The following is a 53,030-nucleotide window of genomic DNA, read 5'->3' on the forward strand; positions in this document are numbered from 1 at the left end:
GGTATGTGTCCCTGCTTCTGCTGGCGGCCATGGTGGGCGTCCTGTACTGGTTCAGCGCGCACCCGATCCACGGCGTGGTGGAGAACGACAGCGGCGGGGTGGTCGACGTGCTGTTCGTTCCGCTGGTGATCGCCCTGGCCATCGGCGTGGGGGGCCTGCCGAGGATCCTCTCCACCCGGGCCATGGTGTACGGCGGACAGATCTCGTTCTGCCTGTACATGGTCCACGAGCTGGTGCACACCGCCTGGGGATGGGCGGTCGAGGAGTTCGAGCTCACGCCGCAGAACAACCCGTGGAAATGGAACGTCGTCGGCCTGCTTGCGATTGCCGTGGGCATGTCAATCCTGCTGTATCACTTCGTCGAAGAGCCCGCGCGCCGCTGGATGCGCAGGATGGTCGACGTCCGGCCCGCGACCGCGAAGACCGAGCCCTTAGAGCCGGACACTGCAGCGGTCGGCGCCAAGGTTCGTCCTATCGAGGATGCGCGGGAAGCGATTTCGGCCCGCGCGGTGTGAGATTTACCTCGGCAGCGGGCCCGCTCGCGCCCGGAACCCGTCGCTACCATGGCGACAGCGGCCAGCCGCCATTTGCGCGGATTGACGCCCAGTTCGCGCCGTTTCCTCGTACGATTCGGTTGATTCGGTATGCGGCGCACGACGATACAGCTTCCGGGGGGAGGTAGCCATGAGTCGCCTGGCGACGCTCGTGCTCGGCCTCGCCCTGGTGGCGGGCGTCGTCCTCGCGGGCCCGCCACGGGTTCGGGCCTACCAAACCCTGACCCTGGATTCCCGGCTGAACCACGTGGCGGTGGTCGGCGACTCGTACACCACCGGAACCGACGAGGGCGGCCTCGGCCCGAATTCGTGGACCGCCCTGGCCTGGCACACGCTCGCACAGCGGGGAGTGCGCATCGTGCCGGACGTGTCGGCCGAGGGCAGGGCCGGCTACGGGGTGCGCGGCGACCACGGCAGCATCTTCGAGGACCTGACCGGGAGGGCGGTCAAGCCGGAGGATGCGCTCGTGGTGTTCTTCGGCTCCCGAAACGACCAGGGCTTTCATCCCGAGGACCCCGAGCTGCTGGCCGGAAAGGTGCGCGACACCTTCGCTCTGGCGCGGCGCCTGTCGCCGTCCGCCAGGCTGCTGGTGATCGGGCCGCCGTGGCCGACCGCCGACGTGCCCGATTCCGTCCTCGAGATTCGCGACGTGCTCAACGGCGCGGCGCGGGCCGCCGGAGCGGCGTTTGTCGATCCGATCGGTGATCGCTGGTTCGTCGACAGGCCTGATTTGATCGGCCCCGACGGTGTGCACCCCAACGACGCGGGGCATCAGTATCTGGCGGACAAGATCGCGCCCCTGATCGGCATGCAGCTGTCTCGATGATGCTGCGATGAGCCGCCAAAGGCTCAGGCGCGCAAGGCTTTAGCTAGTCTTCCGCGTGGCGCTCGTAATCCCATTGCTCCAGGCGCGTTTGCAACTGCATCAGGCCGACGCCCGCGACGGGCGCGATGGCCGCAATACAGATCAGCAGCAGCGGAGTCATCTTGAAAACCTCCAAACACCTTTCACTGATATGACGTTCGTGCATCTCGAGAAGTTCATTACGCGTCAGCCGTCCGCCAGGGCGCGGTCCGCAAGCGCACCGATCACCGGTGTCAGCAGTTGCGCGTACTCGGTCGTGATGTGGTTGTCGTCCCGGAAAACCAGGGTGTTGCCGACGATCACCGGGCAGCGGTCGACGGCGCAGAACAGGTCGGTCAGATCGGCGTACTGCCCGCCGGCGACGGTGGTCGCCGCCCGCTCGGCGCCCATGCCGTCTCCGTCGAGCGCGGCCGATCGGGCCGGCGCGCACGCGGTGGCGTCGTCGAGGTGACCGGACAGGCAGGCCGGCACCTGCCCGTGCGGATCCGGGGCGGGCCCGAGAACCAGCACGGTCGCGCCGGTGCTCCGGAACTGTTCGACCGTGCGCCCCAGGGTGTCGATCCAGGCCGGGTCGTATGAGGTGAAACCGAAATCCGCCCCGTAGCGACGGCTCATGTCCAGCACGATCAGGCGCGGGCGCTCGGCCTTCAGCCGGTCCATGATCTGGCCGCGCCACTGGGCGCATTCGGTGTACTCGCGGCCCAGGTACGGGCTGGTGATGCGAAGCTCCTGCAGCGGGCAGGTCACCTTGGCCAGCGCCTCCAGCCGCCAGTGCCGCTGCTCGGCGACCCGCTGGAAGGCCGGCTCCCACATGGCGGCGTGCGAGTCTCCGACCAGGGCCACCGTCGTCGGCGACGCCAAATCGCCCGTCGCACAATCGCTTTGGCCCACGTCGCGCCAAGACCGCACGCACCCGTTTACGAAGATGGCCGCCTTGTCGGCGGGCGCCTTGGCGAGCGGGGGCTCGAGGTTTGACGGGACGGCGCGCAGCGCCGCGGACGTCGCGACAGCGTCGCGCACCTGCGCGATGGCCTGGCGCAGCGCCGCGTCGGTCGCGCTGACGGCGGCGACGCCGGGTGGGGGCACCGCGACGATGTTGGCTTTCGGCGCCGCCACGCCGTGACCCGTCGGCACCGGCGTCAACGTCAGCAACAGCACGCACGCGCAGGCCGCCGCCGCGCTGGCGGCGCCGGCCACCGCGAGGCTGGCCCTCGCCGATTGGCGCAGGGCGGCGGCGAACCGGCCGGGGTCCTCGACCAGATGCAGCGTGATCACGGCCAGGCCCGCCGACACGGCGGTCGCGGTCAGCCGGGCGGGCAGCCCGGCGGGCTCGCCCAGCAGCGGCGGCATGAGCAACAGCACCGGCCAGTGCCAGAGGTACCAGGAGTAGGAGACCCGGCCGATTGCCCGCATCGCCGGCTTGCACAGCAGGCGTCCGGCGCCCAGCCCGCCCGTCACGCAACCCGCGCCGATCACCAGCGCGGTGCCCAGCACGGGCAGCAGGGCCGCGGTACCGGGGTAGGGGGTGCCCGGACCCAGCTGGGTGCAGGTGAGCGCGATCAGCCCCAGGCCGCCCCACCCCGCGATCGACGCGGGCAGCAGGGGCAGCCTGCGCCACACCGGGATCGACAGGGCCACCAGGCCACCCGCCGCCAGCTCCCAGGCGCGGGTCGGCAACGAGAAGAACGCGAAGGCGGGCGACGTGCGGGTCCACACCACGCCCGCCGCCAGCGACGCCGCGCCTACCACCGCCAGCACCACCACATAGGGCGTCGCCGCCTTGCTGGCACCGCCTTTCGCGCGGCGGACCAGCCACGCGGTGCCGATGATGAGCACCGGCCACACCAGATAGAACTGCTCCTCGACGCCCAGCGACCAGTAGTGCTGGAACGGCGAGGGGGCATCCGAGGACAGGTAGTCGGTGCCCTGGCGGGCGAACCGGTAGTTGCCGACGTACAGGGCGCTGGCGATGCCGTCGAGGAAGACGCTGCGCGCCTGCAGGGGTGGGAGCACCGCGGCCGCCGCCGCGGCGGTGACCACGCCGACGGCGGCGGCGGCGGGCAGCAGGCGCCGGGCGCGTGCGCCGTAGAAGCGGCCCAGCCGGACGGTGTCGGTGGTGGTGACCTCGCGCCACAGCAGGCCGGTGATGAGGAAACCGGAGATGACGAAGAAGACGTCCACACCGATGTAGCCGCCGGCGACGCCGGGGATGCCCGCGTGGTAGAGCACGACGGCGATGACCGCGACCGCCCGCAATCCCTCGATGTCGGGCCGGAATCCCTTCCGAGAGGTCCGCCGCTCCACTCGACGTGGGCCGCTGGCGAGCACTTCCTGCCGGACTGTCATCTGCGTGAGCTAGGTCGCCATCCAGGCCAGTTCACCCGGCAGTTGCGTGCGCCAGTAACCAATGTCGTGTCCCCCCAGCGAGAAGCTACCCGCGGGCGGGGTCTTCAGTTGGCCGACGAATTGTCTTGTGGCGAAATAGAAGCGGTCGAACGTGCCGCAGTCGACGCGCAGGGGAATCGAGTTCAGCGCGGGCACACCCAGGACGCTGTTCTGTACCCAGTCGTCGTAGCTGTCGAACGCTCCCGGCGCGCTGCCCGTGAACGAGGTGTACAGCGCCGGGCTGACCGCGCAGATGCCGGCCGTCCGCGACGGCCCCAGCTTGGCGCCCAGGTGCAGCGCCCCGTAGCCGCCCATGGACCACCCCATGAAGCCCACCCGTGAGGTGTCCATGCCCATCGAGGACAGCATGGGCAGCAACTCCTCGAGTACCATCGCGCCCGAGTCGACGCCGGAAGCCCTTTTGTGCCAATAAGTGTTGCCGCCGTCGACGCCCACGACGGCGAAGGCCGGCTTGCCCTCCTTGACCAGCCGGGCCAGCCCCTCCTGTACCCCCATCTCCAGCATCTGGTTGGCGTCGCCGTCCACGCCGTGCAGCGCGATCACCGGGCGCAGCATCCCGGTCTGGCCCGGCGGCACGGCGATCACGTAGTTGGTCTTGACGCCCCCGCGCGCCGCCGACACGAACGACCCGGTGATCTTGCTCGGCAGCGCGGCGCCCGCGGTCGGGGGCTCGTACGGCGCGGGCGCCGCTTGCGGCTTGATCGGATCCAGCAGGGCGCTCAAGGCGAACACGCCCGCGGCCCCGAGGCTGGCGCCGGCACCCATCCGGAGCACCGCCCGGCGTGTCAGGTCAGGCATGATCGCAATGATGCCGCGCCGAGCCGGCATTCCCGGCCGAGCCACGCCGTATTGGAAGCATTGCGTGATCTGGCGTGATCTCTTGGTCACGAAGAGGTGATCTTTGATGGACCGTACGCCTCGCGTTGAGGCGCCGTTCACCCAATGGGCCCCGGCTGAAGACCTAAAGCCGGTACGCCTCGGCGGCATGGAATTGCAGCGTTTCGCCGCGGTGCTGGCCGCACTCGTCCTCGTCGCCGCGTGCGGGCATCGACCCACCAGCCCGAGCCCGGAGCCCGCGACCGCCACGCCGATCCACCACCTGGTGGTGATCTTCGAAGAGAACGTCTCGTTCGACCACTACTTCGGAACGTATCCCCACGCGGCGGGCGTCGACGGCCAACCGTTCACCGCCAGACCGGGCACCCCCGCGGTGGACGGCCTGACCCCAGAGTTGTTGACGCACAACCCCAATTCGGTGCAGCCGATGCGGCTGGGCGGGACGGGTCAGATCGTGACCTGCGATCAGGACCACGAATACCAGGCCGAGCAACTGGCCTTCAACGGCGGCGCGATGGATCGGTTCGTCGAGCACACCGAGGGCGAGCCGTGCCCGGCGCCGCTCTTCAATGCCCCCGGCCTGGTGATGGGCTACTACGACGGCAACACGGTGACCGCGCTGTGGAACTACGCGCAGCACTACTCGATGAGCGACAACTTCTACAACACCACCTTCGGCCCGTCGTCGCCCGGTCACATCAACCTGGTCTCGGGCCAAACACACGGGGTGACAAAGAAATTCATGCCCGGCGGCCAGCCGTTCCCGCCGCACATGGTGATCGACGACACCGGCAACGGCCAGGGCAGCCTGATCAACGACTCGCAGCCCCTCGGCGACGACTGCTCGTCGCGCGACCAGGTGCAGTTCAGCGCCGGCAACAAGAACATCGGTGACCTGCTGAACGCGAAGGGCGTCACGTGGGGCTGGTTCCAGGGCGGTTTCAAGCCCACCGGCCAGGGGGCGGACGGCGCGGCGCAGTGCGGCGCGACGCACAACATCGGTGACGCCGTGGGCGGATCCGGCAAGACCGGGCCGCTGCCGTTCGGCACCAAGCCCGACTACGTCCCGCACCACGAGCCGTTCCAGTACTACCCGTCCACCGCCAACCCGCACCACTTGCCGCCGAGCGCGACCGATCAGATCGGGCATAGCGACCAGGCCAACCATCAATACGACCTGGCCGATTTCTGGGCCGCCGCCGACGGCGGCCACCCGCCGGCGGTGAGCTTCCTCAAACCGCCCGCCTACCAAAACGGGCACGCCGGTTACTCCGATCCGCTCGACGAGCAGCGGTTCCTCGTCGAGACGGTCAACCACCTGCAGCGGCTCCCGCAATGGCGCGATACGGCGATCGTCGTCGCCTACGACGACTCCGACGGCTGGTACGATCACAAACCCTCGCCGATCGTGACCTCCTCGGCCACGCCCGAGGACGCGCTGAACGGTCCGGGCCGCTGCGGTGACCCCGCCGCCGCGCCCGCCGCGTATCAGGGCCGCTGCGGGTACGGCCCGCGGCTGCCGCTGCTCGTGATATCCCCTTACGCCAGAACGAATTTCGTGGACCACACGTTGACCGACCAGACGTCGATCCTGCGGTTCATCGAGGACAACTGGAGCACCGGGCGCATCGGCGACCACTCGTTCGACGAGCGCGCGGGCGCGCTCACCGGGATGCTGGATTTCACCGGCCCCGCTCAACCGGCGCTGGCCCTCGACCCCCGTACCGGCAACCCGCAATAGCGTCGGCCCGGGATCCAATCTCGCAGTTTTCAACCCTCGCGCGTCCCGCCGATGTCCCGCACCATCGGGGGTTGGACACGAGGGAGGGTGAATGAGCCTGGCGTTTCATTGGTTCCTGCCGACGTACGGGGATTCGCGAAACCTGGTCGCGGGCGGGCACGGCACCGCGATGCACGGCGACCGGCCCGCGACGTTGCGGTATCTGCACCAGATCTGCGCGGCGGCCGAGGACAACGGCTTCGAGGCCGTGCTCACGCCGACCGGATTATGGTGCGAGGACGCGTGGTTGACGACGGCGATGCTGATCGAGGGCACCGAGACGCTGAAGTTCCTGGTCGCGTTCCGGCCCGGGCTGCTCAGTCCCACCCTGGCGGCGCAGATGGCCGGGACGTTCCAGCGGCACTCGGGCGGCCGGCTGCTGCTCAACGTCGTCACCGGCGGCGAACCGCACGAGCAGCGCGCCTACGGGGATTTCCTGGACAAGGAATCGCGCTACGCCCGCACCGCCGAGTTCCTGCACGTGGTGCGCCAACTCTGGGCCTCGCGGGAGCCGGTCACCTTCGCCGGCGACCACATCCGCATCGACGGCGCGCAGCTGAACAACCCGCCCGACCCGATCCCCGCGGTGTTCTTCGGCGGGTCGTCGGCCGCCGCGGGGCCGGTCGCGGCCAAGTACTCCGACGTCTACCTCACCTGGGGCGAGCCGCGGGCGGCCGTCGCCAAGAAACTCGACTGGATCCGCGGGCTGGCCGTCAATGCGGGGCGAATCCTGCAGTACGGCTTGCGGATTCACGTGATCAGTCGCGACACCTCCGAGCAGGCGTGGGCCGAGGCCGACCGGCTGCTCGCCGCGGTCGACCCGGCCGACGTCGAGCGGGTGCAGGCCAGCCTGGCGCGTAGCGAGTCCGAGGGCCAGCGCCGCATGCTGGACCTGCACGGCGGCGACAGCGGCCGGCTCGTGGTCGGCCCCAACCTGTGGGCCGGGGTGGGCCTGGTGCGCGGCGGCGCGGGCACCGCGCTGGTCGGGTCGCACGCCGAGGTGGCCGAACGCCTGGCCGAGTACTCGCGACTGGGCATCAGCCACTTCATCCTGTCGGGCTATCCCCACCTGGAGGAGGCGTACTGGTTCGGTGAGGGTGTCCTGCCGCTGCTCGAACGAAAGGGCTTGTGGCAGCACCCCAACCGCCAATCACACCCGGCGCCGTCGACGCCGTTCGCGATCGCGTCCGCGCAGTAGGCCATGGCAACCACGCTGCCCGACGCGGGCGTCGCCGCGCCGCAAGGTCACGAGGAATCCGAGGTCGAACGCCGCCGTCGGCTGCGCATCGTGGTCGCGGCCAGCCTGCTGGGCACCACCGTGGAGTGGTACGACTTCTTCCTGTACGCCACCGCGGCGGGCCTGGTGTTCAGCAAGGTGTTCTTCCCCAACGAAACCTCTTTGGTGGGAACGCTTTTGGCGTTCGCGACGTTCGCGGTCGGGTTCGTCATGCGGCCGATCGGTGGCCTGGTGTTCGGGCACATCGGGGACCGGATCGGTCGCAAGCGCAGCCTGGCGCTGACGATGCTGATCATGGGCGTCGCCACGGCGCTGATCGGGGTCCTGCCGACCGCCGCCCAGATCGGGGCCTGGGCGCCGCTGCTGCTGTTGACGCTGCGCATCCTGCAGGGGTTCGCGCTCGGCGGCGAGTGGGCCGGCGCGGTGCTGCTCGCCGTCGAGCACAGCCCCGCGGACCGACGCGGCCGCTTCGGCGCCATCCCGCAGGTCGGCCTGGCGCTCGGATTGGCCTTGGGCACAGGCATTTTCGCGTTTCTGCAAATCGCGTTGGGCCCGAGCCGGTTCCTGGCCTACGGCTGGCGGATCGGGTTCCTGCTGAGCCTGGTGCTGGTGGCGATCGGCATCGTGGTCCGGTTGCGAGTGGAGGAGACGCCGGCATTTCGCGAGCTGGCCGACCTCGAGGCGACGTCCACCGTGCCGATCCGCGAGATCGTCCGCGAACCCCGATCCCGGCGCAACACCGTGCTGGGGCTGCTGTCGCGGTGGGCCGAGGGCTCGGCGTTCAACACCTGGGGTGTTTTCGCGATCAGCTACGCCACCGGCGCGTTGGGGTTCAACAAGGTGTCGGTCCTGGTCGTCGTCACCGTCGCCGCCCTGCTGATGGCGGTGCTGCTGCCGGTGTCGGGAATCCTGACCGACCGATTCGGGCCGCGGCGGGTGTATCTGGTTGGCGTGGCGTGCTACGGCCTGTTGGCGTTCCCCGCCTTCGCGCTGTTCGGCACCAAGAACCTGCTGCTGTTCGGGCTCGCCATGGTCGTCGTGTTCGGCGTCGTGCACGCGCTGTTCTACGGCGCGCAGGGCACCCTGTACTCGGCGCTGTATCCCACCGCCACCCGCTACACCGGGCTGTCGTTCGTCTACCAGTTCTCCGGCGTGTACGCCTCCGGCGTGACCCCGATGATCCTGACCGCGTTGATCGCCGCCGACAGGAAGGCGCCGTGGCTGGCGTGCGGGTATCTGGTGGCCACGGCCGTCATCAGCGTGATCGCCACGGCCCGGATCCGCGAGCGGGATTTGTACCTGTGAGCTGACCGGGCGCCCCACCCGCATCGAGACTGCGGTGAGCGCGTGATTTTCGCAAAATCCGCGATCTGTGCGCAGTCTCGGCGAACGCAACCGGTCGCGGCCCGTCCGCCGATGTGATGTGGTTAACCGTGGCCGGCACCACCCAACTGCGCCAAGGGCTATCGCAGCGGCAGCTCAGCATGATCGCCCTGGGCGGCGTGATCGGCGCCGGGTTGTTCGTCGGGTCGGGCGTGGTGATCAAGGACACCGGGCCCGCCGCGTTCCTGACCTACGCGCTGTGCGGCCTGCTGATCGTGCTGGTGATGCGGATGCTGGGCGAGATGGCCGCCGCCAACCCGTCGACGGGGTCGTTCGCCGACTACGCGGCGCAGGCCCTGGGCGGCTGGGCGGGGTTCTCGGTGGCCTGGCTGTACTGGTACTTCTGGGTCATCGTGGTCGGGTTCGAGGCCGTCGCCGGCGGCAAGGTCCTGGGCTACTGGTTCCACGCACCGCTGTGGCTACTCTCGCTGTGCCTGATGGTGCTGATGACCGCGACGAACCTGTTCTCGGTGTCGTCGTTCGGTGAATTCGAATTCTGGTTCGCCGGAATCAAAGTCGCCACGATCGGGATCTTTCTCGCCGTCGGCGCGGTGTTCGTGCTGGGCCTGCTGCCCGGCCATCACCCCGATTTCTCCAACCTCACGGCGCACGGCGGGTTCTTCCCGAAGGGCGTCGCGGCGGTCTTCGCGGCCATCGTGGTGGTGATCTTCTCCATGGTCGGCGCCGAGATCGTCACCGTCGCCGCCGCCGAGAGCCGCGACCCCGAGCTGGCGGTCCAGCGGGCGACGAGGTCGGTGGTGGCGCGCATCGGGATCTTCTTCGTCGGCTCGGTCTTCCTGCTCGTGGTGATCCTGCCGTGGAATTCGGTGGAGCTGGGCGCATCCCCGTACGTCGCGGCCCTCAAACACATGGGCCTGCGCGGCGCGGATCAGGTGATGAACGCCGTGGTGCTCACCGCGGTGCTGTCCTGCCTGAACTCGGGCCTGTACACAGCTTCACGGATGCTGTTCGTGCTCGCCGACCGGCGCGAGGCCCCGGCCCGGCTGGTCAGGCTCAGCCGGCGCGGCGTCCCGCACATCGCGATCCTGTGCTCGTCGGCGATCGGCTTCGGCTGCGTCCTGATGGCCTGGATCGCGCCGGGTACGGTGTTCCTCTTCCTGCTGAACTCGTCGGGCGCGGTCATCCTGTTCGTCTACTGGTTGATCGCGCTGTCGGAGATCGTCCTGCGGCGCCGGACGCCCGACGAAAAGCTGCGCATCAAGATGTGGTTCTTCCCGCTGCTGTCGATCCTCACGCTCGCCGGAATCACCGCCGTGCTGGTGCAAATGGCGTTCGACCGCTCGGCGCGCAGCCAGCTCTGGCTCAGCCTGCTGTCGTGGGCGGTGGTGATAGCGGTGTACTTCGCGGCCCGGGCGCGCGCCCGGGTCAGTCGGTCCTGGTGAGCAACACCGCTTGCTCGAACGGCAGCCTGGCGAAAATCGGCCGCCATCCGCGGGCGACGTGCGGCGCGGCCTCCTCCTTGCTGACCACCCGTGGGTCCGTGACCCCGAAAGTCTTGCCGTAGCGCCGGATCCGAGCCCCGTTGGCCGCGGTGATGTTTTTCAGCCAGTCGCGGTCGGGGCCGTAGGTGAGCAGGATCGCCACCCCGGGCTTGCCGTCGACCTCGGCGGTGAACACCGTAACCGGCGTGCGGTAAGGCTTTCCGGAGCGCCGGCCGACATGTTCGACGATGCAAAACGTCGGCGCCCAGCCGGCCCACAGCCGCTGGACGGGATTGGTGACGTGCCGATTGAACCGCGCGAGCCCCTGTGGAAGTTCCATGCCTTCCATCCAACCCGCCCACCCCGCCCGCCTCAAGGCATGGGCTGCCGCGTGAGCGGCGCGAGCGTAGTGTCGCGTCATGGCCGACTCCCCGGGTGACGTGGCCGCCGAGCGCGCCCAGGAGCTGCTGCGCAGGGAGGCCGAACTCGCCGCCCGCAAGGCCGTCACCGAGGACCACGTGAAGCGCGCCGCCGAGCGCGCCGACCGCGCCCATGAGCGAGACCAGGCGGCCCGTGAACGCGCGGTGTATCGCCACTACGAAGCCGGCGCCGCCCACGAGCGCGCCGCCGAGGTCGAGGAACTCGCAGTCGCCGAGGGCCTCGGCGACGTCGCCGCCCACCGGCGCGCGGCGGAAAAGGAACGCGAAGCCGCCCGCCGCGAGCTGCGGGCCGCGCAGGAAGCCGATCAGCAAGACGCCTGATGCCCGCGCTCTGCTACACCCTGTAGTTGAACGATCGGCCGAGGCTGGGACACTGGTCGGCATGGGTTCCACTGACCAGGCGACCGCCGATGCCGCGACCTCGGGAAGCGGCGTGGCCGCGTCGGCGCGGCTGTTCTCCGACGCCTGCGCCGTCATCCCCGGCGGGGTGAACTCCCCGGTGCGCGCGTTCACCGCAGTGGGCGGCACGCCGCGCTTCATCACCGAGGCGAAGGGCTGCTGGCTCACCGACGCCGACGGCAACCGCTACGTCGACCTGGTGTGCTCGTGGGGGCCGATGATCCTGGGCCACGCCCACCCGGCCGTCGTCGACGCGGTCGCCACGGCCGCCGCCTCGGGCCTGTCGTTCGGGGCGCCGACGCCGGCCGAGAGCCGGCTGGCCGCCGAGATCATCGGGCGGGTGGCGCCGGTCGAGCGGATCCGGCTGGTGAACTCCGGCACCGAGGCCACGATGAGCGCCGTCCGGCTGGCCCGCGGGTTCACCGGGCGGGCCAAGATCGTCAAGTTCTCCGGCTGTTACCACGGCCACGTCGACGCGTTGCTCGCCGACGCCGGTTCCGGCGTCGCGACGCTGGGTTTGCCGTCCTCGCCCGGGGTGACGGGCGCGGCCGCGGCCGACACAATCGTGTTGCCCTACAACGACATCGACGCCGTCACGGAGACGTTCGCCCGGTTCGGCGACCAGATCGCCGCCGTGATCACCGAGGCCAGCCCCGGCAACATGGGCGTCGTCCCGCCGGGGCCGGGCTACAACGCGGCGCTGCACGCGATCACCGCCGAGCACGGGGCGCTGCTGATCGTCGACGAGGTGATGACGGGATTCCGGGTCAGCCGAAGCGGTTGGTACGGAATCGATCCCGTCGCCGCCGACCTGTTCACCTTCGGCAAGGTGATGAGCGGCGGGCTGCCGGCCGCGGCGTTCGGCGGACGGGCCGAAGTGATGGAGCGGCTGGCGCCGCTGGGGCCGGTGTATCAGGCCGGCACCCTGTCGGGGAATCCGGTGGCGGTGGCCGCCGGGCTGGCCACGCTGCGCGCCGCGGACGACGCGGCCTACGCCACACTGGACGCCAACGCCGACCGGCTGGCCGGGCTGCTGTCCGAGGCGCTGACGAAAGCCGGTGTGCCGCACCAGGTTCCGCGGGCCGGGAACATGCTCAGCGTGTTCTTCTCCGACACGCCGGTGACCGACTTCGCCTCCGCGCGGGCCAGTGAGACCTGGCGTTACCCGCCGTTCTTCCACGCCCTGCTGGACGCGGGCGTCTACCCGCCGTGCAGCGCCTTCGAGGCGTGGTTCGTCTCGACGGCCCTGGACGACGACGCATTCGACCGGATCTCGGCCGGGCTGGCCCACGCGGCCCGCGCGGCCGCACAGGAGGACAGGCCCTGATGGCCGAACAGACCAAAGTCCACGTGGTGCGCCACGGCGAGGTGCACAACCCCACCGGCGTCCTCTACGGCCGGCTGCCCGGATTCCACCTGTCCGAGCGGGGGCGGGCGCAGGCCGACGCGGTCGCCGAGGCGCTGGCCGACCGCGACGTCGCCGCCGTCATCGCCTCCCCGCTGCAGCGGGCCCAGGAGACCGCCGCGCCCATCGCCGCCAAGCACGGCCTGGCCGTGGACACCGACCCCGACCTGATCGAATCGCTCAACTTCTTCGAGGGCCGCCGCGTCGGCCCGGGCGACGGCGCCTGGCGCGACCCGCGGTTCTGGTGGCAGCTGCGCAACCCCTTCACCCCGTCCTGGGGCGAGCCCTACACCGAGATCGCGGCCCGGATGACGACCGCCGTGGACAAGGCGCGCGCCCGCGGCACCGGGCAGGAGGTGGTGTGCGTCAGCCACCAGCTGCCCGTGTGGACGCTGCGGCTGCACCTGAGCGGCCGGCGGCTCTGGCACGACCCGCGGCGACGCGAATGCGGGCTCGCCTCGGTGACGACCCTGGTCTACGACGGCGATCGCCTCGTCGACATCGAGTACTTCCAGCCAGCGGCGCCATGAGCGCGCGCCGGCGACGATGCAGAGCGAAGCGATGAGGAGAAGCGGCGCCATCAGTGTCCGCCGGCTGGCTGTGGCCGGGGCAGCGGTGGCCATTTTGCTGGCCGGCTGCTCCGGTCGCGACGCCGTGGCGCAGGGCGGCACCTTCGAATTCGTCTCGCCCGGCGGGAAGACCGACATCTACTACGACCCGCCGGCCAGCCGCGGCCGCCCGGGGCCGCTGTCGGGGCCGGACCTGGCCGACCCGGCGCACACCCTGTCGCTGGACGACCCGACGTTCGCCGGCCGCGTCGTCGTCGTCAACATCTGGGGGCAGTGGTGCGGGCCGTGCCGCGCCGAGGTCGCCCAGCTGCAGCAGGTGTACGACGCAACCCGCGGCGCCGGGGTCTCCTTCCTGGGCATCGACGTCCGGGACAACAACCGGCAGGCCGCCCTGGACTTCGTCGACGATCACCACGTCAGCTACCCCTCCATCTACGATCCGGCGATGCGCACCCTGATCGCGTTCGGCGGCCGGTACCCCACCACCGTCATCCCGTCCACGCTGGTGTTGGACCGCGAGCACCGGGTCGCCGCCGTCTTCCTGCGCGAGCTGTTAGCCCAGGATCTGCAGCCCGTGGTGCAGCGGGTGGCCGGGCAGTGACCGGCTTCGCCCAGATCGCCGCCGCCGGGCCGCTGCTGCTGGCGCTCGGCGTGTGCCTGCTGGCCGGGCTGGTGTCGTTCGCCTCGCCGTGCGTGGTCCCGCTGGTCCCCGGCTACCTGTCCTACCTGGCCGCGGTCGTCGGGGTGGACGAGCAGCCGCCGCCCGGCGCGCTGAAGGCGCCGCCCGCCGCCCGGTGGCGGGTCGCGGGCTCCGCCGCGTTGTTCGTCGCCGGGTTCACCACGGTGTTCGTGCTCGGGACCGTCGCCGTCCTGGGAATGACCACCGCGCTGATCACCAACCAGCTGCTGCTGCAGCGCGTCGGCGGCGTGCTGACGATCGTGATGGGCCTGGTGTTCGTGGGCCTCATCCCGGCGCTGCAGCGCCAGGCCCGGTTCAGCCCGCGCCAGCTGACCACGGTCGCGGGCGCGCCGGTGCTCGGCGCGGTGTTCGCGCTCGGCTGGACGCCGTGCCTGGGGCCCACGCTGACCGGGGTGATCACCGTCGCGTCGGCCACCGACGGCGCGAACGTCGCGCGCGGGGTGGCGCTGGTGATCGCCTACTGCCTGGGGCTGGGCATCCCGTTCGTCCTGCTGGCGTTCGGCTCGGCGGGGGCAGTCGGGGCGCTGGGCTGGCTGCGACGGCACACCCGGGCCATCCAGATCTTCGGCGGCGCGCTGCTGATCGCCGTCGGCGCCCTGCTGGTCACCGGGGTGTGGAACGACTTCGTCTCCTGGCTGCGCGACGCGTTCGTCTCCGACGTGAGGCTGCCGATTTGATGGCGCGAACAGACGCAAAAGCCCCCAAAATTGGGCATTTTGGGGGGCTTTTGCGTCTGCTCGCGACCCTTCGCGCCACGGCCCGCAACACCTGGCGCGCGCTGACCTCGATGGGCACCGCGCTGGTGCTGCTGTTCCTGCTCGCGCTGGGCGCGATACCCGGCGCGCTGCTGCCGCAGCGCAGTCTCAACGCCGGCAAGGTCGACGAGTACCTGGCCACCCACCGCGTAATCGGGCCCTGGCTGAACCGGCTGCAGGCCTTCGACGTGTTCTCCAGCTTTTGGTTCACCGCCATCTACGTGCTGCTGTTCGTGTCCCTCGTCGGTTGCCTGACCCCACGGATGATCGAGCACGCCCGCAGCCTGCGCGCCACCCCGGTGGCCGCCCCGCGAAACCTGGCCCGGCTGCCCAAGCACGCCAGCGCCGAAATCGCCGGCGACGCGGCGGATCTCAACGCCCTGGCGAACACGATCGGCGGCCGACTGCGCGGCTGGCGCACGGCGATCCGGCATGAGAGCGAGGTCGTCGAGGTCTCGGCGGAGAAGGGCTACCTGCGCGAGTTCGGCAACATCGTCTTTCACTTCTCGTTGCTGGGCCTGCTGGTCGCCGTGGCCGTCGGCAAGCTGTTCGGCTACGAGGGCAACGTCATCGTCATCGCCGACGGCGGCCCCGGCTTCTGCTCGGCCTCCCCGGCGGCGTTCGATTCGTTCCGCGCCGGCAACACCGTCGACGGCACATCGCTGCACCCAATCTGCATCCGGGTCAACGACTTTCAGGCGCACTACCTGCCGTCGGGGCAGGCCACCTCGTTCGCGGCGGACATCGACTACCAGAACGGCAGCGACCTGGCCGCCAACAGCTGGCGGCACTACCTGCTGGAGGTCAACCACCCGCTGCGCGTCGGCGGCGACCGCGTGTACCTGCAGGGCCACGGCTACGCGCCCACCTTCACCGTGACCTTCCCGGACGGGCGGTCGCGCACGTCGACCGTGCAATGGCGACCCGACAACCCGCAGACCTTGCTGTCGTCGGGGGTGGCGCGCATCGACCCGCCCGCCGGCAGCTATCCCAACGCGGCCGAGCGCCGCCAGCACGAGATCGCCATCCAGGGCCTGCTGGCGCCGACCGAGCAGCTCGAGGGCACCCTGCTGTCGTCGCGGTTCCCGGCGCTGAACGCCCCGGCCGTCGCCGTCGACATCTACCGCGGCGACACCGGCCTGGACACCGGGCGGCCGCAATCGTTGTTCACGCTGGATCCCCGGCTGATCGAGCAGGGGCGGCTGACCAAGGAGAAGCGGGTCAACCTGCGCGCCGGTCAGGAGGTTCGGCTTGACGCGGGCCCGGCCGCCGGCACCGTCGTCCGCTTCGACGGCGCCGTGCCGTTCGTCAACCTGCAGGTCTCCCACGACCCCGGCCAGGCCTGGGTGCTCGTCTTCGCGGTCACGATGATGGGCGGGCTGGTGGTGTCGCTGCTGGTGCGCCGCCGCAGGGTGTGGGTCAGGCTCAGCCCGGCGGCCGGTACGGTGAACGTCGAACTGGGCGGGCTGGCGCGCACCGACAACTCCGGGTGGGGCGACGAGTTCGAGCGGTTGACCGAGCGGTTGTTGCACGGGCTGGGCGAGCCCGACACCGCCGCGTCCAGAAGGAGTTCTCAGGTGGACGTCAAATGAACACGCTGCACGTCAACGTCACGCTGGCGCGCTACTCCGACTGGGCGTTCACCTCGGCGATCGTGGCCCTGGTCGTCGCGCTGCTGCTGCTGGCCGTGGAGCTGGCCTACGTCGGCGCCCGGCGCGCCGACCAGCGCGCGGCGGTACTGGCCGGCTCGGTCGCGGCCGACAGCTCGGTCCCCGGCATCGTGGAGGACGCCGACGCGCGGCCGTTCGACGAACGCGTCGGGCGGGCCGGGTTGGCCGTGGTCTACCTCGGCATCGGGCTGCTGCTGGCCTGCATCGTGCTGCGCGGCCTGGCCACCGTGCGGGTGCCGTGGGGCAACATGTACGAGTTCATCAACCTGACGTGCTTCTGTGGCCTGGTCGCCGGGGCGATCGTGTTGCGCCGCCCGCAGTACCGCCCGCTGTGGGTCTTCCTGCTGCTGCCGATCCTGATCCTGCTGACCGTTTCCGGGCGCTGGCTCTACACCAACGCCGCGCCGGTGATGCCCGCGCTGCAGTCCTACTGGTTGCCGATCCACGTGTCGGTGGTCAGCCTGGGTTCCGGGGTGTTCATGGTCGCGGGCATCGCCAGCATCCTGTTCCTGCTGCGCACGTCGCGGCTAGGGGATCCGGAGGCAGACGGCGCGTTGGCCCGCATGGTTCGGCGGCTCCCCGACGCGCAGACCCTGGACCGCGTCGCCTACCGCACCACGATCTTCGCGTTCCCGGTGTTCGGTTTCGGGGTCATCTTCGGCGCCATCTGGGCGGAAGAGGCCTGGGGCAGGTATTGGGGCTGGGACCCCAAGGAGACGGTTTCGTTCGTCGCGTGGGTGGTATACGCGGCCTATCTGCACGCCCGGTCGACGGCGGGATGGCGGGACAGGAAGGCGGCCTGGATCAACGTCGCGGGTTTCGTCGCCATGATCTTCAATTTGTTCTTCGTTAACCTGGTGACCGTGGGCCTGCATTCGTATGCGGGCGTGGGATGACAGTCAGCAACCGACCCGAGTAACACACAACAGGGGGAGTGCACGTGTCCGACCATCCAACCACCGGCGTCGGTGCGCCCGAGCCGCCGACCACGCAGCCGCCCCCCGACGCCCCGCCCCAGCAGGCCGGCCCGGGCGACGAGGCCCCCACCCGCGCCTTCGCCGGGTTCCGCACCGAGCGGCGGGTCCCCGGACCCGAGCGGCGGCAAGCTGCGGCCCCCACGGCGCCCGGCCCGGCGCCCGGCGGGATGCCGCCCTGGGATCCCACACCGGTGACCGGAATCCCGCGCGTCGACCCGACCGCGTTCGGGGCCTATTACAACGCGCCATCTGAGGCGCCACCGGCCGAGGCGCAGGCGCCCCCGTACCGGCCCGAGCACCTGCCACACACGCCGTATCCCGAGCTGTCCACCGGCATGCTCTTGCGGCCGGTCAAACCGCCGCCATCCGAGGGTTGGCGGCGGGTGATCTACGACCTGTCCGGTCACCTGATCAACCTGGGCGAGAGCCCGCGGGCCCAGCGCCACAACAACCTGGTGGCGCAGGTCAACCGGCCCCTGCGGGGTTGCTACCGGATCGCGCTGCTGTCGCTGAAGGGCGGCGTCGGCAAGACCACGATCACCGCGACGCTGGGGTCGACGTTCGCGACCATCCGCGGCGACCGCGTGGTGGCCGTCGACGCCAACCCCGACCGGGGCACGCTGAGCCAGAAGATCCCGCTGGAGACGGCGGCGACGGTGCGCCAACTGCTGCACGACGCCGGAGCCATCGAGCGCTACAGCGACGTCCGCCGGTACACCTCGAAGGGCCCGAGCGGCCTGGAGGTGCTGGCGTCGGAAACCGACCCGGCGATCTCCGACGCGTTCGGCGCCGAGGACTACAGCCGCGTGCTGGAGATCCTGGAGCGGTTCTACGGCCTGGTGCTCACCGACTGCGGGCCCGGGCTGCTGCACTCGGTGATGTCGTCGGTGTTGGAGAAGGCCGACGTGTTGCTGGTCGTCGCGTCGGGGTCCATCGACGGCGCGCGCAGCGCCTCGGCGACGCTGGACTGGCTGGACGCCCACGGGCACGAGGAGCTGGTCCGCAATTCGATCGCGGTCATCAATGCCGTGCGGCCGCGCACCGGCAAGGTCGACATGAACAAGGTGGTCGACCACTTCTCGCGCCGCTGCCGCGCGGTGCGGCTGATCCCGTTCGACCCGCACCTCGAGGAGGGCGCCGAGATCGACCTGGACCGGCTGCGGCGCAGCACCCGCGAAGCGCTCACCGAGCTGGCGGCCGTCGTGGCCGACGGGTTCCCCGGTGACCAGCGCAACCCGGGTCTGGTTTAGGAGGGACTAGCGGGGGTTATCCCCGTGGCCTAACCGCCGCAAGAAGTCAGGATCGTCGTCGGGCCCGATGACGCGGGTCTTCGGCCGGACCTGTGACCGCGCCGCGCGCCAGCCAACGTAGATCAGCGTCCCCAGGATCAGAACGAGTAGCAGGTAGAGCACTCAACACCTCCTCCGAGCGAATATACGCGGGCCGTAGGCTCGGGGTGTGTCAGAACGGCCCAGCGACAGCAGCACCGACGAGCGCCCGCGCAATCGGGTAGTCGTCGACGTTTTGCTCTACGCGGCGGCGCGGCTGGTGCTGGTCGCCGCGCTGAGCGGCGCGATCTACGGGCTCGCGCGATTGCTGGGGATCGCCCAGTTCCCCGTCGTGGTCGCGGTGTTGTTCGCTCTGATCATCGCGATGCCCTTGGGCATCTGGGTGTTCGGCCCGCTGCGCCGTCGCGCTACCGCGTCGCTCGCGATAGCCGGCGAACGCCGGCGCCGCGAACGCGAACAGCTGCAGGCCCGCCTGCGTGGCGAGCAGGCGCCGCGGCCGGAGCCGGACGCGCCGGACGCATAGCCTTCCCCCGTTTGCGTGTGCATCGACGGCGTCGCGCGTGCATCCAGGGCGAAAGAATCGCCCGGATCCCGCCGTCGGCTCACACGTAAAACCCTGAAAGCACACTCAGTGCGCGAGGGCCAACGCCGTCGCCACCGCGATCGCCCACACCACCATCGCCAGCCCGGTGTCCCGCAACACCGGAATCAGTTCGCGCCCGCCGCGGCCGGAGCGCACCGGGGCGAGCGCGCGCAGGGCCAGCGGCGTGGCGACCAATCCCACGGCGCACCACGGCGTCGCCGCCATGAGCACCAGCGTTGCGACCCCCGCGGTCGCCATCAGCGCTTGGTAGAGGATCCGGGTGCGAGCGTCGCCCAGGCGCACCGCCAGGGTGATCTTGCCGGACTGTGCGTCGGTGGGGATGTCGCGCAGGTTGTTGGCCACCAGCACCGACGACGACATCGCCCCGATCGACACCGCCAGCACCGCCCCGACCCAGTCCACCCGCAACGCCTGGGTGTACTCGGTGCCCAGCACGGCGACCAGGCCGAAGAACACGAACACCGCGACCTCGCCAAACCCCGCGTAGCCGTACGGCTTTGAGCCGCCGGTGTACAGCCACGCGCCGGCGATGCAGGCCGCGCCGACCGCGATCAGCCACGGCGCGCTCAGCAGCGCCAGCACCAGCCCGGCGACCGCGCCCAGCGACAGGCTCGTCACCGCCGCGGTCAGCACCGCGCGCGGAGCGGCCAGCCGCGAGCCCACCAGCCGGACCGGGCCGGCGCGCTCGTCGTCGGTGCCGCGGATGCCGTCGGAGTAGTCGTTGGCGTAGTTCACGCCGACGATCAGCGCCAGCGCGACGGCCAGCGCCAGCAGCGCCTTCCACCACACCGCGGATCCCAGCCACGCCGCGGCGCCCGTGCCCGCCACCACCGGCGCCACCGCGTTGGGCAGCGTGCGGGGCCGGGCACCCGAGACCCACTGCGCGAGACTGGCCACCAAGCCATCCTGCCTCATGCACCACAATGGGCGGATGCTCGGAGTCATCGGCGGCAGCGGCTTCTACACGTTCTTCGAGTCCGACACCCGCGACATCGACGTCGACACCCCCTACGGCCCGCCCAGCGCCCCGGTCACGGTGGGCGCCGTCGGCGACCACGAGGTCGCCTTCCTGCCCCGGCACGGTGCGACCCACCAGTTCTCGGCGCACACCGTGCCGTATCGGGCCAACATGTGGGCGCTGCGCAAGCTCGGCGTGCGGCGGGTCTTCGGCCCCTGCGCGGTCGGCAGCCTGAACGCCGACAACGGCCCGGGCGCGGTGGTGGTGCCCGACCAGCTGGTGGACCGCACCACCGGCCGCCCCGACACCTACTTCGACTCCGGCGCCGTCCACGTCGACTTCGCCGACCCCTACTGCCCGACGCTGCGGGCCGCGGCCACGGGCCTGCCCGACGTCGTCGACGGCGGCACCATGGTGGTGATCCAGGGGCCGCGGTTTTCCACCCGGGCGGAGAGCCGCTGGTTCGCCTCGGCCGGGTTCAGCCTGGTCAACATGACCGGCTATCCGGAGGCGGTGCTGGCCCGCGAACTCGAAATATGTTATGCGGCAATCGCGTTGGTGACCGACCTGGATGCCGGCGTCCGGGCCGGTGAGGGCGTGAAGGCCGTCGAGGTGTTCGCCCAGTTCGAGAAGAACATCGGGCCGTTCAAGGAGCTGGTGCGCGCCGCGATCGGCCGGGTCGCCGCCGAGCGCGACTGCACGCACTGCCAGCCGCACACCGGCGTGACCCTGCCGGTGGAGTTGCCGTGAGGGTGCTGCTGACCGGGGCGGCCGGATTCATCGGGTCGCGGGTGGACGCGGCGCTGCGGGCGGCCGGCCACGACGTGATCGGCGTCGACGCGATGCTGCCCGCGGCCCACGGCCCTAATCCCGTGCTGCCGCCGGGCTGCCGACGCGTCGACGTCCGCGACGGCGACGCGCTGGCCCCGCTGCTGGACGGCGTGGACCTGGTGTGTCATCAGGCCGCGATGGTCGGTGCCGGCGTGGACGCGGCCGACGCGCCGGCCTACGGCGGCCACAACGATTTCGCCACCACTGTGTTGCTGGCGAGGATGTTCGCCGCGGGCGTGCGCCGCCTGGTGTTGGCCTCGTCGATGGTGGTCTACGGGCAGGGCCACTACGCCTGCCCCGAGCACGGGCTCGTCGACCCGCCGCCGCGCCGGCGCGCCGACCTAGACGCCGGGATCTTCGAAAACCATTGCCCGACATGCGGGCTCGACGTGACATGGCGACTGGTCGACGAGGACGCCGCGCTGCGCCCGCGCAGCCTGTACGCGGCCAGCAAGACCGCGCAGGAGCACTACGCGCTGGCGTGGTCGGAGGCGACGGGCGGCTCGGTGGTGGCGCTGCGCTACCACAACGTCTACGGGCCGGGCATGCCGCGCGACACCCCCTACTCCGGGGTGGCCGCGATCTTCCGCTCGTCGCTGGAAAAGGGCGAGCCGCCAAGGGTTTTCGAGGACGGCGGGCAGACGCGGGATTTCGTCCACGTCGACGACGTCGCCGCCGCGAACGTGGCCGCCGCGGAGGCCGACCAGGATGGCTTCACCGCCGTCAACGTCTGCTCCGGGCGCCCAATCTCGATCCTCGATGTCGCCGCCGCGCTGTGCGAGGCGCGGGACGGTTCGGTGTCCCCGGTGGTCACGGGGCAGTACCGCAGCGGCGACGTGCGCCACATCGTCGCCGACCCGGCCCGGGCCGCCGCGGTGTTGGGGTTCCGCGCGGCCATCGACCCGCGCGAGGGCTTGCGCGAATTCGCTTTCGCGCCTTTGCGTTAAGGCGCTCTAACTCGACGGCGGGCGGAAGATCCGCGGCTTCTGGACGGGGATCTGCCGGGTGGCCGAGTCGTCGCCGCGGAAGATTCGCGGCGAACCGGCGAGCTGCGGCGCCGCTCCGCCGGTCGGAATGCGCGTCGTCGCCGCGGCCGACGGGGCCGCGTGGCCCACGGGGATGCGCGTCGTCGGGGCGCCGGGGCCGGGGTGGGTGCCGGCCGGGCCGCCACGCGTGTGCGCGGGACGGCGGCGCTGGCGTCGCGCGCGCCGCGCGCCGAGTTGCCCGGTGATGATGGCGGCCGCGAGGATGCACAGCGCCAGCACGCACAGCACGACATCGAAGGTGCTGGTGATCTGTTGGGCGAGGTTGTTGCCGTACACGGGATTCGGCGCGGGGGCGTTGGGCGCCTCCTCGAACCGCGGCGCCAGCGCGACGCCCAGCACGACGCGGGAAATGCCCAGTGTCGCAACGAGTCCGCACAGCGACGAGATCAGCCTGGGGGAGACGGCGTCGTTGCCCACGTTGATGCGCAGCCAGATCGCCAGCACCGCGGTCGCCAGGTCGAAGGCCGCCAGCACCATGCTGTCGTAGCGCGAGAACGGGTAGTTCAGGGTCACGGCGACGGCCAGGTCGGTGATGCGCATGACCATCGACCCCAGGCACCAAACGATGATGAGCAGCAAGCCGTTTCGGGCCGCCGCGCGCCACGCGTTCTCCTCCGTCGCCGACGCGTCACGGCGGGCCGACAACGCCGCGGGCGCGAAAATGGCCGCGGCCGCCGCCCACGCCAGGTAGCCCTCGAAGCCCACGCCCGCCGTCGACGTGTTCTGCGCTATGCCGTGGAACGCGTCGATGTCGCGGCCGACCGGAAGGATCCAGACCAGGATCCCGGCGACCAGCGTCGAAACCCCGAGGGCCACGGTCGCCAGCCGGGAAGCCCTGGTGCTGCGCAGCAGCCACCTCGACCCGACCACCACGGCGAGCAGCGCCACCGCGCCGTACACCAGCGCCGTCGCGATCACTGCGATGTTCTGCTTGCCGAAGCCGGACGAGCCGCTCGCGTCGTGTAGCGCGTATTTCAGCCGCCAGAACAGGTTGAAGCAAACGCTCAGCGCCGCGCCCACCATCGACGCGTAGCCGATGACCCGCGCCGACCTGGGGTTGTCAGTTGAGTCGGCCGCGACCGGCCGCGCGCTCAGCAGCGAGCCGGCGATGCCCAGCCACGCCCCCGGCCCGACTCCGCCGGGCACGTTCACGCTGCCACCGAACCGCACGGTCTCGAACACGTCGAACGCGACGAAGCCGACGACCAGCAACACATAGGGAACGTTGAGCGCGAGCCGAAGGCGGCCCGCCCGCGCGGGATTGAACTTCGCACTTGCCGATCGCCAGGAACCGGCCAGCACGATCGATGCCAGCGACAGCAGCGTCACGGCGAACAGCACCGCCAACAGCGGCTTGTTGCTGCCGTCGATTCCCATGCCGAAATACAGGTTCCACGGCAACAGCAGCGCCACGACGAGCATGGCGGCCGCGGTCAGATCGGCCGCGACGTCCGAACGCCGGCGGGGCCGCGCGCCCGGCGGCGCCGGCCGCGTCTGCTGCGTCCGCCCGCGGATCGGCCCGGTAGGGGCGTCGTCGCTGCTCTGACTCACGGTTCCCCCCGGGTGTCGAGGACGGCTTCTGGCGGCACAACTTTGGCGGCGCGGCGGGGGAACCCCCTGCCGCATCGACCGCGTTGCTCACTTGGAAACATAATCTCCGTTCGGGCGACGCGGCAGTGGTGAGGACGTGTGCGTTTCCGGGGTGGCCGCCACGCGGTTACGCTGCGCTCACAGGCGAACACCGAAAACCTCGTCGCCCGAATGACTGTTACCGCCGACGGTATCGCAGTGTAATGATGCCGGGACATGCTGGCTGTGGGGTAGCCGGCCCGAAGGAGAGTCGGGATGGACGTCGTGCTGGGGGTCGCGGTCACCGGTCCTCGTGCCCGGTTGGCCCTCGTCGGTTCGGGCGCCGGCCTGATCGACGAGTCCGTCGTAGACCTTGCCGATCGCCCGATCGAGAAACTGACCGAGACGGTCGTCGGGACGAACCGGTTGCTGGCCGAGGAAAACCACCGGCTCCTCGCCACGCGGCTGTGCTGGTCGGATCTGCAGTGGGCCGACCGGCTGCGGCGGGCGTTGGAGGACTCCGGCGTCCAGAACGTCGCCGTGCTGTCGGAAGCGCAGGCGCTCTCCGGGGCGGGCGTGCAGCCGCGGCCCGACGAGGACCCCACCGTCGCGCTGGCCCGCGGCGCGGCCATGGCGGCTGGGCCGGCGGGCGACGCGACGGCGATGGCGCCCGCGGTCGGGTCGGCCGGGGACGCGACGGCGATGGCGCCCGCGGTCGGGTCGGCCGGGGACGCGACGGCGATGGCGCCCGCGGTCGGGGGAGTGCCCCCGGCCGGCCAGGTGGGAACCGACCTGGCGTACTCGATGGCCGGCGAATCCGATCTGCTCCCGATGGAATGGCTGACCGAGCCCGAGGACGACGACGCCCAAACGGGCCCGGTGGGCCTCACCTCGCGACGGCTGGGGGCGATGGACGCGGTGCTCGGCGTCGCGGTGGCCGGTTCCATCGCCCGGTTGGCGCTCGTCGGGCCCGTCGGGGGCGGCTACGCGGCGATCAAGCACCTGGTGGTCGAGCTGCCCGTCGAGCCGTTCGAAACGTTGATCCAGACGGTGACCGGCGCGCAGCGGGCGCTGGCCGCCGAGGGCCGCCATCTGGTCGCGACCCGGCTGTATTCGCCGGATCCCGCGCAGGCGGAGGCCTTTCGCCAGGCGCTGGCGAACTCCGGGGTTTCCGACGTCGGGGTGGTTTCGCAGCCCGACGCGGTGGCGGCGCTGCTACGCACGGTCTTCCGCGGTGTCACGCTGCCCGGCGCCGTCGCACTCGTGGTCACCGCCGAGGCGGCGACGTTGCTCGCGCTGGGCGCCGCCGGTGCGGCGGAGATCCTGGCCACCGCGGCCCTGCAGGGCGTGGACGCCGTCGCCGCGGCGGCGGACATGCTGCTGGACTGGCTGCACTCCGCGCCGTTCGCCGTGAGCGCCGCCTACGTGCTGGGCACCCTGGAAAACCTGACCAGCCTGGCCGAACGGATTCGCGCCCGGTCGGCGCTGCGGGTCGAGGTGCTCGAGCGGCCGGAATTCGCGTTCGCGCGCGGTGCGGCGCTGGCGGCCGGGTTGGCGCCCACGACGCCCCAGCCGCCGGTCACCGCGGGCGCGGCGACCGCGATGGCGCCCGCGATCGGGGCGCTCGGGGACGCGACGGCGATGGCCCCCGCGACGGCGGTCGCCGGGGAAGCGACCGGGATCGCCCCGACGTCCGGGCTGGCGGGCTCCGGTGGGGAGGAGCCGCAGCTGGCGTACTCGCAGGCCGAGGACGCCGACCCCTTCGCCGGCGGGTTCGACGAGTACGGCGACTTCTCCGAAGACGCCGCGGATCCGGAAATGACCAGTCGGATGCCGCTGAGCCGACGATCGCTGGTGCTCGGCAACGCCGTCATCGCCTTCGCCGTCGTGGGATTCGCGACGCTGGCCGCCGCCGTGGCAATCGCCATCCGGCCGACCGCGAGCACGCAGCCCGTGATCGGCCACCAGAATGCCGCCCCGGGCAAGTTCATGCCGCTGTTGCCGACGCAGCAGCAGGCGCCGGTGCCGCCGCCGCCGATCGATCAGCCCAACGCCGGGTTCCAGGGCGGCGTCATCCCGGACGCCAACGGCTACATCCCGCCGCAGCTGGCATCCCCAGGCTCGGCCCCGGTTGCCCCGGCGCCGGCGCCCGTTCCCGGTTTGATGCCCAACCCGGACGGACCGATCCCGTACCCGGTCATCGTCCCGTACCCGGGCTGGCGCCCCCCGTACAACCCGTACCCGCCCTACACGCCGCCGACGTACACGCCCCCCACGACGACGCCGACCACGACGACGGTGACAACGACGACGACCACCACGACACCGCCGACGACCACCACCACACCGCCGACGACCACCACGACGCCGCCGACGACGACCACCCAGCCGCCGTCGACGACCACCGAGCCGACGACGACGCAGGCACCGGTGACCACGACGCAGGCACCGGTGACGACGACGCAAGCGCCGGTGACCACCACGCAGGCACCGGTGACGACGCAGGCGCCCCCGCCGACGACGCAGGCACCGCCGCCGACGAAACCGCAGACGCAGCAAACCATTCCGCCGCAGACGCAGCAGACCGTTCCGCATACCCAGCAGCCGGTGACCCCGCAGCAGCCGGTGACACCGAAGCCGCCGCCGGCCACCACCCATCACTGATCGCGGCCCAGCGCATGCCCGACGACGCGGTCACGGTGGTGTTGCCCTGCCTCAACGAGGAGGAGTCGCTGCCGGGGGTGCTGGCGGCCATCCCCGCGGGTTATCGGGCGCTGGTGGTCGACAATAACAGCACCGACCAAACCGCCGCGGTGGCAACCCGTTTCGGCGCCCGGGTGGTCGCCGAGCCGCGGGCCGGCTACGGGTCGGCGGTGCACGCGGGCGTGGTGGCCGCGACCACCCCGATCGTCGCGGTCATCGACGCCGACGGCTCCATGGACCCTGGCGACCTGCCCCGGCTGGTCGCCGCGCTCGACACCGGCGCCGACCTGGTGACCGGCCGGCGCCGGCCGGTGCCCGGACTGCACTGGCCGTGGGTCGCGCGGGTGGGCACCGTGGTGATGAGCTGGCGGCTGCGCACCCGCCACGGCCTGCCGGTGCACGACATCGCGCCGATGCGCGTCGCCCGGCGCGACGCACTGCTGAGCCTCGGCGTCGCCGACCGGCGATCGGGTTACCCGCTGGAACTGCTCGTCCGAGCCGCCGCGGCCGGCTGGCGCGTGGTCGAACTCGATGTCAGCTACGGCCAGCGCACGGGCGGCAAGTCAAAGGTCAGCGGCTCGCTGCGGGGCAGCATCACCGCGATCCTGGACTTCTGGAAGGTGATCTCGTGAGCGTCCTGCCGGTGACCGTCCTAGTGGTCGCCAAGGCGCCCGAGCCGGGCCGGGCCAAGACGCGCCTCGCGGCGACGGTCGGGGACCGCGTGGCCGCGGACATTGCCGCCGCCGCGCTGCTCGACACGTTGGACGCCGTGGCGGCCGCGCCGGTCGCGGCGCGGGTGGTGGCGCTGACCGGCGATCTCGCAGCGGCCGCGGGCGCGGCCGAGATTCGGCGACGGCTCGCGTCGTTCACCGTGATCGCGCAGCGCGGGGACGACTTCGCCGACCGGCTCGCCAACGCCCACGCCGACTCGGCGGACGGATACCCGGTACTGCAAATCGGGATGGACACCCCCCAGGTCACCGCCGAACTGCTGGGCGACTGCGCGCGCCGCCTGCTCGACGCGCCGGCCGTCCTGGGCCTGGCCCACGACGGCGGCTGGTGGGTGCTGGGCGTGCGCGCTCCGGCGATGGCCGAATGCCTGCGCGCCGTGCCGATGTCTCGGCCCGACACCGGGGAGTTGACGTTGAAAGCGTTGCGCGACAACGGCATTGACGTGACATCGGTGCAGCGCCTGGCCGACATCGACGTGGCCGACGACGTCGCCACGGTCCGCGACGCTTGCCCGGCCGCCAGTCGCTTCGCGCGGGTCACCCGCGCGGCCGGGCTCTAATGCGTGTGAATCCTAGGCTTTTCGTGTGAATCCCGGGCGGAAAAATCGCCGGAATCCCGCCCTGCATACACACGCAAAGCCGTCAGTTCACACGAAAACCCTCAGCGCACATTCGCCCTGACGGCACCACATCGCGGATTCGCGCGTGAATCCTGGCACAAGTTTGTCGGCGTGTCGGCGCCCTGCATACACACTGAAAAGCCGTCAGTTCACACGCAATCACCAGTTGGTGACGATGAAGGTGTTCACGACCAGCGCCCCGACGGCGTTGACCGCCAGCCACCACCGGTGTGAGCGCACCGGCAGCAGCGCGGGCGCCGCGGTCAGCCAGACGGTGAACGGCAGCCAGATGCGTTCGACCTCGGCCTTGCTCAGCATGGAAAGGTCCGCGCAGGCGATGGCGGCCAGCATCGCCAGCAGCACCAGGTGGAAGCCGGAGCGCCGGCGGATGGCGGACCGGTCGAACACCCGAGTGATGCCGGCGACGCTGCCCAACCCGATCGCGCACACCACACTGGCCAGGTTGGCCCACACCCAATACTGAAACGGCCGGTCCTTGGCAATGCCCTGCCAATAGCGTTGCTGCACAAGGGTATACCCGTCGAACCAATAGAACCCCGCGACGGCGAATGACGCTGCCACCGCCAGCGCGGCCAGCGCCGCGGGGCCGACCGCGCGCAGCGCCGCGCGCCAGTCGGCCGCCGAGACCAGCACTGCCAACGCCGGCAGCGCCAGCAGCATCAGCCCGTAGCTCAGGAAGACGCTCCACCCCAGCAGCAGGCCCGCGGCGGCGGCCACCAGCGCGGGGAAGCGGACGGGGCGTCGCACCGCCACGGCCAACAGTGCCAGGCCCCACGCCGCGACCCCGGCGAAATAGCCGTCGGCCGAGACCGCGACCCAGATCGCCGTCGGGGCGACCGCGACGAACGGCGCCGCCCGCCGTGCGGTCTGCTCGTCGGCCAGCGCGCGCACGGCAACCACGACGGCCGCCGCCGCGCTGGATCCGGCCAGCAGGCACAGCAGCCCGGCCCAGGCGCCGCCGTGCAACCCGATCCGGTCCAGCCAGACGAACGTCAGGAGCGCGCCCGGCGGATGCCCCGATACGTGGGTCACCCACGAGTTCGGCTGATGGTCGACGATGCGGCTGGAGAACGTGCGCACGGCCGCGGGGATGTCGGTGATGCTGGGCACCTGCGACAGGTACTCGTCCCTGGTGGTCAGCCGCCCGGCGAAGCCGCGTTGCCAGCCGTCGATCATCGCCAGCGCGAACGCCCATGCGCAAGCCGTGGCCCACGTGCCCAGCGTCAGCGTTCGCCACGAAAGTCGTTGCGCCACACGGGGCCCCCACACCACGGCGGCCACCGCGATCAGGATGGCTGGCCCGGTTCCCCAGCTGGCGTGGACCTCCCACGGCCCGAAGATGGGCGTGGCCCCCGTGCGCGTGCCGAACCGCTCCTGGGCGACGTCCAGCCGCGGCCGAACCCCCCAGTGCAGGCGCGGCAGCACGAACGCCGCCGCCACCAGCACGGCCGCGAGCGCGACGGCAACTGACTCCCGTCGCGCGACCCTCACGGTCGCCCAGCCTATTAGTCCCTGCCGGAGAACCGGCGCACCAGCGCCGCCCGGTCCACCTTGCCGATGCCGCGTCGCGGCAGCTCGGCCACGACGTGCAGCTCGCGGGGCGCGGCGGTCGCATCCAGGGAGTGGCCCACGTGGACCCGCAGCTCCTCGAGCGTCGGCGCGTCGCAACCCTCGCGCACCACGATCGCCGCGACCACCCGCTGCCCCAGCCGGTCGTCGGCCAGGCCGAAGACCGCGCAGTCACCGACGGCGGGGTGGGTGCTCAGCGCGGCCTCGACCGGCTGCGGCAGCACGGTCAGCCCGCCGGTGCTGATCGCGTCGTCGGCGCGGCCCAGCACGGTCAGCACCCCGGTATCGTCGATCGCGCCCAGGTCGTCGGTGTGAAACCAGCCCGGTTCGGCGAACGGGTCGGGGTCCACCGGGCTGCGATATCCCTTTGCCAGCGTGGCGCCGCCGATGACGATGCGCCCATCGGGCGACACCCGCAGCGCCACCCCGTCCAGCGGGAGGCCGTCGTAGACGCAGCCCCCCGACGTCTCGCTCATCCCGTAGGTGCGCACCACCGCGATGCCCGCCGCCGCGGCGGCGTCCAGGATCGGCCGCGGCGCCGGCCCCCCGCCGAGCAGCACCGCGTCCAATTCGGCGAGCGCACCCGCGGCCGCCGGGTCGGCGAGGGCCTTGGCCAGCTGGGCGGCCACCAGCGACGCATACCGCCGGCCCGCCCCCAATCGCCGCACGGCAGAAGGCAATTCGGTCACGTCGAAGCCGTGGGAGACGTTGAGCTCGACGGGCGTCGAGCCGGCGAGCACGCTGCGCACCAGCACCTGCACGCCGGCGATGTGGTACGGCGGCAACGCCAGCAGCCAGGCGCCGGGCCCGCCGAGGCGGTCGTGGGTGGCCGTGGCGCTGGCGGTCAGGGCGGCGGCGGTCAGCAGCGCGCCTTTGGGTGCGCCGGTGGTGCCCGAAGTTGTCGCGACCAGGGCCACGTCGTCGTCGATGGGCTCACCCACCCGCAGCCCGGCCGACGTCCGGTCGTCGTCGGCCGGCAGCGCGACCAGCGCCGAATCGCGGCCGTCCAGCACCCGCTCCAGGGCGGGCAGCAACAACGGGGCGGCGGAGCCCGACGCGACGCGGAGCGCGCGCAGCCGAGCTATGCGGGGTCCTCCGCGGCATCGCTGGGCTCGTCGAACGGCCAGCCGTGTTCGGCCAGCCGCTCGCGCACCCGTTCCACGTCCTCGTCTGACGGCAGCTCGTCGGTGATCTTGCTGATCGCCACACCGATGTCGATGTCGTCGAAATCGCCGCGGTCCATCAGCTCCTGCGCCACCGCGATGGCCTCGTCGTGGCCCAGCCGTCGGGTCAGCAGGGCCAGCACCGGAAAGGTGTCGGTCGGCGGGATGCCCTCCGGGTACCCCGCGCGCAGCCACGAGACGATCGAACTCAGGAATCCGTTCACTTGGCTATCCCTCCGCGCGGGGGTTCGGCTGTGTGGACGATTCGATGCTACTTGTGAGGTGGCTTTGCTCCGAGAAATGGCTGGCCCAGCTGGTGCGCGATGAAGTCGCGGGAGATGTAGAGCAGCGCGAACAGGATCACCGCGAGTACCACCGCGTAGATCAACCAGGCGACCCCCAGCAGCACCGGGTTCTTGTGCGGCGGGCCGCCGTCGGGGCTGACCTGTCCGCTTCCGACCGCCTGGAACCGCAGCCCGAGGGCGAACATCCCCGGCAGGAAGGCCCCGGCCAGCATGCTGAACACCAGGATCTTCAGGGAGGCCTCGTAGTTGAACCAGTCGCTGAAGTGGCTCATGAGGGGTTCCCCGCGCTCACGGTGTCATCGTCGGACCCCACCTTGGACCCCTTATCGGACGGCGGATGTTCCTCGCCCTCGAGGCCGGCGGTGAGGCTGCCTTCCCATTCCGCGTTGACGTTCTTGTGGTCGACCTTGACCCGCCGCGACCGGATGTAGATGGCGGCGGAGACCGCGACCAGCAGCCCGAAGCCGATGATCGCCCCGGGGTAGCCGCCGATGAGGTGGACGGTCCAGTAGGTGATCGCCCCGACCAAGCCGGCCAGCGGGAGGGTGATCAGCCACGCGGTCACCATCCGGCCGGCCACGCCCCAGCGCACCTCGCCGCCGGGCTTACCCAGCCCGCTGCCCATCACCGAGCCGGTGCAGACCTGCGTCGTCGACAGCGCGTAGCCGAAGTGGGTCGACAGCAAAATGACTGCGGCCGAGGACGATTCGGCGGCCATGCCCTGCGGCGACTTGATCTCGACGAGTCCCTTGCCCAGGGTACGGATGATCCGCCAGCCCCCCAGGTAGGTGCCCGCCGCCATCGCCAGGGCGCAACAGAGGATGACCCAGAACGGTGGCGACGACTCGGTCTTGCTGACCGCGCCGTACGACATCAGCGCCAGGAAGATGATGCCCATCGTCTTCTGAGCGTCACCCGTGCCGTGCGCCAGGGAGACCAGCGACGCCGACCCCCATTGGCCGTACCGGAAGCCGGCCTCGGTGCGCGAGGTGTCGAGGCCGCGGGTGACGCGGTAGACCAGCCAGGTCGCGATCGCCCCGACCAGGATGGCCAGGATCGCGGCGACGACGGCCGGGATCAGCACCTTGGACACCAGGCCCTTCCAGATCACCCCGTGCGAGCCGACAGCCGCGAGCGTCGCGCCGACGATGCCGCCGATCAGCGCGTGCGACGAGCTCGAGGGGATGCCGAGGAGCCAGGTGAGCAGGTTCCAGACGATGCCGCCGACCAGGCCGGCAAACACCAGTTCCAGCGTCACGATGTGCCCGTCGATGAGGCCTTTGGCGATCGTGGCCGCGACGGCGGTGGACATGAACGCGCCCACCAGGTTCAGCACCGCCGACAGCGCGACAGCGGCCTTGGGCGCCAGTGCCCCACTGGCGATGGACGTTGCCATCGCGTTGCCGGTGTCGTGGAAGCCGTTGGTGAAATCGAAAGCGAGTGCCGTGATTACGACAATGATTAGGAGGAACAAATCGATGTTCACAGCGCCTGATTCTCGTAGTAGGGGGATTAAATTGTCGAACCCAGGGATGGCAGAAACGCAGGTGTACCTTGACTTGTCTTCTGATGTTAGCCGTTAGTTAACCGGCCGTTCCCCCTCAGTCGCCGCGGGTATCGCGGCGCAGCGGATGGTCGCCGGGGACCTCGACGAAGATCAACGTGATCCCGTCCGGATCGGTCACGTGCATCTCTCGCAAACCCCACGGCTCGCGCCGCGCCTCGCGGGCGATCGGAACCCCGCGGCCTTCCAGCTCGGCCTGCGTCGCCGCCACGTCGCGGACCTGCAGCCACAGCGCGCCGGGGAACGGGCCGCGGGAATGGTCCGGCGAGCCGTAACCGGCCAGCTCCAGCAGCGACTGCCCCGCGAAAAACACCGTCCCCGCGCCATATTCGCGGGCTATCGCCAGGCCGATCTCGTCGCGGTAGAAGCTCAGCGACCGCTGATAGTCCGCCGGCCGGAGCAGCATCCGGCTGGCCAGGATCTCCATAGCCTCGTGTCTATCACGTCAGGCTTCACGGTTGGGCTGGATGCTCTGGCGCTGCATGAGCGTGTTGACCCAGCGGGGGCCGAAGGTGTCCAGCGCCTTGGCGGCGATCGCCATGCGCGGCGCGATCCGCACCGGGCGGGTGCGGGCCGCGGTGACCATCCACTCGGCGGCCTCCTGGGACGTGAGCGCGGGCATCCCGTCGTAGGCCTTGGTCGGCGCGATCATCGGGGTGGCGACCAGCGGGTAGTACAGCGTCGTGGAATGGACGCCCCTTCGGCCCCACTCGGTTTCGACGACCCGGCTCACCGTCGACAGCGCGGCCTTGGAGGCGTTGTAGACCGAAAACAGCGGCGACGCCTCCGACAGGACCCCCCACGTCGAGACGTTGATGATGTGGCCGTCGCCGCGCTCGAGCATCGAGGGAGCGAACCCGCGAATCAGCCGCAGCGGCGCGTAGTAGTTGAGCAGCATGGTCCGCTCCACATCGTGCCAGCGTTCCAGCGACTCGGCCAGGGGCCGGCGGATCGACCGGCCGGCGTTGTTGATCAGGATGTCGACGCCGCCGAGGCGCCTTTCGACGTCGGCCACCAGCGCGTCGACCGCGTCCAGGTCCGAGATGTCACAGGGGATCGGTATCGCGCTACCGCCGGACTTCGCGATGCGGTCCGCCAGCGCCTCGAGCAGGTCGCCGCGGCGGGCGACGACGACCACGGTCGCGCCGGCGTGAGCCAGCTGTTCGGCACCTGCCTCGCCGATGCCCGACGACGCCCCGGTCAGCAGGATCCGCTTGCCGTCGAGTTCGACCGGCTTGATCGCGGGCCGGTTGACCAGTATCTGCGGCGAAGCGGGCGGTCGCATGGTCGCCAGCACCAGCTGGTCTCTGAATCTGCTGAGGGGACTCTTGCTCACGTGCGGAGTCTAGGCGGCGGCCCGAGGCCGCCTAGAAGTAGCGCGGGAAGGCGCTCCAGTCCGGCGGCCTCTTCTCCAGGAACGCGTCGCGGCCCTCCACGGCCTCGTCGGTCATGTACGCCAGCCGGGTGGCCTCGCCGGCGAACAGCTGCTGGCCCACCAGCCCGTCGTCGAGCAGGTTGAACGCGAACTTCAGCATCCGTTGCGCCTGAGGGGATTTCGCGTTGATCTCGGCCGCCCACTGGATGCCGGTGCGTTCGAGGTCGACATGGTCGACGACCTCGTTGACCGCACCCATGTGGTGCATCTGCTCGGCGGTGTAGGGCCGGCCCAGGAAGAAGATCTCGCGGGCGAACTTCTGGCCGATCTGACGGGCCAGATACGCGCTGCCGTAGCCGCCGTCGAAGCTGCCGACGTCGGCGTCGGTCTGTTTGAAGCGCGCGTGCTCGCGGCTGGCCAGGGTGAGGTCGCAGACCACGTGCAGGCTGTGCCCGCCCCCGGCGGCCCACCCGTTGACCAAGCAGATGACCACCTTGGGCATGAACCGGATGAGCCGCTGCACCTCGAGGATGTGCAACCGACCGGCGCGGGCGGCGTCGACGGTGTCGGCGGTCTCCCCGCTCGCGTATTGATAGCCCGACCGGCCACGGATGCGCTGATCGCCGCCGGAGCAGAACGCCCAGCCGCCGTCCTTGGGCGACGGGCCGTTGCCGGTCAGCAGCACCACGCCCACGTCGGGGGACATGCGCGCGTGGTCGAGCGCCCGGTACAGCTCGTCGACGGTGTGCGGCCGGAACGCGTTACGCACCTCGGGGCGGTTGAACGCCACCCGCACGGTCGCGTCGGTGACGTGACGGTGGTAGGTGATGTCGGTCAGATCGTCGAATCCGTCGACGGGTCGCCAGGCCTGCGCGTCAAATGGGTTGTCACTCAAGGCTGTTGAACTCCGTCCTTGCTGATGGTGAGGTCGCCGCAGCTGATGGTCTGCGCCGAGATCACCGCGGGGTCCTGCGCGGACGTGGCCGCCACGGTGTCGGACTTCCCGATGGTAGCCAGCGTGCCGTTGAGGTTGATCTCGGTGCGGCGCACCGACCACTGGCCGTCCTGGTTCAAGGCCTGCAGCCCGACCAGGTGCCGGCCGGGCGACGGTGGGCCGAGGTCGCTGCAGCCGATTCCGGTGCCGTTGCCGCGCAGGTTCGCCAGGTCGAACAGAAACGGCGCGCCCTGGTTGTCGGCGGCGGCCTGCAGTCGGCAGTCGGCGAACACGTAGAGGCGCGCGCTGCGCCCGTCGCTGACGATGATCTGGTGCTGCCCGTCTTGTTGTGCGTCGATCGCCAAGGCGCTCAACGGGATTGGGCTCGCCGAGGCGATCTCTACGCCGGAGTTCGCGCCGCTCGCCGTCGTGACGCCGGCGACTCGGGCGGTGCGGCCGCCGTCGCGAAACTGCCCTACCCACAACGTGTCCGGCTGGCCGTCCCAGTCGAGATCGCTGACCTTGCGTTGTGCGGCGCCGGACGGGGGTGGGTCGCCGCCGGGCGCGCAGCCCGTCGCGGCGAACGACCGCGCCGGGGCCACGCCCAACGCGGCCACCAGCAGCGTCACCACCAACAGCACACGCCGCATCGCGACTACACCGGGTCCAGTCGGAACACCGCGCACCGGCCGGCCAGGGCTTCGAATTCCTCGGGGCGACCGTCGATCACAAGTCCCGCCCGTTTCATGAAGCCGACGCCCGTGGGCACCTCGGTCGGGAAGGCGCGCAGGATCGGCCGCGCGTCGTCGGGCGACAACTCCACCATCCGCACCTTTTGGAGGCGCCGCCCGCGGGCCACCGTCGCCTGCCCGGCGGCGCGCGCGTTGGCGACCCAGTCGGCCCCGGGAAATCCGGCGACGACGAACTCGTGCCCGTCGACCGTCATCGGGGTCACCGGTGTCGACCGGTCGCGGCCGGACTTGCGCCCTTTCACCGTCAGCACGACGGGGCTCTCACCCCCGAAACTCATTCCCAGCCGCGACATCCGGATGAAGAGCTTGTTTGCCGGCTTCAGCCACCACGGCGGCCGGACCGGTTCGACGCTGCCCACGGCAGCGACGTTACCCGCCGGGCCGCGCCTCGAGCCGCGCGAGTACGTCGGCACCCAGGGTGACGTCGCCGGCGCCGAGGTTCTCCTCGAGGTGTGCCACCGATCGCGTCCCGGCAATGAGCAATGTGTTGGGGGAGTGGGCCAGCAGCCATGCCAGCCCGATTTGAGCTGGCGTAGCGCCGATTTCGCCGGCGACCTCGACCACCACCGGGTGGTCGGTGACCTTGGGGAAGCCCGGGAACGCCGACCCCAACGGGAAGTACGGCACCCACGCGATGCCCTCCGCCTTGCACAGGTCGAGGGTGTCCTCCTGCGAGCGGTCGAGGAGGCTGTAGGCGTTCTGCACGCAGACGATGCCCGCGGGCAGGGCCCGGCGCACCACGTCGAGCGGCACGCTGCTGATGCCGATCGCACCGATCTTGCCCTCGTCGCGCAGCGCGATCATCTCGGCGAGCTGGTCATCGAGGTCGACGTCCTGGTCGCCCCCGGCGGCCGCAGCAGGCCCGAGGTCCATGCGCCGCAGGTTGACCACCGGGACGCAATCCAGGCCCAGCTGGCGCAGGTCGTCCTCCACGGCGGCGCGCAACTCGGCGGGCCGCTGCGCCGCGGTCAGGGGCATGGGTTGTTCGCCGGTGTAGCGCGCGCCGACCTTGCTGACGATGACCAGGTCTTCGGGGTAGGGGGCCAGGGCCGCGCGGATCCGGCGGTTCACCTCGCCCGGGCCGTAGAACGACGCGGTGTCGATGTGGTTGACGCCGAGTTCGACCGCGCGGCGCAGCACCGCGGTCGCGTCGTCGTCGGAGACCGCCTCGAACAGTTGCATCGCGCCGTAGCCGATGCGGGCGACCGTCGACTTGCCGATGTCGCCGACGCCGCCGGGCTGGGGTTTGTCCGTCATGGTGCTCCTCATGCCACACTGATGGGAATGCGGAGGACCCTCCGCTTGTCCGAGCCTAGCAGAACCGGAGGAACCTCCGCTTTGGTCGAGTCCACCCGGTCCGACGCCCGCCGGAATCGCGAAAAGCTGCTCGAGGTGGCGACCGCGGCGTTCGCGACCGCGGACGGACGGCCGGTGTCGCTCGAATCGATCGCGCGCGACGCGGGCGTCGGGATCGGCACGCTGTACCGGCATTTCCCCAACAGGGAGGCCCTCGTCGAGGCGATTTACCGCGCCGAGCTCGCCGAAGTGGCCGCGGCCGCCGAAGGGCTGCTCAAACGGCATCCGCCCGAGCAGGCCCTGCGACGCTGGATGGACCGATACGCCGCCTTCGTGGCCGCCAAGCGGGGGATGGCCGAGTCGCTACACGCGATCTTCGATTCCGGCGCGATGGAACCCAGTCAGACCCGCGACCGCATCGTGGGGGCCGTCGACACGCTGTTGCGCGCCGGTGCCGAGGACGGGAGCCTGCGCTCGGACGTGCCGGCCGACGACGTCGTGTCCAGCCTCATCGGCATTTTTCTGGCCAGCGGTTCGCCGGAGCAGACGGCCCGCATGTTGGACCTGTTGCTGGCGGGCGTGTCCCGCTAATCGGGCTCGATCTTTGCGCCAGGACGCCGACTACCGCGCCCTGCGGATGCTCCAGATGCCCCGAATGAGCAACGCGCACAGCCCGATTAGGAGTAATCCGAATAGGGCCACCAAGAAGATCGCGGTGCGTACCGAGTGGGCCGTATACGCGGTGCCGTCTTTCACGTGCACGGCGAGTGATGATCCGGCGGCGAGGTTTCTGTCGAACCCGTTGTCGATCAGGCCGGATTGGGTTTGTCCATTGACGGTCCAAGTACCCGTGCAGCTAATCAAGTGGAACTTTGCGCTGGATTTGTCGCAGCCAACGATGATGGCTGTGGTGGGCGTGCCAACGCCGTACTGGTAGGCCGGGTGCCAATATCCCCCGAGCTCGTGAAGACCCGCCCCGCTGCGGGGCCGCTCCCAGGACAGGCGTGCCCTGCCCACGCGTGCACCCTTCCCGGCCCTCCATTGGCCCAGCTCTGCCCCAGTAGTGACTCCCGCTGTTGTTGTAGCTTCTCAAACTTTGTTGCGGATTCTCAAAGTCGATTGCGGGATCGCCTGCGTCATATCGTCGGACTGATGTGATCTTCGACGCCTAGCAAGGATTTCCCGAGCACCTCGTAGCCGACGGCTAGATTGAACCCAGCATGTCGGGCGGCGATGTTGGCGTCGCGCCAATACCGTTGAAGGGGGTTCGATTCGGCGAAAGCCGCCGCGCCGTGGATATTGATGGCGATGCCGATCGCCTTGAGTGCCTGGTGTGCTGCGTGGCCGAACGCCGCTCGCATCTGGGCGCGCTGGTCGTATGTCGGCGATGTCGCCTGGGTAGTGAAGCGGTCGAGAGTCTGGGCAATATGGTGCGCGTGCAGCCGCGCGGTTTGCAACGCCAACGCGGCCTGGCCGATCTGCAGGTGCACCCCTACCGAATCGCTCTGTCGCGCGAACACGGTGTGATGCATGGCCTTGTTCGACGCAGCGCGCACCGTGGTCGTCAGTGCCGCGTTGGCCAGCCCGAGCATGGGCCCCGCTAGCCCCAGCATTGCTACCGGCATCAGGGGCAATCGGTATACGGCGGCCAACGCGGTGTTGTCGATGGCAGGGCCGAGCCCTGTCATTGGAATCAACCGATGTTCGGGAACGAACACCTCGTCGCCCACCCAAGTGTTGCTCCCAGTGGCGCGCATGCCGATCACCTGCCACGTGTCGTCCACCTGTAACTCTTTGGCAGGCACTAGACACATGTACTGCTCGGTCCGCTGAGCATCGTTGTCGGCCACGGTTGCCGAGATGTTGGCCCAGGTGGCATGAAGAGCACCGGAGGTATAACTCCAACGGCCGCTGACGATTAGCCCGCCGTCGACGCGGCGGCCTGCTACATCGTGCCATGAGCCAGCGATGCGTGCATCTGGGTCTGACCCGAACACTTCTTCTTGTGCCTGCCCGGTTGCGTGTGCGGTCAACCAGGCGCCTACCGCACTCACCCCAATGAGCCACGCCGCTGACCCGTCGGCTTCGCCGAGAATTTCGGTGATGGTTAAAAAGGTCTGCAGATCGTGATCGTATCCGCAAAACCGCTGCGGCTTGAGCAGCCGGAATAATCCAGCGTCGGCTAAGGCCGAGATCACTTCGGCGGAAAGCCGACGGTGAAGTTCACCTTCACCGGCATGGGCGGCCAACAGCGGCTGCAACGCCGCCGCACGCGCAACAAGCTCGGCGGATGTTGGGCCCTTGCCATGGTGGTCTGTCAGGGATGTCATCAAGCTCCGATCCGGCAACACATGGTGACTCACCAACGGGCCCCGGCCACAACCCGATCGAGCTGGCCATCGTGGGCACGCGGCGGCGCGTTGCTCGACAGGCACTGCCGATTGAAGGTGGCCAATTCCAGATGTGATGGTACATGCCATCATATACTCTCCGCAATCCTTACCCACACAGGCACCAGAGGCCGGCCCGGCAATCGACGAAGCACCTACTCGCCGAAGGTAAACAACGTCACCTGACACAGATTGGATAACGGTCAGAGCCCAAACCCAATGCCCCACAAGCGGACCTGTCTGAAGAGGAATTCCACCGCCAGATAAGTTCCCTTCCGCTTTCGCTATGCGACGGTCCGTTTCACTCGGATAAGAGATCGGCGTGTGGGCTACCGTCGAAGCGACGGTAGCCGGTTCGCCTGAGTGGAGACGCAATCCGGGCAAGGCACGACGGTCGGCACCTGGGATGTGGGCTAAGCGAAAGAGGTTCTGTTCCCTTGCTTGAGATGCGCCCATCGGCTGGGTTGGCGTCGAGCGAGCCGGATGATTTGGCAGATACTTCCCAGGAGGAGGCATTGCTGGGACCGGGGTTTGCCTCTGGGCGTCCGACGGCTGTGCTAGAGCCAATATGACAGTCCCAACACTAAGGATTACGTCATCAGATTCGGTGTTACGCAGTTATCTGCGGTTACCCTGTTGGGGTCAGCGACAAGCGCTCAGCAGAAGGGCCTCGATGAGGGATTACGACGGCAAGACTGCGGCGGAGCGGGTAGCGGAACGCCGGTCAAAGCTGATCGATGCCGGCTTCGAGTTATTCGGAGACTATGGTTACGCTGGCACGTCGATACGAGCGGTGCTGCGCGAGGCCGGATTGATCGACCGCTACTGGTCTGAGAATTTCACTGACCTGGATGACTTGCTAGTCGCAGTTTATGACCGATTGATAGAGGATGAGATAGCAGCGTGCCGCGCAGCTATCGACAGGGCCTCGGGGTCGTCTGCGGGTGCGCGGGCCATGATCGACACGATCGCTCGCCTTTTGGAAAGTGATCCGCGTCGCGCGCGGATTCATCTGCGTGAAATCCTCAATGGCGGCCCTGTTTGCCAACAGCGCCGCCAAGAAGCCCTTCAGAGACTTGGCGCGCTGGTCGCCGAATTGCTACCAGCGGCGTCAGGTGTGCGTAAACGCAAGCGGCTTCTTCTCGGTATTGGAGTTGTAGCTGCCGGCGACGAGTATTTGCGTGGCTGGCTGCAAGAGCCTGCGACGACTACGCGCGCGGAGGTGGTCAGGACGGTGATGTATATCTTCGATTCCCTGTCAGCGCAACTAGTTTCAGTCGCGGCCAATTGATGGAAGCCTTGGCGTAGCGGCGACGACAGGGACGACGGTCCCAACGAAACGGTGTTTCGAAGAGTCGTACCGGAATGCTAAAAAGCTATCTCACAGCGACCGACATCATATGAGAGCGCGCTGCCGGTCCGCCGGGAAGCGTGATCGAAGTTGGTTCTTTCAATTCATTCCGCAGGCTGCGCTCCCAGCGACCGATAGTGCTGCGGCAGAGTCTATCTCGACAGCGGGGTCGGCCGACACGGCAGCTATGTGATGGCTTCGTCTACCGGCGTGGTCGCGGGCGACCCACCCCCGTGCAATCACTAGTAACCTGGCTTGGGCGTTTCGTTCGACTGGTCAGGTGGGCGAGGTTGGCATGAGGCGCCCGCCAGCGAGTGATGGCCTAGGAACTGAATCACCAGCGAGGTGAATTCCTCGGCGCGCTCGAGAAACATGGCGTGGCTGGAGCCGGGCCCGGTTAATAGCGCGTAGCACGCGCCCGGAATTGCGTCGGCTACTGAGTATCCTAGCCGGGCCGGGGTAAGCAGATCTTGTTCGCCAGCGAGGATCAGGGCCGGCGTCGAGATGGCGCCAAGGCGATCGAGCGCTTCGTGCGCCATGGCGGCGTCCCACTGCTCAGCGGCGGTGGCCATTTGCTGTTGTGTGCTAGGGAACAACGGCTCGAATGGTGCAAGAAACTGCGCGAATTCCCCGGAGCCCAGTAACTCGTGCGAGAAGACGAGAGACAAGGCGGTAAGTGCGGCATTGCGGTCGCCCGTCCGCCATGGATGGGACAGCCCGGTACCCAGGGCAGCTTGGTATGCGTCGGTGCGGCCCCACGTCGCGACCAATGTGAGCGAGGCAACGCGTTCGCCGTAGGCAAGGGCCAACTTTTGAGCGACCGCGCTCCCGAGCGACCAACCCAACACATGGGCGCGTTCGATATCCAGCGCGGTCATGAGGGCGTCGAGATCATCGGCAAGTGAGGCCGTGCTGACGCAGCCGGTGCCTCGTGTGGAATCACCAATTCCGCGATGGTTGTACGTGGTAACCCGGTAAGCCTTGGTCAATTCCGGCATCAGCGGGCTCCACATCCGGTAGTCCTGGCACGTACCGCAGACCAAAATGAGCGGATCACCTTCCCCTGCCTGACCGACTTGCAACTGCACACCGCCACCTATGTCAATCATGTTGTCGTTCACTTGTGGCGATGTCATCGCTGTTGCCCCCACCGGAATGTCGTTGTTTTCCTAAGCGCCAGCTACGCGCGCCGCCCCCCACAACCCGAGCGCTGGCCGCGTGATCTGACTTCGCGACTCGCGCCGCCATCCATTGTGGTGGCGCGCCTGTAGGCTATCACTATCAGATAGCGCGTGCCATCTGATAGCAGAGGCGTACCGAGTGAGCGAGCGTTCCGCAGCCGAACCCCGTAGTTGCAAAGCGCCACCGGCAAATCGACTACAGCCTGCCGCATCGGGGAAGAGATCGAATTGATCTTGCCTTGGACGTGACGGTTTACTTCGGACCGCAGCCGCGGCGGGTTCTATGAGCCAGTTATCGGGGGTATCCGCTGTGGCGATGGCGGTCATCATCCTGCTGGCAACAGGAATCGGAATGCTTTCTGGCGGTCTGACTCAAAAAGTAGCCAGCACAATATGATTCCGCGGATGCTGGCCCGGGCAAGGCCACGGAAGCCGAACGAGGCGCGCAGCGACGGCGCCGCCTACAACGCAAACGCCTGACGCACCGCATCGACGGCCTCAGGGTCGCCGTTGAAGGTGACGCGCCGCAGCGCCGCCTTGCGCTTGGCTCCGCCTGATCTCAGGCGGACATTGACCAGGTCCGCTTCGGTGGAGGTGATACTCACCGCGGGCTCGCCGCGCGCCGCTCCGAGGCTCCCCTCCGTCACCGCGAACTCAAAACGGCGGCCGTCGATCTCGATGCGACACGTCGCCTTGAGGCCGGCCGCGCGGGCCGGGTCGAATCCGAGCAGGATCCCGGCCAGGAACCCGTTCAACGGAGACGCCGGGCCGTCCCCGATTGGATCCAGCCGATCCAGCCCGAACCATGCGATGCTTTGCAAGATCGGCACCGCCTGTTGCCACCCTATGTCGGAAAGCGTGTATATGGCACGCCCGATGGGGGCGGGCAGGTCGGCGCGATCGACGAGGCCGGCCTTTTGTAATTCCTTGAGCCGGTCAGCGAGAAGATTGGTCGCAATGCCGGGCAGCGCGTTGCGCAGGTCGCTATAGCGGCGGGCTCCGCCGACCAGCTCGCGCAGGATCAGCAACGTCCACCGTTCGCCAACGACATCAAGCCCGCGCGCGATCGGACAGTTCTGACCGTAGTTCCTGCGACGCGGTGCCAACTCAACCTACAAACGTGAAGACAGTTGTTGCCACCTGAGACCCGCGACGGCCGCCTCCGGTGTACTGTGCCGCGTCGCCCCAGAGTGCCGAGTACTCATCTCCGGTGGGCACAGGTGATGAGGTCTGCGGCTTTGGCCCCGATGACGATGCTCGGGGCGTTGGTATGACCTCGAATGATGGTTGGCATCACGGAGGCGTCTGCGACACGCAGGCTCTGGACACCGCGCACCTTTAAATCTGGCGTGACGACACTGTCTGGATCGGTGCCCATGCGGCAAGTGCCGACCGGGTGGTAGATGCTGTGGGATTCGGTGTCGAGGGCCTGTTCTAGGACTATTTCGGAGGTGTCGTTTGCGCCGAGCGGGCGTACCAGTTTGCCGAGCAGCCCTCGTAGTGAGGGTGCGTCAGTTATCTTCGAGCAGATCCGCAGACCCTCCAATATCGCCTCACGATCCTTTCCGCCACTATCAGACAGATAACGCGGGTCAATGATCGGTTTTGAAGTCGGGTCGGATGAGCGCAAAGTTACCTGGCCTACGCTTTGTGGCTTCAGCAAAATCGTTCCGAGGGTGACCGAGTCGTGCAGATAAGGTTCGCCGAGCCCACCCAGCCCGGCATCGAAGAACGCCCCTGGTCCGAAGAACAGCTCTAGGTCGGGCAATGACAGGCGTGGGTCGCTGCGGACGAAGCCGTAGGCCTCGGCGGCCGGTGAGGTGAGCATGCCCCGGCGCCGCGTCAGATAATTAACGACCTGTATAGGTCTCGCCGCTCGCGCCAATGTCTTGGCCTGGACGTCGAAACCGAGCACTGCCATCAGGTGATCCTGCAGGTTTTGTCCAACCTGGGGGGCGTGGTGGATCGTCTTGATCCCGAGCTGGCTCAGGTGCTTCTCGGGGCCGATGCCGGAAAGCATTAGCAGCTGTGGAGAATTCACTGCGCCGGCCGACACGACCACCTCGCAGGTGGCGCGGACGAATTGGGTTCGACCATCTTTTACGAACTCGACACCGACTGCCCGTCCATCGGTGATCACCACTCGGGTTACGGTGGCATTGGTGACGAGCGTGAGGTTCTCGCGGCGCAGCGCTGGTCGAAGGTAGGCGTCGGCGGTGCTCCACCTGGAACCTCGATGCTGGGTAACGACGGTCTGGCTAAAGCCATTTGGCTGCGGCGAATTCGGCCGCTCTATTGAATAACCGCATTGCTCAGCCGCTGAAAGCCAGGCGGCAGTGAGGGGACTGGCACTGCGCTGTTCGCTGACGTGCATCGGACCGCCGACGCCTTCGTAGGACTCACGCGCCCCCGCGACATTCTCGATCATGGCGAAATACTTGACAACGTTGCTGAACGACCACTGATCGCCGGCATGCTGCGCCCATTCGTCGTAGTCAGCAGCAAAACCGCGTACCCACATCATTGCGTTGGTCGACGACGATCCACCCAGCGTCTTACCCCGTGGCCAGTGGATCCGACGACCGTGAAGCCCCGCCTGTGGTTCGGTCAGATAGTCCCAGTCAACTTCGCTGCGAAACAACTGCATCCAGGTAACCGGCATGTGGATGCGCCGGTCGGTGTCCTTGCCGCCGGCCTCGATCACGACCACCCGATTTCGAGCGTCGGCGCTGAGCCGCTCGGCGATCACTGAGCCAGCCGAACCTGACCCAACAATCACGTAGTCCGACAACAGAAAGTCCGCATTGCGTTGATCGGTTAAGTGTTGACCCATTCTCTTCCTTGATTGTCTCGGCAGCCTGGCTGCACCGGGTTTGGCCGTGCCTTGGGGTTTCCACTTCGGCAGCCTCTGCAGTCACCATACACTATCTGATGGCAAGCACCATCTCATGATGTGCAGCCGAGCGCGATCAGATGACGCTCTCAAGCCACGATGGGCAACAGCGTGACCCGAAAATCGCTGGTGTAGCCGGTTTCTAGACTCCTCAGGGGCATGAGGCGGCTCGCGCCCCCCTCGTCGCAGGACATCACGAATCTTGCGGCCCCACCGATCGCTTTCCGTCGAAGTCTTGGTGAAACAACTCGGGACTATCTGACGGCGGCGTGCCTTCGGATAAATATGAAGGTGACTGTCTTCACATTGGGGCGCCGGGCGTCCCCTGGTAGCCAAAGGCACTCAGCGCTGGCCGCGTGGTTCGTTTCTGAAAAACGTGGTCGATTTTCGGAAGATCAGAGGGTCCTCGTGTGATCTAGTGTGCATCACGTTCAAACCAGCGCTCGCTCAGCCGGGTGTCTCCGTACCGGACGACGTTGGCCGGTCTGATGGCGACAGCACCACGATGGAGGAGTGGGGGGATGCTCACGCCAAGAAGTCGCAGTAATAAGCGTCGGGTGGAATTGGGGCTGTTTACGTTGCGCGACAACAAGATCCTCGACGTGAAGGAATTCTTCGACATCATGGCCGTCCGAAAGGCCTTCGGTGCCCCGGCGAGTAACGCGAATCAATCACCAATCCAACGAGAATTCGGCTAACGGTCGTCATCAGTTATCCCGTCCTCAAGAGGAGCTCAGCATGAAATACAAGACTTTGGGCAACACCGGGCTGTTAGTGTCGCAGTTGGGATTGGGAACGATGACGTTCGGTGGACAGGCCGGCATCTACGGACATATCGGCAACGTAGACCAGGCGGGTGCGGACGAACTCGTGAGGGCGTGCATCGAGGCGGGTATCAATTTCTTCGATACCGCCGATGTCTATTCGGCGGGGCAGAGCGAGATAACGCTCGGGCAGTCATTCAAGAATCTCAATCTTGCCCGCACCGATTATGTCTTGGCGACCAAGGTCTACAGCCGAATGGGCGATGGGCCAAACGATGTCGGCGCATCGCGGGGCCACATCATGGATGGCGTGGAGGCGAGCCTTAAGCGACTTCAAACTGACCACATCGACCTGTACCAGATCCACGCGACTGACAGGGTAACGCCCATCGAGGAGACGCTGCGAGCACTAGATGATTTGGTACGGCAGGGCAAGGTGCGCTATGTCGGTGTATCCAATTGGGAGGCGTGGCGCATCGCCACCGCGCTCGGCATTTCCGCACGCCTCAACCTCGCGAGTTTTGACAGCCTGCAGGCGTACTACTCGATCGCCGGCCGCGACTTGGAGCGCGAGCTGGGACCGCTGTTGGAGGCAGAAAAGATGGGCCTGCTCGTTTGGAGTCCCCTTGCCGGTGGCCTGCTCTCGGGCAAATTCAGCCGCGACAACCAATCCCCTGAAGGCTCGCGCCGGTCGTCGTTCGACTTCCCGATCGTCGATAAGGAACGCACCTGGGACGTCATCGACGCGATCCGCCCGATCGCCGAGGCCCACGATTGCAGCCCGGCACGGATTGCGCTTGCCTGGCTGCTGTCGAAGCCAGTCGTCACCTCGGTGATCGTCGGCGCAAAGCGCCTCAGCCAGCTGAAAGACAACATCGCGGCCATCGACGTCACACTCAGCGACGAGGAAATCTGCCGGCTTGATGCTGTGAGCGAATTGCCACCGGAATATCCCGGGTGGATGCTTGCGACGCAAGGCGTCGACCGGACGGGGACCGCCGACCTCTGGAGTGACATGACGTCGCCCGTCTCGTAACTCGTGCAACCCGCCGCGGCATAGCGAGCTGGCGCGTCCCAGTGGTCATAACTGATCCGATTCTTCGGCTCCGAGGTGCATTGGGCTTATCGACTCGAACCCAGGAGCATTATCTGGGTTCGAGGACCTACCCGAGGGCACAGAAGCTGCGAGATGCGCATCAACGTAAGGTGACCCCGACCCCACGCGACCTGCGCCACCGGCCCGGCGAGATTCCCAGCTGCGATGTGAATGCTCTAGTCAGATGGCTTTGGCTCGAGAATCCGCACATTAGTGCGATAGTAGCGATCGGCTCATCCGTAGTCGCGAGCAATGATATTGCTCTTTGAATTCTGCGTTTGACCAGCCATTGATGTGGTGACATCCCCGTCGATCGGCGAAATAAGCGGACAAAATGTGTGACAGACAAATTACATTCTGCTGCAATCTGCGCCAACGTCACCCCAAGGTCGTCATCCATTAATTCCTTGGCTCGCCGTTCTTGGCGCGGCGAAAGCCCTCGGCCGACGTTGCGCTGATCCGCAGCACTGGAGATATGCCGCTGTAATATCCGCATAGCGAGAGCAACCGAGAGCGTTTCGATCAAGAAAGCGCCCGAGGATGTCGGTGCCGATAATTCCTGAGCGATGCCCGCACCGATACCGCTGATTAGAACATCATGGAATCCGGTGGCATAGCGGAGGTCGGCGGGAGAGAAACGGCCGATCCGCTCACCCAAGACATCAGCAGAAAACAAGCTGCTCGGCAAATACATGTGCAGCTGACGCGTCATGGGGGCCGACAAGTGAACAAAGTCCTCCACCACACCGCCCGGGCACATCCATATCATTCCTCGCTCACTTCGGGTCGCTTCGGAGGTTCGACCTGAACGGCGGGTAACAATCGACTCGGTATGCCCATGGAGATCAATTGCCACTTCTGTATCGGTCTGGACCGCCCTGCGTGCTACCTCGCCAGAATCGTGATGTCGTATCTCCACCCGCATGTCGTGCCAGCCGAGAGAAGCCGAAGATTCGATCAGTCCGCTGGAGGCGTATTTGTCGCGCCTACTGTCAAATTTCACAGATGCCTCCAGGTAGCGACCGCACGCGAATCCTTCCGACACTGTGCTTTACGCTAGATAGCTATTGTAGGTCGGGTGAGCCGCGCTAGGTAGCCGCCGTACTCGCCGATTTCGCCGGCGCTCGTAGGGTTCGCCAGCATGGTGACGATCTCCGCTGGGGCCGAGCAGGTGTCGAAGTAATCTGCCCCACCGCGCCAATCGGCCGCAGTCACGAAGCTCGCCGGCTCAAAGGATCCGGTCGCGGCCCTGGGGTCGACGTGTCGGCGGCACTGCGTTCTCATGACGATCTGCGAACACGGAGCGCACCTGCGACTCGCGTCTGATTTATTACCTTCCTCGTTCGCCAATGCGGATCGATTGGTAGGCAATCGAGTCGGGCCTAGCCGCCGCCGGGCAGCAACCAGCTAAAGCCTTCCAGGCGGCGTACCGCGTCATCATGACGACCCCAAGCGAGTTGGGTGGGATCGCGGTCGCTCAAGGCTAGGCGCCGGAGGATTCGGTAGGCGGCTGACGAGCCTTGACGGAAAATATGGCGCTATACAGCCGCAGATGCGTTGCTGCGGAGGAGCGTTACGTCAGCGCCTCGTGTCGCGCCAGTCGACCATCTTCTCCACCGTGGTGAGATCGTACTTGCCCTGCAACGCGCGGACCTCCGTATGAAACAACGTGGCTCCACCAGCAAGGTAGGTGTCCGCCGAGCGCCGATCGGTCCATAGCGTCGAGCGCTCGATATCGCTGTCGGCGCGTCCGAGTCCGGCGGCCAGTTCGCCGACGCGGGCACTGGCCTCGAGGTAAGAGTCGATGGGCAGAAAGGTATGCCAGATGTCGGCATGACGTGCCACGGCGGGCAAGGTGCGCTTCGGACCGGAACCGCCGATCAGGATTGGGATCTTGCGCAGCGGTGCCGGCTGCAACAACTCGAAGCGGCGCTCGATCCGCAGCAGCCCCTCATCAAAGAGGTCGGCGCGCGATTTGACCGTTCCGTAGTCAAAACCATAAGTGGCGTAATCCTTCTCATACCAACCAGCGCCCACGCCAAGGATGACCCGACCGCCGCTGATGTGGTCGACGGTGCGGGCCATGTCCGCGAGCAGATCCGGGTTGCGGTACCCGATGCCCGCCACCAGCAGACCAAGTTCGACGCGTGTGGTGATTTCGCCCCAGGACGCCAGCGCGGTCCAGCCCTCGAAGTTATTCACGTCCGGTTGCACCTCAGCCAGCACAGGCTTCGCGTCAACAATGGACTCGATGAACGGCGCATGGAAGTGGTCATAGCCGAAGATGACGTCCACCCCGATCTCCTCGGCATTCAGGACAGCCTGGCGCCAGGTGGCGTAGTCAGGGGTGTCGGCGGGCTGAATCTGAACGGCAACGCGCACAGGAAATGTCATCCATCCGGCAACAAGGCTCACCGCGATCTATTCCCGTTCGCCGATAGGGCCACCTCGACCCGTTGACACAAAGCGGTGCTATCGGGTCCGAAAGCGCTGGGGGACTGCATCATTAGACTAACCCGGCCGTCGCCCATGTGGATGCGCCATCACAAAATCGATTGAAATTGGGAACCTCACAGCCCGCCGACGGCCTGGCATCGCCAATGCGATTTCAGATCCACGACCTTCCAAGCTCAAGGGTGGCTAAGGGGCGCGGAAAGGAATTATGAGTCTCGAGTGAACTGTGTGGCCGGGGTGACTGCGTCCAGGGGCGTCAGCACACGGTTCTAATGTGAAAAAGTCGAGTCATTTGTGGAAAGACGGGGATGGTTTCGGCGTGGTCGAGTTTTAGGGAAGGTCCGCAGGAAGTTTTCATGGCTTGACTGTTCAAAAGTACGTCGACGCGAGGATCGTGGCTTCAACCTGCCGCTGACATGTATTGGCGGCCAGTCTGAACCGGTCGAGTCAGCGGTTGGGTTCGCCCGGTTACTTGCGATAGCCGGGATCGTCACTCACGGGGGCGTTGATGCAGGCATGTAGCCAGCCGAGGAAGTCCACCCAAGGTGGCGACAGTCAAAGGCGAACATGTCGCGCAAGTGTGGTGGTTGTGGGCGCTGACCAGGAATCGGAAACCGCGTCCACACAGGGCAACGAAGGACGGCGACAAGCAGGCTCAATCATTGGCGGCCCTGCTCTCACAAGGCATCGGTGCACGCTGCACTGCGATAGCTACGGTGAACGGAGCGAAAGATCATCACCGCATGGATACGCAGCTCAAGCTGGTGCCGCTTTGCAACCGTGGACAACGGCGCCGAATGGCAGACCACTTCATTCTCCATCGCATCCCGTGAAAGTGTGCTCGAACTTCGCGGTGGGTTGGCGACACGGCTACCGGTGTCGGCAACGGTCGGGATCGGTTGATCATCTTCGGTATTGGGCAGGGTAAAGCGACGGACGGCAGAGCAATGCTCGAGATGCGCCCGCATCCCGGTGGAGGCAGGAGAGATACGTGAGTCAAAGGGTTGCAATCGTGACTGGAGCTTCCGGCGGCATCGGCCGCGCAGTCGCCCTGCGGCTAGCTCGTGAGGGAATGGCGGTGGCAGTGCACTATGCCGGCAGCCAGGACCGGGGCAACGAGACAGCAGAAGCGGTTGCGGGCCTTGGAGCTCATGTGGTGACAATCTCGGGCGACGTGGCCGACGAAGTCGATGTGGACACCATGTTTGGTCAGGTTGAGGCTGAACTCGGTGGTGTCGATGTGGTGGTGAATGCCGCCGGAATCATGTTGTTGTCACCGCTTACCGAGCTGACGCTCGACGACTTCGACCGCATGCACCGCACCAACGTTCGTGGCACCTTTGTCGTCAACCAGCGGGCAGCCCGCAGAGTGCGGTCCGGCGGAGCGATCGTCAACTTCTCGTCTTCTGTCACCAAGATTGCTTTGACTGGTTATACCGCCTATGCGGCCACCAAGGGTGCTGTCGACGCGATGACGCTGATACTGGCCAAGGAGATGCGTGGCCGTGACGTAACCGTGAATGCGGTCGCGCCGGGACCCACTGCCACTCCGCTGTTTCTCGATGGCAAGCCGCCCGAGGTTATCGACCGCCTCAAGTCAATGACACCGTTGGAGCGCCTCGGCGACCCCATCGACATCGCCGAAGTCGTTGCCTTCCTGGCAGGTCCGGCGCGCTGGATTAATGGCCAGGTCGTGTACGTCAATGGGGGAGTCGTCTAGTGGCGAATAATAAGGTCATCCTGATCAGCGGAGCTTCCAGCGGTTTTGGCGCCATGACGGCGCGGGCCCTCGCCGACGCCGAACACCGCGTCTACGCCGGCATGCGCCAGATCGACCAACGCAACAAAGCTTCCGCCCAGGCCGCGCGCGCCTACAGCGATGAACACGGTGTGGTGCTTCGCCCAGTTGAAATGGACGTGTCCAGTCAAGGATCGGTCGATCGCGCCATCGCCACGATTCTGGATGCCGAAGACAACATCGACGTGGTTGTCCACAACGCCGGTCACATGGTGCTGGGCCCCTCGGAAGCATTTACACCTGAGCAGCTCGGCGACGTCTACGACGCCAATGTGCTGTCCACGCAACGGGTTAATCGTGCTGTGCTGCCACTGATGCGTGCTCGACGGGACGGCTTGGTGATCTGGGTTGGCTCGACAAGTTCGCGCGGCGGCACACCGCCTTACCTGGGGCCCTACTTCGCTGCAAAAGCGGCCGAGGACGCGCTGGCGGTCAGCTATGCAGCAGAACTGAACAGGTTCGGCATTGAGACTACGATCGTCGTGCCCGGCTCATTCACCAGCGGCACTAACCATTTCGCCAATGCCGGCCACCCAGACGACGCCCACGTCGCCGCCGCCTACGAAGAGCGCTACGGCGGGCTGATGGACGCGGTGGGCCAAAAGCTGGCGGAGTTGGCGCCCGCGGACGCTGATCCAGTCGAGGTTGCGCGCCAGATAGTCCGCGTCGTCGCGGCTCCAAAAGGCAAGCGGCCGTTCCGCATCTACATCGATCCCGCAGATGACGGCGCCGAAGACGTCTTTCGCGTCGGCGAACGCGTCCGCCAGTGGTTCTATCAGCGCATCGGGCTTGCCGACCTACTGACCGTTACCACTCCGTCCAGACCGCCATCGACTACGACGCCAGGCTAAACCTCGACGCAGCCCAGCCAGACCCGGGACAGCATCGTCGGCGCCGTGGACACGATGTTGCGGGCGGGCGCTAACGTTGGCCTGCGCGAAGACGTGCATGCCGACGACGTGGTGTCGAGCCTGATCGGCATCTTCTTGGTCACTGGTTCGCCGGAACAGACGGGCCGCATGCTGGACCTGTTGGCGGCCGGCGTGTCTCGCTGACCGGGATCGATCTTTGCGCCAGGACGCCGACTACCGCGCCCTGCGGATGCTCCACACTCCCCGAATGAGCAACGCGCACAGCCCGATTAGGAGTAATCCGAATAGGGCCACCAAGAAGATCGCGGTGCGTACCGAGTGGGCCGTATACGCGGTGCCGTCTTTCACGTGCACGGCGAGTGATGATCCGGCGGCGAGGTTTCTGTCGAACCCGTTGTCGATCAGGCCGGATTGGGTTTGTCCATTGACGGTCCAAGTACCCGTGCAGCTAATCAAGTGGAACTTTGCGCTGGATTTGTCGCAGCCAACGATGATGGCTGTGGTGGGCGTGCCAACGCCGTACTGGTAGGCCGGGTACCAAGTTCGCCTTAGCTCGTGAAGACCCGCCCCGGCGATGAACAGCAGGGTCAGGACACCGACCAGCAGTACCCACCAGTTGTACGGGCGCCTGGTCCCGGGCGCAGCGCTCGTGATCGTCTGGCCAGATTCCGTCTGATGATCGACGACGGCGAGAAGCTCGTCCAAACTTCGAGGCTTTATCCATGCTTCGAGATCTTGAACATCCAACTGCGGCCCATTGACCGGTATTCCGCTGGCGGGAGACCCCGCTTCACCGAGAACAAAGCATTGCGGGCCCGCTCCGAGGACAAATGCCCTGCCTACCCGTGCACCCTTTCCGGCTCTCCATTGGCCCAACTCGGCGTCCCGGAATGAGAAAACATCACCCGGCCGCTGGTCAACGGTCAGGCCACCGGCCGCGACGGAAATGACAACCTTCTTTCTCATCAGTTGCCGGTAAATCAAGAAGCCCACGACGAAAAGCGCCACGAACAGCACGGATCGGATCTCCCCGACGATACGACTCCCTGCCAGGGGACGGATCAAAGTCGCGGAAAACAGCAGAAACGGCACCATCAAAAACCCGGACGCAGTGATGGTTTGCCGGGTGGTGGGGATGCGGGTGGCGACGAAACGGCGTTGATCCGCAACAGAATTCGGCGCTGAACCGCTGATCACAGTGCTTCCTAACGCAGGTGGCGCTAGCCGCCGCCGTTGCCGCCGGCGCCGCCGGTGGCGTTGCCGGGAGTCAACACCAGGGGAGCGCCGAGGCCGCCACCCCCGCCGATCCCGGCAGCGCCGCCGGTGCCGCTTATCAAGTCGGGGACACCGCCGGGGTTGCCCCCCGTTCCGCCGTCGCCGCCACCCAGGTATTCCTGCCCACTCGAGCTGTTGACGTAAGCACCGCCCCCGTCGCCGCCGGTGCCGCCGAACCCGGGGATTCCGCCGCCACCGCCGCCACCG

Annotated in this window: 52 protein-coding genes and 2 pseudogenes; 27 read left to right on the forward strand and 27 right to left on the reverse strand. The window is 68.1% G+C overall.

Annotated features, from left to right (window positions below):
* Both A5706_RS15445 and A5706_RS15450 read left to right on the forward strand, forming a co-directional pair.
* The coding region (locus tag A5706_RS15445) for an acyltransferase (RefSeq protein ID WP_197517842.1) at positions 1–515 on the forward strand (515 nt) is incomplete at its 5' end.
* Positions 516–684: 169 nt separating this feature from the next.
* Positions 685–1,380 (forward strand): GDSL lipase, encoded by a 696-nt coding sequence (locus A5706_RS15450; RefSeq protein WP_068132112.1) that lies wholly within the window; start codon positions 685–687, stop codon positions 1,378–1,380.
* Positions 1,381–1,605: 225 nt separating this feature from the next.
* Here the strand turns inward: A5706_RS15450 and A5706_RS15455 are convergent, their stop codons facing one another.
* Entirely contained in the window at positions 1,606–3,723 is a 2,118-nt protein-coding gene (locus A5706_RS15455) for an acyltransferase family protein (protein WP_197517845.1), read from the reverse strand.
* 51 nt (positions 3,724–3,774) lie between these two features.
* Positions 3,775–4,623, reverse strand: a complete 849-nt coding sequence (locus A5706_RS15460) for an alpha/beta hydrolase family protein (protein WP_304528398.1) — start codon at positions 4,621–4,623, stop codon at positions 3,775–3,777.
* A 106-nt stretch (positions 4,624–4,729) separates the two neighbouring features.
* Between A5706_RS15460 and A5706_RS15465 the strand changes: the two genes are divergently transcribed.
* From A5706_RS15465 to A5706_RS15480, 4 genes are all read left to right on the forward strand, one after another.
* Positions 4,730–6,403, forward strand: a complete 1,674-nt coding sequence (locus tag A5706_RS15465) for a phospholipase C (protein ID WP_231985309.1) — start codon at positions 4,730–4,732, stop codon at positions 6,401–6,403.
* A gap of 91 nt (positions 6,404–6,494) precedes the next feature.
* Positions 6,495–7,640, forward strand: coding sequence for an LLM class flavin-dependent oxidoreductase (locus tag A5706_RS15470; RefSeq protein ID WP_068132119.1), 1,146 nt, complete (start codon positions 6,495–6,497; stop codon positions 7,638–7,640).
* 3 nt (positions 7,641–7,643) lie between these two features.
* On the forward strand, positions 7,644–8,984 hold the full coding sequence (locus A5706_RS15475) for an MFS transporter (protein ID WP_068132120.1): 1,341 nt from the start codon (positions 7,644–7,646) through the stop codon (positions 8,982–8,984).
* A 128-nt stretch (positions 8,985–9,112) separates the two neighbouring features.
* Positions 9,113–10,465 (forward strand): amino acid permease, encoded by a 1,353-nt coding sequence (locus A5706_RS15480; RefSeq protein WP_068132185.1) that lies wholly within the window; start codon positions 9,113–9,115, stop codon positions 10,463–10,465.
* On the opposite strand, the gene A5706_RS15485 is transcribed toward A5706_RS15480, so the two are convergent.
* On the reverse strand, positions 10,449–10,844 hold the full coding sequence (locus tag A5706_RS15485; protein WP_068132183.1) for a nitroreductase family deazaflavin-dependent oxidoreductase: 396 nt from the start codon (positions 10,842–10,844) through the stop codon (positions 10,449–10,451). The two genes, A5706_RS15480 and A5706_RS15485, sit on opposite strands and share 17 nt — an antisense overlap.
* A gap of 79 nt (positions 10,845–10,923) precedes the next feature.
* On the opposite strand from A5706_RS15485, the gene A5706_RS15490 reads away from it, so the two are divergent.
* The 8 genes from A5706_RS15490 to A5706_RS15525 all read left to right on the forward strand — a co-directional run bounded on the left by A5706_RS15490 (position 10,924) and on the right by A5706_RS15525 (position 18,669).
* Entirely contained in the window at positions 10,924–11,265 is a 342-nt protein-coding gene (locus tag A5706_RS15490) for a hypothetical protein (protein WP_068132122.1), read from the forward strand.
* Positions 11,266–11,326: 61 nt separating this feature from the next.
* Positions 11,327–12,670: a glutamate-1-semialdehyde 2,1-aminomutase gene (hemL, locus tag A5706_RS15495; RefSeq protein ID WP_068132124.1), complete on the forward strand. Its 1,344-nt coding sequence runs from the start codon at positions 11,327–11,329 to the stop codon at positions 12,668–12,670.
* Positions 12,670–13,278 (forward strand): histidine phosphatase family protein, encoded by a 609-nt coding sequence (locus A5706_RS15500; protein ID WP_068132125.1) that lies wholly within the window; start codon positions 12,670–12,672, stop codon positions 13,276–13,278. The genes hemL and A5706_RS15500 overlap by 1 nt, the downstream gene beginning before the upstream one ends.
* A 49-nt stretch (positions 13,279–13,327) precedes the next feature.
* A complete protein-coding gene (locus A5706_RS15505) occupies positions 13,328–13,918 on the forward strand; it encodes a TlpA disulfide reductase family protein (RefSeq protein WP_231985312.1) in 591 nt (196 codons plus the stop codon).
* Positions 13,915–14,694 (forward strand): cytochrome c biogenesis CcdA family protein, encoded by a 780-nt coding sequence (locus A5706_RS15510; RefSeq protein WP_068132128.1) that lies wholly within the window; start codon positions 13,915–13,917, stop codon positions 14,692–14,694. The genes A5706_RS15505 and A5706_RS15510 overlap by 4 nt, the downstream gene beginning before the upstream one ends.
* A gap of 110 nt (positions 14,695–14,804) precedes the next feature.
* Positions 14,805–16,364, forward strand: coding sequence for a cytochrome c biogenesis protein ResB (locus A5706_RS15515; RefSeq protein WP_068132186.1), 1,560 nt, complete (start codon positions 14,805–14,807; stop codon positions 16,362–16,364).
* Complete coding sequence (ccsB, locus tag A5706_RS15520) at positions 16,361–17,338, forward strand: c-type cytochrome biogenesis protein CcsB (protein WP_068132130.1); 978 nt, start codon at positions 16,361–16,363, stop codon at positions 17,336–17,338. Before A5706_RS15515 ends, ccsB begins: the two co-directional genes overlap by 4 nt.
* 44 nt (positions 17,339–17,382) lie before the next feature.
* Positions 17,383–18,669: a MinD/ParA family protein gene (locus A5706_RS15525; RefSeq protein ID WP_068132188.1), complete on the forward strand. Its 1,287-nt coding sequence runs from the start codon at positions 17,383–17,385 to the stop codon at positions 18,667–18,669.
* Between the two features lie 6 nt (positions 18,670–18,675).
* Here the strand turns inward: A5706_RS15525 and A5706_RS33055 are convergent, their stop codons facing one another.
* A complete protein-coding gene (locus A5706_RS33055; protein WP_156767144.1) occupies positions 18,676–18,831 on the reverse strand; it encodes a hypothetical protein in 156 nt (51 codons plus the stop codon).
* A gap of 46 nt (positions 18,832–18,877) precedes the next feature.
* Between A5706_RS33055 and A5706_RS15530 the strand changes: the two genes are divergently transcribed.
* A complete protein-coding gene (locus tag A5706_RS15530) occupies positions 18,878–19,231 on the forward strand; it encodes a DUF4229 domain-containing protein (protein ID WP_068132132.1) in 354 nt (117 codons plus the stop codon).
* 105 nt (positions 19,232–19,336) lie between these two features.
* Here A5706_RS15530 and A5706_RS15535 read toward each other — a convergent pair whose 3' ends face one another.
* Positions 19,337–20,209 carry a 1,4-dihydroxy-2-naphthoate polyprenyltransferase gene (locus A5706_RS15535; protein WP_068132192.1) on the reverse strand — a complete coding sequence of 291 codons (873 nt, stop codon included), beginning with the start codon at positions 20,207–20,209 and terminating at the stop codon, positions 19,337–19,339.
* A 34-nt stretch (positions 20,210–20,243) separates the two neighbouring features.
* Here A5706_RS15535 and A5706_RS15540 point away from each other — a divergent pair, with 34 nt between their 5' ends.
* Both A5706_RS15540 and A5706_RS15545 read left to right on the forward strand, forming a co-directional pair.
* Positions 20,244–21,020, forward strand: a complete 777-nt coding sequence (locus tag A5706_RS15540) for an S-methyl-5'-thioadenosine phosphorylase (RefSeq protein WP_068132190.1) — start codon at positions 20,244–20,246, stop codon at positions 21,018–21,020.
* Positions 21,017–22,048 carry an NAD(P)-dependent oxidoreductase gene (locus tag A5706_RS15545; RefSeq protein WP_068132135.1) on the forward strand — a complete coding sequence of 344 codons (1,032 nt, stop codon included), beginning with the start codon at positions 21,017–21,019 and terminating at the stop codon, positions 22,046–22,048. The genes A5706_RS15540 and A5706_RS15545 overlap by 4 nt, the downstream gene beginning before the upstream one ends.
* A gap of 6 nt (positions 22,049–22,054) precedes the next feature.
* Here the strand turns inward: A5706_RS15545 and A5706_RS15550 are convergent, their stop codons facing one another.
* Positions 22,055–23,698, reverse strand: coding sequence for a hypothetical protein (locus A5706_RS15550; protein ID WP_068132136.1), 1,644 nt, complete (start codon positions 23,696–23,698; stop codon positions 22,055–22,057).
* 294 nt (positions 23,699–23,992) lie between these two features.
* Here A5706_RS15550 and A5706_RS33675 point away from each other — a divergent pair, with 294 nt between their 5' ends.
* The 3 genes from A5706_RS33675 to A5706_RS15565 are packed head-to-tail and all read left to right on the forward strand — an operon-like array spanning position 23,993 to position 27,710.
* Positions 23,993–26,380 (forward strand): hypothetical protein, encoded by a 2,388-nt coding sequence (locus tag A5706_RS33675; protein WP_369831875.1) that lies wholly within the window; start codon positions 23,993–23,995, stop codon positions 26,378–26,380.
* Between the two features lie 14 nt (positions 26,381–26,394).
* On the forward strand, positions 26,395–27,051 hold the full coding sequence (locus tag A5706_RS15560; RefSeq protein ID WP_068132138.1) for a glycosyltransferase family 2 protein: 657 nt from the start codon (positions 26,395–26,397) through the stop codon (positions 27,049–27,051).
* On the forward strand, positions 27,048–27,710 hold the full coding sequence (locus A5706_RS15565) for a DUF2064 domain-containing protein (protein ID WP_068132140.1): 663 nt from the start codon (positions 27,048–27,050) through the stop codon (positions 27,708–27,710). Before A5706_RS15560 ends, A5706_RS15565 begins: the two co-directional genes overlap by 4 nt.
* Before the next feature lie 219 nt (positions 27,711–27,929).
* Here the strand turns inward: A5706_RS15565 and A5706_RS15570 are convergent, their stop codons facing one another.
* The 11 genes from A5706_RS15570 to A5706_RS15620 form a co-directional block, all read right to left on the reverse strand.
* Complete coding sequence (locus A5706_RS15570; protein ID WP_068132142.1) at positions 27,930–29,282, reverse strand: hypothetical protein; 1,353 nt, start codon at positions 29,280–29,282, stop codon at positions 27,930–27,932.
* Positions 29,283–29,296: 14 nt separating this feature from the next.
* Positions 29,297–30,373, reverse strand: coding sequence for an o-succinylbenzoate--CoA ligase (gene menE, locus A5706_RS15575; RefSeq protein WP_231985313.1), 1,077 nt, complete (start codon positions 30,371–30,373; stop codon positions 29,297–29,299).
* A gap of 68 nt (positions 30,374–30,441) precedes the next feature.
* Positions 30,442–30,747, reverse strand: coding sequence for a DUF3349 domain-containing protein (locus A5706_RS15580; protein ID WP_068132146.1), 306 nt, complete (start codon positions 30,745–30,747; stop codon positions 30,442–30,444).
* 47 nt (positions 30,748–30,794) lie between these two features.
* On the reverse strand, positions 30,795–31,100 hold the full coding sequence (locus A5706_RS15585; RefSeq protein ID WP_068132148.1) for a hypothetical protein: 306 nt from the start codon (positions 31,098–31,100) through the stop codon (positions 30,795–30,797).
* A complete protein-coding gene (locus A5706_RS15590; RefSeq protein WP_068132150.1) occupies positions 31,097–32,314 on the reverse strand; it encodes an inorganic phosphate transporter in 1,218 nt (405 codons plus the stop codon). The genes A5706_RS15585 and A5706_RS15590 overlap by 4 nt, the downstream gene beginning before the upstream one ends.
* A gap of 115 nt (positions 32,315–32,429) precedes the next feature.
* Complete coding sequence (locus A5706_RS15595) at positions 32,430–32,819, reverse strand: VOC family protein (RefSeq protein ID WP_068109545.1); 390 nt, start codon at positions 32,817–32,819, stop codon at positions 32,430–32,432.
* Positions 32,820–32,837: 18 nt separating this feature from the next.
* Entirely contained in the window at positions 32,838–33,728 is an 891-nt protein-coding gene (locus tag A5706_RS15600) for an SDR family oxidoreductase (RefSeq protein ID WP_068132151.1), read from the reverse strand.
* 31 nt (positions 33,729–33,759) lie between these two features.
* Positions 33,760–34,662 carry a 1,4-dihydroxy-2-naphthoyl-CoA synthase gene (locus A5706_RS15605; RefSeq protein ID WP_068132153.1) on the reverse strand — a complete coding sequence of 301 codons (903 nt, stop codon included), beginning with the start codon at positions 34,660–34,662 and terminating at the stop codon, positions 33,760–33,762.
* Positions 34,659–35,351 (reverse strand): hypothetical protein, encoded by a 693-nt coding sequence (locus A5706_RS15610; protein WP_068132156.1) that lies wholly within the window; start codon positions 35,349–35,351, stop codon positions 34,659–34,661. Before A5706_RS15610 ends, A5706_RS15605 begins: the two co-directional genes overlap by 4 nt.
* A 5-nt stretch (positions 35,352–35,356) precedes the next feature.
* Complete coding sequence (locus A5706_RS15615; protein WP_068132196.1) at positions 35,357–35,812, reverse strand: nitroreductase family deazaflavin-dependent oxidoreductase; 456 nt, start codon at positions 35,810–35,812, stop codon at positions 35,357–35,359.
* A 10-nt stretch (positions 35,813–35,822) separates the two neighbouring features.
* The gene (locus tag A5706_RS15620) at positions 35,823–36,710 is read right to left on the reverse strand and encodes an aldo/keto reductase (RefSeq protein ID WP_068132157.1); all 888 of its coding nucleotides are present in this window, start codon (positions 36,708–36,710) and stop codon (positions 35,823–35,825) included.
* An 81-nt stretch (positions 36,711–36,791) separates the two neighbouring features.
* On the opposite strand from A5706_RS15620, the gene A5706_RS15625 reads away from it, so the two are divergent.
* Positions 36,792–37,340 carry a TetR/AcrR family transcriptional regulator gene (locus tag A5706_RS15625; protein WP_068132159.1) on the forward strand — a complete coding sequence of 183 codons (549 nt, stop codon included), beginning with the start codon at positions 36,792–36,794 and terminating at the stop codon, positions 37,338–37,340.
* Positions 37,341–37,370: 30 nt separating this feature from the next.
* Here the strand turns inward: A5706_RS15625 and A5706_RS33065 are convergent, their stop codons facing one another.
* Together A5706_RS33065 and A5706_RS15630 are read right to left on the reverse strand one after the other, a co-directional pair.
* A complete protein-coding gene (locus A5706_RS33065; protein WP_156767145.1) occupies positions 37,371–37,766 on the reverse strand; it encodes a hypothetical protein in 396 nt (131 codons plus the stop codon).
* Between the two features lie 119 nt (positions 37,767–37,885).
* Entirely contained in the window at positions 37,886–39,079 is a 1,194-nt protein-coding gene (locus tag A5706_RS15630) for an acyl-CoA dehydrogenase family protein (RefSeq protein ID WP_068132162.1), read from the reverse strand.
* 733 nt (positions 39,080–39,812) lie between these two features.
* Between A5706_RS15630 and A5706_RS15635 the strand changes: the two genes are divergently transcribed.
* Positions 39,813–40,430 carry a TetR/AcrR family transcriptional regulator gene (locus A5706_RS15635; RefSeq protein ID WP_068132163.1) on the forward strand — a complete coding sequence of 206 codons (618 nt, stop codon included), beginning with the start codon at positions 39,813–39,815 and terminating at the stop codon, positions 40,428–40,430.
* Between the two features lie 302 nt (positions 40,431–40,732).
* On the opposite strand, the gene A5706_RS15640 is transcribed toward A5706_RS15635, so the two are convergent.
* The 3 genes from A5706_RS15640 to A5706_RS15650 all read right to left on the reverse strand — a co-directional run bounded on the left by A5706_RS15640 (position 40,733) and on the right by A5706_RS15650 (position 44,504).
* Positions 40,733–41,611 (reverse strand): alpha/beta fold hydrolase, encoded by an 879-nt coding sequence (locus tag A5706_RS15640; protein ID WP_231985310.1) that lies wholly within the window; start codon positions 41,609–41,611, stop codon positions 40,733–40,735.
* 521 nt (positions 41,612–42,132) lie between these two features.
* A complete protein-coding gene (locus A5706_RS15645; RefSeq protein WP_068132167.1) occupies positions 42,133–42,777 on the reverse strand; it encodes a helix-turn-helix domain-containing protein in 645 nt (214 codons plus the stop codon).
* Positions 42,778–42,872: 95 nt separating this feature from the next.
* On the reverse strand, positions 42,873–44,504 hold the full coding sequence (locus A5706_RS15650) for a GMC family oxidoreductase (protein ID WP_068132168.1): 1,632 nt from the start codon (positions 44,502–44,504) through the stop codon (positions 42,873–42,875).
* 617 nt (positions 44,505–45,121) lie between these two features.
* On the opposite strand from A5706_RS15650, the gene A5706_RS33070 reads away from it, so the two are divergent.
* The gene (locus A5706_RS33070) at positions 45,122–45,262 is read left to right on the forward strand and encodes a hypothetical protein (RefSeq protein WP_156767146.1); all 141 of its coding nucleotides are present in this window, start codon (positions 45,122–45,124) and stop codon (positions 45,260–45,262) included.
* A gap of 40 nt (positions 45,263–45,302) precedes the next feature.
* A complete protein-coding gene (locus A5706_RS15655; RefSeq protein WP_068132170.1) occupies positions 45,303–46,364 on the forward strand; it encodes an aldo/keto reductase in 1,062 nt (353 codons plus the stop codon).
* 160 nt (positions 46,365–46,524) lie between these two features.
* Here the strand turns inward: A5706_RS15655 and A5706_RS32305 are convergent, their stop codons facing one another.
* The 3 genes from A5706_RS32305 to A5706_RS33075 form a co-directional block, all read right to left on the reverse strand.
* The gene (locus A5706_RS32305; protein ID WP_156767147.1) at positions 46,525–47,427 is read right to left on the reverse strand and encodes an AraC family transcriptional regulator; all 903 of its coding nucleotides are present in this window, start codon (positions 47,425–47,427) and stop codon (positions 46,525–46,527) included.
* A 575-nt stretch (positions 47,428–48,002) separates the two neighbouring features.
* Positions 48,003–48,818 (reverse strand): LLM class F420-dependent oxidoreductase, encoded by an 816-nt coding sequence (locus A5706_RS15665; RefSeq protein ID WP_068132173.1) that lies wholly within the window; start codon positions 48,816–48,818, stop codon positions 48,003–48,005.
* A 737-nt stretch (positions 48,819–49,555) separates the two neighbouring features.
* On the reverse strand, positions 49,556–49,846 hold the full coding sequence (locus tag A5706_RS33075) for a hypothetical protein (protein WP_156767148.1): 291 nt from the start codon (positions 49,844–49,846) through the stop codon (positions 49,556–49,558).
* A gap of 23 nt (positions 49,847–49,869) precedes the next feature.
* Here A5706_RS33075 and A5706_RS15670 point away from each other — a divergent pair, with 23 nt between their 5' ends.
* From A5706_RS15670 to A5706_RS15680, 3 genes and pseudogenes are all read left to right on the forward strand, one after another.
* Complete coding sequence (locus A5706_RS15670; protein WP_068132176.1) at positions 49,870–50,598, forward strand: SDR family oxidoreductase; 729 nt, start codon at positions 49,870–49,872, stop codon at positions 50,596–50,598.
* Positions 50,598–51,527: an SDR family NAD(P)-dependent oxidoreductase gene (locus A5706_RS15675; RefSeq protein ID WP_082964413.1), complete on the forward strand. Its 930-nt coding sequence runs from the start codon at positions 50,598–50,600 to the stop codon at positions 51,525–51,527. The genes A5706_RS15670 and A5706_RS15675 overlap by 1 nt, the downstream gene beginning before the upstream one ends.
* A gap of 12 nt (positions 51,528–51,539) precedes the next feature.
* Positions 51,540–51,731: pseudogene (locus tag A5706_RS15680) on the forward strand (TetR/AcrR family transcriptional regulator); the annotation flags it as partial.
* Between the two features lie 30 nt (positions 51,732–51,761).
* On the opposite strand, the gene A5706_RS15685 reads toward A5706_RS15680, so the two are convergent.
* Together A5706_RS15685 and A5706_RS33680 are read right to left on the reverse strand one after the other, a co-directional pair.
* Positions 51,762–52,745, reverse strand: coding sequence for a hypothetical protein (locus tag A5706_RS15685; protein WP_156767149.1), 984 nt, complete (start codon positions 52,743–52,745; stop codon positions 51,762–51,764).
* A 23-nt stretch (positions 52,746–52,768) separates the two neighbouring features.
* A pseudogene (locus A5706_RS33680) lies at positions 52,769–53,030 on the reverse strand (hypothetical protein); the annotation flags it as partial.

The sequence above is a fragment of the Mycobacterium sp. E796 genome, from assembly GCF_001672815.1.
Classification (GTDB): Bacteria; Actinomycetota; Actinomycetes; order Mycobacteriales; family Mycobacteriaceae; genus Mycobacterium.

Bases quoted from the DNA above. Each gene is read 5' to 3' on its own strand.
- A5706_RS15560 (WP_068132138.1), top strand. From the start codon at position 26,395: ATGCCCGACGACGCGGTCACGGTGGTGTTGCCCTGCCTCAACGAGGAG.
- A5706_RS15585 (WP_068132148.1), bottom strand. From the start codon at position 31,100: ATGAGCCACTTCAGCGACTGGTTCAACTACGAGGCCTCCCTGAAGATC.
- A5706_RS15655 (WP_068132170.1), top strand. From the start codon at position 45,303: ATGAAATACAAGACTTTGGGCAACACCGGGCTGTTAGTGTCGCAGTTG.
- A5706_RS15460 (WP_304528398.1), bottom strand. From the start codon at position 4,623: ATGCCTGACCTGACACGCCGGGCGGTGCTCCGGATGGGTGCCGGCGCC.
- hemL (WP_068132124.1), top strand. From the start codon at position 11,327: ATGGGTTCCACTGACCAGGCGACCGCCGATGCCGCGACCTCGGGAAGC.
- A5706_RS15620 (WP_068132157.1), bottom strand. From the start codon at position 36,710: ATGACGGACAAACCCCAGCCCGGCGGCGTCGGCGACATCGGCAAGTCG.
- A5706_RS33675 (WP_369831875.1), top strand. From the start codon at position 23,993: ATGGACGTCGTGCTGGGGGTCGCGGTCACCGGTCCTCGTGCCCGGTTG.
- A5706_RS15630 (WP_068132162.1), bottom strand. From the start codon at position 39,079: ATGACATCCCTGACAGACCACCATGGCAAGGGCCCAACATCCGCCGAG.
- A5706_RS15635 (WP_068132163.1), top strand. From the start codon at position 39,813: ATGAGGGATTACGACGGCAAGACTGCGGCGGAGCGGGTAGCGGAACGC.
- A5706_RS15475 (WP_068132120.1), top strand. From the start codon at position 7,644: ATGGCAACCACGCTGCCCGACGCGGGCGTCGCCGCGCCGCAAGGTCAC.
- A5706_RS15665 (WP_068132173.1), bottom strand. From the start codon at position 48,818: ATGACATTTCCTGTGCGCGTTGCCGTTCAGATTCAGCCCGCCGACACC.
- A5706_RS15465 (WP_231985309.1), top strand. From the start codon at position 4,730: ATGGACCGTACGCCTCGCGTTGAGGCGCCGTTCACCCAATGGGCCCCG.
- A5706_RS15490 (WP_068132122.1), top strand. From the start codon at position 10,924: ATGGCCGACTCCCCGGGTGACGTGGCCGCCGAGCGCGCCCAGGAGCTG.
- A5706_RS15485 (WP_068132183.1), bottom strand. From the start codon at position 10,844: ATGGAACTTCCACAGGGGCTCGCGCGGTTCAATCGGCACGTCACCAAT.
- ccsB (WP_068132130.1), top strand. From the start codon at position 16,361: ATGAACACGCTGCACGTCAACGTCACGCTGGCGCGCTACTCCGACTGG.
- A5706_RS15540 (WP_068132190.1), top strand. From the start codon at position 20,244: ATGCTCGGAGTCATCGGCGGCAGCGGCTTCTACACGTTCTTCGAGTCC.
- A5706_RS15470 (WP_068132119.1), top strand. From the start codon at position 6,495: ATGAGCCTGGCGTTTCATTGGTTCCTGCCGACGTACGGGGATTCGCGA.
- A5706_RS15450 (WP_068132112.1), top strand. From the start codon at position 685: ATGAGTCGCCTGGCGACGCTCGTGCTCGGCCTCGCCCTGGTGGCGGGC.
- A5706_RS15595 (WP_068109545.1), bottom strand. From the start codon at position 32,819: ATGGAGATCCTGGCCAGCCGGATGCTGCTCCGGCCGGCGGACTATCAG.
- A5706_RS15610 (WP_068132156.1), bottom strand. From the start codon at position 35,351: ATGCGGCGTGTGCTGTTGGTGGTGACGCTGCTGGTGGCCGCGTTGGGC.
- A5706_RS15500 (WP_068132125.1), top strand. From the start codon at position 12,670: ATGGCCGAACAGACCAAAGTCCACGTGGTGCGCCACGGCGAGGTGCAC.
- A5706_RS15650 (WP_068132168.1), bottom strand. From the start codon at position 44,504: ATGGGTCAACACTTAACCGATCAACGCAATGCGGACTTTCTGTTGTCG.
- A5706_RS33075 (WP_156767148.1), bottom strand. From the start codon at position 49,846: ATGCGGGCGCATCTCGAGCATTGCTCTGCCGTCCGTCGCTTTACCCTG.
- A5706_RS15515 (WP_068132186.1), top strand. From the start codon at position 14,805: ATGGGCACCGCGCTGGTGCTGCTGTTCCTGCTCGCGCTGGGCGCGATA.